Annotated in this window: 38 protein-coding genes, 1 pseudogene and 1 riboswitch; of the genes and pseudogenes, 11 read left to right on the plus strand and 28 right to left on the minus strand. The window is 68.9% G+C overall.

Annotated features, from left to right (window positions below; translation table 11 throughout):
* Positions 1 to 25: 25 nt before the first annotated feature.
* A complete protein-coding gene (locus C1A38_RS22360) occupies positions 26 to 331 on the minus strand; it encodes a hypothetical protein (protein ID WP_102659716.1) in 306 nt (101 codons plus the stop codon).
* 118 nt (positions 332 to 449) lie between these two features.
* Here C1A38_RS22360 and C1A38_RS22365 point away from each other — a divergent pair, with 118 nt between their 5' ends.
* On the plus strand, positions 450 to 1274 hold the full coding sequence (locus C1A38_RS22365; RefSeq protein ID WP_158244927.1) for a class I SAM-dependent methyltransferase: 825 nt from the start codon (positions 450 to 452) through the stop codon (positions 1272 to 1274).
* A gap of 59 nt (positions 1275 to 1333) precedes the next feature.
* Here the strand turns inward: C1A38_RS22365 and C1A38_RS22370 are convergent, their stop codons facing one another.
* The 4 genes from C1A38_RS22370 to C1A38_RS22385 all read right to left on the minus strand — a co-directional run bounded on the left by C1A38_RS22370 (position 1334) and on the right by C1A38_RS22385 (position 4589).
* Entirely contained in the window at positions 1334 to 2332 is a 999-nt protein-coding gene (locus tag C1A38_RS22370) for a hypothetical protein (RefSeq protein ID WP_102659718.1), read from the minus strand.
* Between the two features lie 176 nt (positions 2333 to 2508).
* Positions 2509 to 3222, minus strand: coding sequence for a class I SAM-dependent methyltransferase (locus C1A38_RS22375; protein WP_102659719.1), 714 nt, complete (start codon positions 3220 to 3222; stop codon positions 2509 to 2511).
* 93 nt (positions 3223 to 3315) lie between these two features.
* Positions 3316 to 4209, minus strand: coding sequence for a hypothetical protein (locus tag C1A38_RS22380; RefSeq protein ID WP_233196949.1), 894 nt, complete (start codon positions 4207 to 4209; stop codon positions 3316 to 3318).
* The gene (locus tag C1A38_RS22385) at positions 4206 to 4589 is read right to left on the minus strand and encodes a PadR family transcriptional regulator (RefSeq protein ID WP_102659720.1); all 384 of its coding nucleotides are present in this window, start codon (positions 4587 to 4589) and stop codon (positions 4206 to 4208) included. Before C1A38_RS22385 ends, C1A38_RS22380 begins: the two co-directional genes overlap by 4 nt.
* 255 nt (positions 4590 to 4844) lie before the next feature.
* Here C1A38_RS22385 and C1A38_RS31185 point away from each other — a divergent pair, with 255 nt between their 5' ends.
* Positions 4845 to 5570 carry a hypothetical protein gene (locus C1A38_RS31185; protein ID WP_158244928.1) on the plus strand — a complete coding sequence of 242 codons (726 nt, stop codon included), beginning with the start codon at positions 4845 to 4847 and terminating at the stop codon, positions 5568 to 5570.
* 47 nt (positions 5571 to 5617) lie between these two features.
* On the opposite strand, the gene C1A38_RS22395 is transcribed toward C1A38_RS31185, so the two are convergent.
* The gene (locus C1A38_RS22395) at positions 5618 to 6004 is read right to left on the minus strand and encodes a protein-tyrosine phosphatase family protein (protein ID WP_233196950.1); all 387 of its coding nucleotides are present in this window, start codon (positions 6002 to 6004) and stop codon (positions 5618 to 5620) included.
* 217 nt (positions 6005 to 6221) lie between these two features.
* Positions 6222 to 7400 carry a DUF4241 domain-containing protein gene (locus tag C1A38_RS22400; RefSeq protein WP_102659721.1) on the minus strand — a complete coding sequence of 393 codons (1179 nt, stop codon included), beginning with the start codon at positions 7398 to 7400 and terminating at the stop codon, positions 6222 to 6224.
* A 226-nt stretch (positions 7401 to 7626) separates the two neighbouring features.
* Here C1A38_RS22400 and C1A38_RS22405 point away from each other — a divergent pair, with 226 nt between their 5' ends.
* Complete coding sequence (locus C1A38_RS22405) at positions 7627 to 8136, plus strand: O-acetyl-ADP-ribose deacetylase (RefSeq protein WP_102659722.1); 510 nt, start codon at positions 7627 to 7629, stop codon at positions 8134 to 8136.
* A 99-nt stretch (positions 8137 to 8235) separates the two neighbouring features.
* Here the strand turns inward: C1A38_RS22405 and C1A38_RS22410 are convergent, their stop codons facing one another.
* Entirely contained in the window at positions 8236 to 8922 is a 687-nt protein-coding gene (locus C1A38_RS22410) for a hypothetical protein (protein WP_102659744.1), read from the minus strand.
* Positions 8923 to 9072: 150 nt separating this feature from the next.
* Between C1A38_RS22410 and C1A38_RS22415 the strand changes: the two genes are divergently transcribed.
* Entirely contained in the window at positions 9073 to 9621 is a 549-nt protein-coding gene (locus tag C1A38_RS22415) for a VanZ family protein (RefSeq protein ID WP_102659723.1), read from the plus strand.
* Between the two features lie 6 nt (positions 9622 to 9627).
* On the opposite strand, the gene C1A38_RS22420 is transcribed toward C1A38_RS22415, so the two are convergent.
* The 4 genes from C1A38_RS22420 to C1A38_RS22435 all read right to left on the minus strand — a co-directional run bounded on the left by C1A38_RS22420 (position 9628) and on the right by C1A38_RS22435 (position 13506).
* Positions 9628 to 10452, minus strand: a complete 825-nt coding sequence (locus tag C1A38_RS22420; protein WP_233196951.1) for an acyltransferase — start codon at positions 10450 to 10452, stop codon at positions 9628 to 9630.
* Between the two features lie 342 nt (positions 10453 to 10794).
* On the minus strand, positions 10795 to 11535 hold the full coding sequence (locus tag C1A38_RS22425) for an alpha/beta hydrolase (protein WP_102659724.1): 741 nt from the start codon (positions 11533 to 11535) through the stop codon (positions 10795 to 10797).
* A 73-nt stretch (positions 11536 to 11608) separates the two neighbouring features.
* Entirely contained in the window at positions 11609 to 12274 is a 666-nt protein-coding gene (locus C1A38_RS22430; RefSeq protein ID WP_102659725.1) for a response regulator, read from the minus strand.
* The gene (locus C1A38_RS22435; protein ID WP_102659726.1) at positions 12271 to 13506 is read right to left on the minus strand and encodes a sensor histidine kinase; all 1236 of its coding nucleotides are present in this window, start codon (positions 13504 to 13506) and stop codon (positions 12271 to 12273) included. The genes C1A38_RS22430 and C1A38_RS22435 overlap by 4 nt, the downstream gene beginning before the upstream one ends.
* A 204-nt stretch (positions 13507 to 13710) precedes the next feature.
* On the opposite strand from C1A38_RS22435, the gene C1A38_RS22440 reads away from it, so the two are divergent.
* Together C1A38_RS22440 and C1A38_RS22445 are read left to right on the plus strand one after the other, a co-directional pair.
* On the plus strand, positions 13711 to 15153 hold the full coding sequence (locus C1A38_RS22440; protein WP_438803782.1) for an SDR family NAD(P)-dependent oxidoreductase: 1443 nt from the start codon (positions 13711 to 13713) through the stop codon (positions 15151 to 15153).
* A gap of 42 nt (positions 15154 to 15195) precedes the next feature.
* On the plus strand, positions 15196 to 15474 hold the full coding sequence (locus C1A38_RS22445) for a hypothetical protein (protein ID WP_102659728.1): 279 nt from the start codon (positions 15196 to 15198) through the stop codon (positions 15472 to 15474).
* A 70-nt stretch (positions 15475 to 15544) separates the two neighbouring features.
* Here the strand turns inward: C1A38_RS22445 and C1A38_RS32495 are convergent, their stop codons facing one another.
* Positions 15545 to 15856 (minus strand): ankyrin repeat domain-containing protein, encoded by a 312-nt coding sequence (locus tag C1A38_RS32495; RefSeq protein ID WP_199180285.1) that lies wholly within the window; start codon positions 15854 to 15856, stop codon positions 15545 to 15547.
* 250 nt (positions 15857 to 16106) lie between these two features.
* On the opposite strand from C1A38_RS32495, the gene C1A38_RS22455 reads away from it, so the two are divergent.
* Positions 16107 to 16835 (plus strand): hypothetical protein, encoded by a 729-nt coding sequence (locus tag C1A38_RS22455; RefSeq protein WP_102659729.1) that lies wholly within the window; start codon positions 16107 to 16109, stop codon positions 16833 to 16835.
* Here C1A38_RS22455 and C1A38_RS22460 read toward each other — a convergent pair.
* The 5 genes from C1A38_RS22460 to C1A38_RS22480 form a co-directional block, all read right to left on the minus strand.
* Positions 16832 to 18262 carry a serine hydrolase domain-containing protein gene (locus tag C1A38_RS22460; protein ID WP_102659730.1) on the minus strand — a complete coding sequence of 477 codons (1431 nt, stop codon included), beginning with the start codon at positions 18260 to 18262 and terminating at the stop codon, positions 16832 to 16834. The two genes, C1A38_RS22455 and C1A38_RS22460, sit on opposite strands and share 4 nt — an antisense overlap.
* A 68-nt stretch (positions 18263 to 18330) precedes the next feature.
* A complete protein-coding gene (locus tag C1A38_RS22465; RefSeq protein WP_146017597.1) occupies positions 18331 to 19155 on the minus strand; it encodes a hypothetical protein in 825 nt (274 codons plus the stop codon).
* A 90-nt stretch (positions 19156 to 19245) separates the two neighbouring features.
* The gene (locus C1A38_RS22470; protein WP_102659732.1) at positions 19246 to 20187 is read right to left on the minus strand and encodes a DUF5996 family protein; all 942 of its coding nucleotides are present in this window, start codon (positions 20185 to 20187) and stop codon (positions 19246 to 19248) included.
* A gap of 144 nt (positions 20188 to 20331) precedes the next feature.
* Complete coding sequence (locus tag C1A38_RS22475; protein WP_102659733.1) at positions 20332 to 20694, minus strand: alpha/beta hydrolase; 363 nt, start codon at positions 20692 to 20694, stop codon at positions 20332 to 20334.
* Positions 20695 to 20749: 55 nt separating this feature from the next.
* On the minus strand, positions 20750 to 21736 hold the full coding sequence (locus C1A38_RS22480; RefSeq protein WP_102659734.1) for a serine hydrolase domain-containing protein: 987 nt from the start codon (positions 21734 to 21736) through the stop codon (positions 20750 to 20752).
* Between the two features lie 104 nt (positions 21737 to 21840).
* Between C1A38_RS22480 and C1A38_RS22485 the strand changes: the two genes are divergently transcribed.
* Together C1A38_RS22485 and C1A38_RS22490 are read left to right on the plus strand one after the other, a co-directional pair.
* Positions 21841 to 22617 carry a hypothetical protein gene (locus C1A38_RS22485; RefSeq protein ID WP_102659735.1) on the plus strand — a complete coding sequence of 259 codons (777 nt, stop codon included), beginning with the start codon at positions 21841 to 21843 and terminating at the stop codon, positions 22615 to 22617.
* On the plus strand, positions 22614 to 22976 hold the full coding sequence (locus tag C1A38_RS22490; protein ID WP_102659736.1) for a GntR family transcriptional regulator: 363 nt from the start codon (positions 22614 to 22616) through the stop codon (positions 22974 to 22976). The genes C1A38_RS22485 and C1A38_RS22490 overlap by 4 nt, the downstream gene beginning before the upstream one ends.
* 36 nt (positions 22977 to 23012) lie before the next feature.
* On the opposite strand, the gene C1A38_RS32500 is transcribed toward C1A38_RS22490, so the two are convergent.
* Both C1A38_RS32500 and C1A38_RS22500 read right to left on the minus strand, forming a co-directional pair.
* Complete coding sequence (locus C1A38_RS32500; RefSeq protein ID WP_353505533.1) at positions 23013 to 23381, minus strand: barstar family protein; 369 nt, start codon at positions 23379 to 23381, stop codon at positions 23013 to 23015.
* Positions 23344 to 23631 (minus strand): DUF6993 domain-containing protein, encoded by a 288-nt coding sequence (locus C1A38_RS22500; protein WP_199180286.1) that lies wholly within the window; start codon positions 23629 to 23631, stop codon positions 23344 to 23346. The genes C1A38_RS32500 and C1A38_RS22500 overlap by 38 nt, the downstream gene beginning before the upstream one ends.
* 348 nt (positions 23632 to 23979) lie before the next feature.
* Here C1A38_RS22500 and C1A38_RS22505 point away from each other — a divergent pair, with 348 nt between their 5' ends.
* The gene (locus C1A38_RS22505) at positions 23980 to 24735 is read left to right on the plus strand and encodes a DUF6928 family protein (RefSeq protein WP_233196954.1); all 756 of its coding nucleotides are present in this window, start codon (positions 23980 to 23982) and stop codon (positions 24733 to 24735) included.
* Positions 24736 to 24887: 152 nt separating this feature from the next.
* Here the strand turns inward: C1A38_RS22505 and C1A38_RS22510 are convergent, their stop codons facing one another.
* From C1A38_RS22510 to C1A38_RS22530, 5 genes are all read right to left on the minus strand, one after another.
* Positions 24888 to 25991 (minus strand): glycoside hydrolase family 53 protein, encoded by a 1104-nt coding sequence (locus tag C1A38_RS22510; RefSeq protein ID WP_102659737.1) that lies wholly within the window; start codon positions 25989 to 25991, stop codon positions 24888 to 24890.
* A gap of 133 nt (positions 25992 to 26124) precedes the next feature.
* Positions 26125 to 27438: a hemolysin family protein gene (locus C1A38_RS22515; protein ID WP_102659746.1), complete on the minus strand. Its 1314-nt coding sequence runs from the start codon at positions 27436 to 27438 to the stop codon at positions 26125 to 26127.
* A 229-nt stretch (positions 27439 to 27667) separates the two neighbouring features.
* Positions 27668 to 29905, minus strand: coding sequence for a 5-methyltetrahydropteroyltriglutamate--homocysteine S-methyltransferase (gene metE, locus C1A38_RS22520; protein ID WP_102659738.1), 2238 nt, complete (start codon positions 29903 to 29905; stop codon positions 27668 to 27670).
* 113 nt (positions 29906 to 30018) lie between these two features.
* Positions 30019 to 30230, minus strand: a riboswitch (cobalamin riboswitch).
* Positions 30231 to 30539: 309 nt separating this feature from the next.
* Positions 30540 to 31175, minus strand: coding sequence for a response regulator transcription factor (locus C1A38_RS22525; protein ID WP_102659739.1), 636 nt, complete (start codon positions 31173 to 31175; stop codon positions 30540 to 30542).
* On the minus strand, positions 31127 to 32434 hold the full coding sequence (locus C1A38_RS22530; RefSeq protein WP_233196955.1) for a sensor histidine kinase: 1308 nt from the start codon (positions 32432 to 32434) through the stop codon (positions 31127 to 31129). The genes C1A38_RS22525 and C1A38_RS22530 overlap by 49 nt, the downstream gene beginning before the upstream one ends.
* A gap of 109 nt (positions 32435 to 32543) precedes the next feature.
* Between C1A38_RS22530 and C1A38_RS22535 the strand changes: the two genes are divergently transcribed.
* A complete protein-coding gene (locus C1A38_RS22535) occupies positions 32544 to 33575 on the plus strand; it encodes a fatty acid desaturase family protein (RefSeq protein ID WP_102659741.1) in 1032 nt (343 codons plus the stop codon).
* 47 nt (positions 33576 to 33622) lie between these two features.
* On the opposite strand, the pseudogene C1A38_RS22540 reads toward C1A38_RS22535, so the two are convergent.
* The 3 genes and pseudogenes from C1A38_RS22540 to C1A38_RS22550 all read right to left on the minus strand — a co-directional run.
* Positions 33623 to 33769 (minus strand): annotated as a pseudogene (locus tag C1A38_RS22540) (hemolysin family protein); the annotation flags it as partial.
* Between the two features lie 234 nt (positions 33770 to 34003).
* Complete coding sequence (locus C1A38_RS22545) at positions 34004 to 34462, minus strand: barstar family protein (RefSeq protein WP_233196956.1); 459 nt, start codon at positions 34460 to 34462, stop codon at positions 34004 to 34006.
* A gap of 2 nt (positions 34463 to 34464) precedes the next feature.
* Positions 34465 to 40815 (minus strand): RHS repeat-associated core domain-containing protein, encoded by a 6351-nt coding sequence (locus C1A38_RS22550; RefSeq protein ID WP_233196957.1) that lies wholly within the window; start codon positions 40813 to 40815, stop codon positions 34465 to 34467.
* Positions 40816 to 40957 lie beyond the last annotated feature (142 nt).

A 40957-nucleotide genomic window follows, 5' to 3' on the forward strand; every position in this document is an offset into this window, starting at 1 on the left:
AGCCCTCATCTCCGGGCCGGATCGATCAGCGCACCCCGCTCAACTTCGAAGAGCCGTCATCGGTGACGATGGCGAACGCGCCCGCCGGCACGCCGTCGAGAGTTGCCACCCGTGATGCGGCGGTCAGCAGGCTGGCCTCGCTCGCTGCGGTGATGAAGAAGACGTACACGTCGCCGAGTTGCTCGCCGTCGTCGTACACCTCGATCGTGCCTTCGTCTTCCACGTCGACCAGGAAGTCCTCGACCTGGTCGATCCAGGGAAACGCGTAGGCGTCCGGGTCAAGACCCGGAGTTGGTACCAACGGGACGTGGATCTCGACGATGCCGACCATGCCGACATGATCTCTCACGCGGAGGTGGGCGGCTCGCGTGCGTAGTCTGCGGCAGCGCCGGTAGCCCTCATGTCGCGGCGCGCGTCCGGACGGTGTGATGGGCTGCGAGAGTGTTCGGGTGTACGACCCGACCCAGTTCAAGGGCACCGCGCGGTACTACCGGCAGGGGCGGCCGCCCTACTCCGCTCAGCTGGGCGAGGTGCTGGCAGGTGAGCTGGGGCTCGACGGTAGCGGCCAACTGCTGGATGTCGGGAGCGGCCCGGGCACGGTGGGGCTGCAACTCGCGTCGCTGTTCGCGCACGTGACGCTGCTGGAGCCGGACCTGGACATGCTCGCCGAGGCCCGCGCCTACGCTGCGGCAGAGAGGGTGGCAGGGGTCGACTTCGTCCGGGCCACCGCTGAGGACCTTCCCCACCTGGCGCTGCCGCCGATGCGGACGGTGACGTTCGGGCAGTCGTTTCATCGCACCGACCGCGTCCGTGTCGCCGAAGCCGTCTGGGAGGCGTTGGAACCGGGTGGGGCGATCGTGCTCATCGGTCACGACCCGACCCGGCCGGCCCCGCGGCAGCTGCCGGACACGCCACCCGTTCCGCATGACGACGTCGATCGGCTCATCAGCGCCTACCTCGGGCCGCAGCGACGCTCGGGTGCCCGACCAGCAACGTTCTACCAGGCGGAACGCTTCGAGCAGACGCTTGCCCGCACTCGCTTCGGCAGGCCGCGTGTCGTCTACGCACCGGGACGGCCCGACATCGTCCGTGATGTCGACGGCGTCATCGCCGGCTACCTGTCGATGTCCTTCGCTGCGCCTCACCTGTTCGGGTCCAGGCTGAACGCGTTCATCGCAGAGCTTCGGTTCCTGCTGGAGCAGGCATCGCCGGCGAGCGGTCTGTTCTGGGACTGGCCCGGTGACACAGAAATCCTGATCGCCGAACGACGGTGACGTCCTCCACTCACCGTTTCGACGGTCGTACCCGTGCTGACCCACCGTCACCGGCAGATCTATGTCGCGTACGGGTCCCAATCGGCCGCGTAGCGCAGCAGTGAGCGGGCCAGGTCGGGGTGTGCCGCCGCCCACCGGGTGTCGAAGACAAACCACTGGTCGAAGCCGAAGAAGTTGTCAATGTATCGGCCAACCTGCGCGATGTGCGGGTCGAGCCGGAGCAGCGCCTCGGCGGGCCGTTGCACGGACATCATCTCCCGCATCTCCCGGTGGACCGTGTCGTGCGTCGACGTGCGGTCGAGGATGGTGGGCGTCAGGGCGTACCCGGGTAGCCGGGCGTAGCGTTCCAGCGCCGGGCCGATGTCGGTTTCCCTGGGAGCGACAAGAGCCCGCAGCAGCCGGGCGTCATGCGGCCAGCGGCGGATGTCGGGGTCTTCGGCGCAGCGCAGTTGGGTGGCGAGGCCCGGCAGGTTCAGGCCGGGAAAGACGGTGGCACCGGCCAGATCCAGATTCCGATCGGTATCGGGCGACTCCCAGCACAGGCGGACCGAGAAGACCGACTCCGGCCCGGGCGGGACCAGCCGGACGGTGCGGACCGGAACACCATGGTCGAAAGTCCTGCCTTCCGTGGCCGCGCTGAAGGGCAGGGGCCAGGTGTCGTGCAGCAGGAACGCAAGCCGGTCGGGCGACGCGGTGGCGGCCACGTCGTCGACGAAGTAGTAGGCCAGATCCACCTCGTCGTCATCGGTACGCACTCTCAGAGCGTGCTCGCCGAGCCGAATGAAGGCACCGTCGTCGTCTCCCTCCACCCACAGGTGCTCGTTCAGCAGCTCGCGTAGTTCGTCGATCGTTTCCGGCTGGGGCAGGCCGTGCTTCCGAACCTCCTCGAAGATCGACCCCAAGCCGTAGACGTCGCCGCCCAACTCGCTGTCGATCCATGCGTCCGGGTCGTCGTGCTCCCAGCCGCGGCGAAACCAGTCGAGCACGGTCTCGTCAGGCACGGTAACCACCCGCTTGCTGAACGGGGAGTGCTCACGCCACCTGCACACGAAGTACATGCGGTTGACTCTAGGCAGGTGGTCCGACAGCCTGCGTGCCGCGGCGACGGTCGGTCGACGGCAACCCGACGCCCTGCCCATTGCGGCGGTTGAGCACAGCAACGCGGCACCAGTCTCCGTCCGCGCCAGGCCGGTGCCCATCACCACCGCTACGCGGAAGCCACGGACGCGTGTGTTCAGTGTGGTCGTTGGGCGAGGATGAGCCGGCAGCGCGGGTTGCCGTCGCGGCGCTGTCCCAGGGCGGTCAGCGCGACGGTGGTGACGGTGAAGCCGGCCGCTGTCAGGTCGTCGCGAACTGCGGGCAGCGGGTTGGTCCGGTAGTACATGACGAACGGGGGTCGCCACACGGTGTTGCGTACCCGCATGGCCAGGTCGAAGCCGAGCGCGGCCCAGTACGCGGTCGAGGTCAGCGGCGGCGGTGCACCGATCGGGAGGGCGAAGATCCCGCCGGGCCGCAGCGCGCGGTAGACGCCCGCGAAGAGGGCGGGTCGCTCGGTGGGCAGGAAGTGCCCGAGCGCTCCGAAGCTGACGGCCAGGTTGAAGCCTCCGGTGAACGGCAGGGCGCGGGCATCAGCCTGAACCCACGTGGCGTCCGGGTGGGTGCTGCGTGCCTGGGCGAGCATGCCGGCGCTGAAGTCCACGCCCGTGATGCCTGCGCGGCACACGGACCTGAGCACCGCCATGCCCGCTCCGGTGCCGCAGCACACGTCCAGGCCTTGGTCGAACGGCCCGAGTTCGGACAACGCGTCGGCGGTCGCGCGGAGATAGCTGTCCGGCGTACGAAAAGGTGTGTGGTCGAACTTCGGGGCCAGCAGGTCATAGCCGCGCTCGACCGAGGAGAACGCCTGGACGCAGAGTTCCCGCAGAGACGGACCCTGAGGCGAGAACACCGGCCAAGGGTACCTGCCGAAGCCTCCTGTGGGGCGTCCTCCCGGTGATCACCGAGTGCTGGCCTCCGCCGTGGTCGGACCGCCCGTGGCTGATCAGGCGCGGGTGCGCTGCCGCAGCCGAGTCGAGACGACCGCGACGGCCACCATGAGGACTGCGAGGACCAGGGACGGCAGGGCGTCAGGCCGGCGCAGCAGCTCCCCCGTTCCGGTGCTGCCCAGTTGATGCAGCGTGCCCAGCAAGAGGGTCGGGGCGACGGCGATAAGCAGTCGCTGGTCAGCCGTCGCCACCCACAGGAAGACGGCTACGCCGACGATCACCATGGCGATGGAGATGATCTGCGTACTCACAGGGGCGGGGCGGTAGCCTTCCACCGGGATCAGATGCAGCGCGACTATGCCGGCGGTGACCAGAATTGCGTTGCCCCGGGGCGCAGGCGGCACGTCGGCCGGTCGCCGCAGGCCTGCGATGATCAATGGCGCGGCGACGACCGGTGCCCACCACTGCGTTAGTCCGTTGAGGAACAGGTACGGAGAGATGACGGTCGGCACCACCGCTGCAGTCACCACCAGGACGGCAGCAGTGCGGTCGTGGCCCACGACGAGCGCCACCAGCGCTGCGCTCACCATGACCAGGTGGATGCCCTGATCCCGCAGGACGCCGAGGGGGTCGGAGAATCCGCCGAACTGGAACGTCCCGACGATGTCGTTCAGGCCGATGAGCACACCCAGTGCCAGCACCGCCATGGCGCCCAGGTGCAGCCCCTGCCAGAGCAGCACGGCGGTGGGCCGGGCCGCGGTGCTGCCGCCGTGCACCCGCAGGCCGCCCCGGATCAGTGAGGCCGCCTGCCGGATGCTGGGCCAGCGGCGGGTGGTCGGTTCGTCGCCGATCAACGTGTCGATCAGTTCGTCGGCACGCTCCCGGCGGTAGTCGGCCGGGTAGGCCCGCAGCAGCATGCGGTACCGCTTCTCCAGAACATCAGAACTCATGCTGGTCTGGTCCTCACGATAGAAGGTTGATCGGTGCTTCCCAGCGGGAAGCTCCGGTGCGGCAGACGATCCATGACCACCCGGGCGGCCCGGGCGAGCCGGTCGGCTTCCTCGGCGAGTACGCGGTAGCCCTCGTCGGTGAGCCGGTAGTAGCGACGGGCACGCCCGTTGACAATCTCCTCACCATCGGCGGTGATGAGTCCCTCGCCGAGCAGCCGGTCAATCACCGAGTACAGCGAACCGGCAGCGAGTGTCACCCGCTCGTCGGACAGCTCGGTCACCCGCTTGATCACGGCATAGCCGTGGAGCGGGCCGCCGATCAGAGCCGCAAGGACGAAGTACGACGGTTCCCGCAGCGCGGGACGCGAAGTCGATCGCATGACCTGAATATACAAGCAACATGAGTATCTTGCCAAGGTGACCGTCCAGCGTGGTTGCCTCACCTGATCGCCCCCACAAGACAGCGCATCGGACGGCCGAGCACACCCTCCCGGAGGCACCCCAACTCCGACCTGGGGCCTCACCTGCAAGGAGTCGCGTCATCAGGTCGCAGCGACCTGGAGCACGCGGCCAGCTGCGCCGGCTGGTGAGAATCGGGCCCGATCGCGGCATGGCCGCTGCCGGAGAATGAACGGATGGCGCACGTTCTCGAGGTAGCGGATTCGCTCAGTGGCCTGGCCCGGACCTTCCTTGCCGAGCATGCCCACGCCATGCAGGTCGACACTGGTCCGGACGACGACGAGTGCCGAGCGGTGATGAGCGCTGCGCTCGGGCACTGCGACGAACACGCGTTGACCACGCTGCGACACATCCAGCGTCGATACTCCGGGCTGACTTACCGCAGCGCGTTTCGCGCGAGCGAGATCGTCGTCGCGCCCGTATTCGACGTCGACCCCGACAAGAGGCAGATCCGGTTCGATTTCGCTGTTTCGGACACCGATCCGGACGGCTGCCGCTACAGCTTCCTGCAGCCCGACGGCACCGTGTGGTTCGGCTACCTGGACACCGAGGTTCCAGCGTTTCCATCGCTGGACCACTTCCTGGAGTGCGACGCCCTCCTGCACCACGCCGACCGCCAGAACCACCGGTCCACCGAAACGCCGACCGACGCCAACGCCTACCGGGAGAGGCTGCTTGCCCGCCATCCACACCTCCGCCGCCTCGACATGGCGAGCGGGTTCTGTGTCGAATGGTGGGCCGACGACAAACACCTCGTGTACTTCGACGGGTTGGACGCACGGATCGCGGCGAACGGACACGGCGCGAGCTGGATCCCGACCGTCGTGAAAACCTGGCTCCTCGACGAGCCCTGGGTGAGCGATGGCTCACCACAGTCGATGATGGATGGTACGTACTGTTAGGCGCGATCGGCGAGGCTTCCAGGTCAAAACCGACTCGTCGAGCAGAGTTACCGTTCGAGGAGACAGGCTGCGGCGATCAGTGATGACCTTCCGATGCCGGCGCGGCAGTGCACCGCGACGTGCCGTCCCCCGGTTAGCCGGTCATGCAGAAGGTCGAGGAATGGCCGTGCCAGTGCATGGTCGGGTATGCCGAGGTCGTCGATCGGGAAGGCGTGGAACTCCAGTCCGGCGTTGGTGGCGGCGGCGGCCTCCCCGGTGAGACCAAGTTCAGCGGCCTCGGTCGGGGTGAGCAGGCAGGCAAGGACATCCACGCCGATGTCACGCAGGGCGGTCATCTCGTCGTCGAGCCAGTCGTCGCCGCGCGGTCGCGGCATCGTGCTCAACTGGCCGGGTGGCGGCGTCGGAATGCGGTACAGGGTGGGAGTGAGTCGCATGTGGTGGCCTGACTGTGCTCGGAAGGGCGGGGTCGTTTGTCAGGGTCGGCCCACCGGCGTAGGACGAGGTTTCCGAGGGCGAACGTAAGGAACAAAGCCCCGAGGATGCCGAGCGGGGCCTGCGGTGATGCGTCTGTGGAGTTGCTCAGGCCGATGGAAAGCACAGACCGACGCTCGCACGGCTTCGGAGCCGTGTAAACGTTCAGGTGCTTGCAGGTCAGTCGTCGTCCTCGTCGTTGTCGGTGGGGAACAGCAGCATGTCGGCGACAAAGCAGGTCACGTGTCCGGCAGTGTCATAGCCGATCCAGGTCGGGTAGCTGCCGTCGCCCCAGCCGCTGGACCACGCGACCATCGCTCCGGAGTCGATCGTGCGGTGCCGGGGGTCGACCAGGCCGTCGAGGGTCAGCCAGACGTCCTGCATCCGTTCGTTGGCGTCCGCGTCGACGAAGCAGGCCATGCCGGCGTCCACGCCGAATCCGAAGTACTGCCGATGACCCAGATCGATCGGGTTCTGGCCATCGCGCAGGGCCAGTTCCCACCGCGCGGTGGGCCGGTCGCTGACGTCGAGGCGGGCAGCGCTGACTCGGCTGTGGCGCGGGTCGTCGAGGTAGGTGGCAAGGCTGATCGACACCGGGTACGCGCCCGGTGGCACGCTGATGGTGAACGGCTCGGCGTCAAATTCCAGCGACGACGGGTCGGCTGCCACCAGACGGCCGGAGGTGAGGCGAAGCTGCCCGGCCTCATGGACCGACAGTCGAAGCCGCTGATCATGGATGTCGACGATGGTGCCGGGGACGAACAGCTCCTCGATGCCCTGCGGCTTGAGGGGGCGCGACGCTCGCCACGGCGCACGGGCCTCCACGCGCACCGGCAACTCGTGCTGGACGGCGTCGACGATCTCGCGGGATGTCTCTCCGGCGAGGCGTAACAGCTCGTCCCATCGGCCGAACGGCGGGATGGGTAGCCGCGGTGCTCGCTGCTGCGAAGTTGAGTCCCGCCTGATGCCTCGGTCACCGTGCGGTTCCACGATGTCGGTACGCGTTCCGGAAACGGTGTACGTGGTGGTCGTCCTGGCCGCGACGTGCGGATATTCGTGCTTGCCTACGTCGGCTGGGCCATCCCAGGTGCGGACTTCGCGCAGGAACAGATCGCCCTCGCCGGTGCCGCGCAGCAGGTGCCGAGACAGGGTTCTCTCCGCAGCGCCGAATCGAGTTATCCCGCAGTACCCGTCGCTCCAGGACAGGTCCATCACCGCATGCAGCCGACCGTCGAGCAACAGCACGACGGTGTACGGCTCGGCCGCCGCGTCGCGTGCTTTCGCAGCGCTCGACGTCAACGGATTGACGACACCAGCGTCCCATCCGTCGCAGTAGACAGCCTCCAGCCTGGCTCGCACGGAGGTGACCCTACCTCCGCGTCTTCTCCTTCAAGACCGGGTGTGCACACCTGGCTTGGTTCGGCTGATCCGTACCTCACCGGGCTGAGGTCGGCAGGTTGCTCAGGGCACGGGGATGCATCCGCACCTGCCCGGTCGTGTGGCGGCACACGTCGCTGATGAGATGGCGCGGCCACCGGTTCGGCGACAGCGTGCCGGCACGCTGTCGGTGTGTCACGATGCTGCCGTGGTGAACATCGAGGTTGTGATGGGTGACATCACGCGGGAGGACGTGGACGCCATCGTCACGGCGGCCAACGAGTCGCTGCTCGGCGGTGGTGGTGTCGACGGCGCGATCCACCGGGCTGCCGGGCCTCGCCTGGCCCGGGCCGGGGGTGCGATCGGCCCCTGCGAGCCGGGCGACGCGATGGCTACCCCGGCCTTCGACCTCGACCCGCCGGTACGGCACATCATCCACGCGGTCGGGCCGATCTGGGAGGGCGGCGGCCACGGTGAGGCGGACGTCCTGGCCTCCTGCTACCGCAGGAGCCTGCAGGTCGCCGACGAACTCGGCGCCCGCAGCGTCGCCTTCCCGGCAATCGCCACCGGCGTGTACGGCTTCCCTGCCGACCAGGCAGCCCGCATCGCCGTAGCAACGATCAGGTCAACGGCGACAAACGTCCAACGGGTACGACTCGTCGCGTTCGACGAAGACGCCCGCGAGCATCTGCAAGCCGCGCTGACGGCCACGGGTTGATCCGTCCGGCACTGCGGCCGGCGGCGTGACAAGCGCGGTGCTGCGAAAGGCCCGCGTAGCCTGCGATCTGGTGCGGGGTTCATTCAGGTGCCGATCCTCTTACCGGTCGCCGCGTCCTGAGGCGATCGTGATCGCCTCGATCACCCGCCGGGCCGCCGCCGGATCATCGACGAAGCTGGCGGCGGCTTCGAGGTCGACCGGCGGCCCACCGGCAAGGCTCGCGGCCAACGCGATCATCTGCCGGTCGCGGTCCGGCACATCGGCAGTCGCGGCGAAGCGAACCACTGCCTCCCAATCGCGGACCTGCCCCATCTCCACGGTGCCATCCGCGCCCCACAGCAGACTGAGGCGCTCCACGAGGTCAGCGAAGCCGGGCTGATCCGGGACTGCGGTGAAGGTCAGCAGGTGCACGGCGGCCCGCCGACCGGGTGGGGCACCGGTGGCGATGTCGGTGTCCAGGAGACGCCGAATCACGTCACCGGTCAACTCGGAGGGGAGGTCCGGCCGGGGACTGCGATGCAGCGGCGGCGCGGTCTCGGGGTCGGCCAGCAACTCCGCCACCCTTAGGCACTCTCCACACGGCGGCAAGGCGGCGATGTCCACGTGCGTGTCAGTGCGATACGCGTCGTAAGGAACGTCGATCGCCGCCTGGTCATCGCCTCGGACCGGACGCTGCGGGGCCGAACACAGCGTGTAACCCGTCATGCCGTCGTCGCCGCCGCCCACCGGGTGGAGGTCCACGGACAGGTGCCGGAACGTGCCGTCCGTACACGGTTCAGGTGTCATCGGGTCCTCCTCGCCACCGGACACGACCCGGCAGCCCGTGACAGCGAAGTCTATCCATGTCCGGCAAGGAGGTTCCGCCCCACGGCATCCGACCCGCTGGCATCTCGTCAAGAGTCAGCCGGATCCCGGCCCGGACTACGATGCCCCACGATGATCCCAGGCGGGTACCTGCGTTGGCTTCCGGTCGTGGCGACTGCGGTGGCTCTCGTCATGGCCGGCCTGGTCGGTACGCGTCACCTCGTGGCCTGTTATCGCAAGCGCGGTGTCCCGGCAGGGCTGGCGGTCCGGCGGGCATGGGCCACGACGGTCATGTCGGTCTGGACGCTGCCGTGGCTGGTGGTGGTCCTCACCCCACTCGACGCACCCCGTGATGTTCGGTTGGTGCCGCTGCGTGACCTTGTGGAGATCCTCGCCGACCCTCCGCTGACCGCGTTCTTCCAGATCGTCGGCAATCTGCTGGTGTTCGCAGCGGTTGGGTTCGGTCTGGGCATGGGGTGGCAGGTCCGGCTCACCCATGTGGTCATCGTGGCTGCCGGCATGTCGACCGCGGTGGAAGTGTTGCAGTACGCCCTGGCACTCGGACGTGTCACGTCGATCGACGACGTGCTGTTGAACACGACGGGCGCGGGCCTGGCTGTCCTCGCGGCGCATCGGCTGCCGGTTCCCGCTCGCCTGTTGCCCGTACCGCCGCCGGAATGAGCCTGGTCACGGAGCCGGACACCCACCACGTTCGGGGCTTCTCCCCCGGTTCCTTTCCGGAACTCCGCGGGCTGCTGGTGTTCCCGATCCGGGACGGCGCGACGCTTCGATGCGGCCGCCCAGCATCAGCCCACCCAGCAGGACGAGTGCGAAGATCGGCAGCCAACCGAGGCGGGTGAGGATCCACCACGGTGTCTCGGGTGCGGTGTGCAGTCCGGGTAGTCGGGCGTGGCCCAGCGCGAACATTGTCACCGCGACCAGCGCGGTCTGGTGCCACAGGTAGATCCGTACGGCCCACAGGTTCGCCAGGGCCACGACTGCCCAGGCCAAGGGGCGGCGGACGAGCCGGGTCAGCGGGCCGCGCAGCAGAAGCGCGAGCCCCACCTGGGCCAGACCGAAGGTCACCGCGACGAGCGCGGGCGGGTTCAGGTTGGACCGGCTTTGACCTGGGACGCCGACGAGGCTGGCGGGATAGCCGAACCAGAGCATCAGCACGGCGGTGGCCGCGGTCCCGCCGACCAGTAGCCCGACCGCCGGCAGCTGGGCCCCTCGGGCGCAGGCCACCCCGAGACAGAAGGGCACGAGCCAGGCGGTGGGCACGTTCATTCCACCGAGCCAGGCCGGGCCGCCGAGGCCGAAGCGCGCCACGTCGACCGCGACGACCGCCGTCACGAGCGGCACGACGAGCCGACCGGGGCGGTTCAGCACGAGCGGGGTCACGGTGAGGAGCCCCGCGTACACCACGAGGAACCACAGCGGGCTCAGCACGATGGTCCAGACGGCTCGCGCCGATTCGCCGTCGATGGCCGGCATCCAGATCAGTGCCGCCACGGCCCAGAAGGCTACAAGTGCCAGCGCCGGACGCAAGAGCCTGTTCATCCGCGCCAGCAGCCATTCGCGGTAGCCGCCTGCCGTGGGCAGCCCGCGCTGCGGCGTACCCGCCGACGAAGAAGAAGACGGCGAGGGTCTGCAGTAGCCAGGACAACGGTGCGAGGGCGGGCAGGTACGACAGTGGGCTGGCCACCCGCAGTCCCGGCTCGGTGACCACGAACGCGGTGACCAGCCAGTGGCCGAGCACCACGCCGGCGATGGCCAGTGCACGAAGTGCGTCGATGGATCGGTCCCGACCGGTTGGCGTGACCGCTTCGACGCGCGCGGCGAGTGACCTGGCGGTCATGACTCCCCCAGTGCCACGGTGGCCAGACTCCGCAGCGACGTGGTTCCCGGCAGGAAGTACCCGTCGTGCCCTTCGGCACCCGAAACGTTCAGGTACCGGGCGCCGAACGACGGTCGGCTCGGGTTCGTTCCGTGTCCCAGGCCGAGGATCCGTACTTCGGGGATCCGGCGGGTCCAGTCACCTTCGGCGGTGCCGACCCACAGTCGCGCGCCGGTCCTCAGCTGATCGGCGTTACCGACGTCGAGGCCGGGGCTTCCGAGCACCACGATGTCGGTGACCTGAACGGGTAGCCGGGCGGCGGCGTACGCGAGGACGAGGGAGCCGTAGCTGTGCCCGATCACCGTGATCGTTGCGTGTGGCCGGGCCGTGGCGAGCTGCCTGACGTAGCCCGTCAGGGCAGTTGCCCCCGCCATCGCGCGTTCCGACCGGGCTGCGGCGAGGCCGATGCCGTCGGGCGGCAGATAGCCGAGCCAGGCCACCACCGCGACCCGCCCGCCGCACGCGGCGTGCAACTGCCGGGCCTGCCAGTGAGGCGAGCGGTGCGCGACGTCACCGTGTCCACGGTCGAAGTTCTCAGGGGTGGTGTCCACGCCCGGCACGAGTACGACGATCCGGTCCGCGGCCCGCAGATCCCCCACGGCCCGCACCACCGGCGGACCGGTCGGCACCGCAGTTGGGGGTGGGCACGCCGCGGTCAGCAGCGCCGCCGCGAGCAGCCGCAACAACCATCGCTTCATGGCAGTGACGCTAGGTACCGGCCCTCTGGTGCGGCGTCACTCTCGGGTGTCGATCCCGACCGGTACCGGGGTACTACCCGCCGGGGTTGATCAGGCCACTTTCGTACGCGTAGACCACCGCTTGCGCCCGGTCTCGCAGGTTCAGCTTCGTCAGCATCCGGCTGACGTGCGTCTTGACGGTCTGCTCGGCGAGCACCAGATCTGTCGCGATCTCCCGGTTGGACAGCCCGCGGGCGACCAGCCGCAGCACGTCCGTTTCCCGCTGGGTGAGCGTGTTGATCGGATCCGAGCGGGCGGGTCGCGGCCGGGCCCGGCTCGCATAGTCCTCGATGAGTCGCCGGGTCACCGAGGGGGCGAGCAGCGCGTCACCGGCGGCCACCACGCGTACCGCGTGAACGAGGTCGGCAGCCGGTGCGTCCTTGAGCAGGAACCCGCTCGCGCCAGCCCTCAGCGCCTCGAAAACGTAGTCGTCCAGGTCGAAGGTGGTCAGGATCAGCACTCGCGGCCGGTGCCGGCCGGGTGGCACCTCCAGGATCCGGCGCGTCGCGGTCAGACCGTCCATGGTCGGCATACGGATGTCCATCAGGACGACGTCAGGGTCGTAGCGGCGCGCGGCGGCGACCGCCTGCTCGCCGTCAGCGGCGTCCGCGAGGACCACCATGTCCTCCTGGGCGGAGAGCAGCGCCCCGAAACCCTCCCGGACCATTGCCTGGTCGTCGACGAGCAGAACCTTGATCACGTCTGGCCGTCCAGGGGCAGCGTCGCCTGCACCTCGAAACCGCCGTCCTCGGTCGGTTCAGCGTTCAGCCTGCCGTGGAGCATGGCCACGCGTTCGCGCATGCCGCGCAGGCCCTGCCCGCTGGAACCGGACGCTGCGGTATCCGCCGGGGCAGCCGGCCGATCACCGCCGTCAACCGTCGCCTCGTTGCGCACGCGGATGCTCACCTCGTTGCGGGTTCGGCGAAGCATGAGGTCGACCGGCGCGCCTGGAGCGTGCCGGGCCGCATTGGACAGCGCCTCCTGCACGATCCGGTAGGCGGACAGATCCACGGCGTCCGGCACGCCGGTCAGGTTCCCGTCCACCGCCAACGCGACCGGGGTTCCGGCCGCCCGCGTACCTGCCACGAGCGCGCCCAGGTCCGCGAGGCCGGGCTGAGGTGCTGTCGACGGCTGCTCGTCCGGGCTGCGCAGGACGCCCAACAGCCGCCGCATCTCGGTGAGCGCCTGCCGGGAGGACTGTGATATCTCACCGAACTCCGCACGCGCCGCCGGTGGCAGGCCTTCCAGCCGGTACGCCGCGGTCTCCGACCGTACGGCGATGAGGGACATGTGGTGTGCGACGACATCGTGCAGCTCACGTGCGATGCGTGCGCGCTCGGTCAGCATCGCGCCCCGCTCCTGCTCCGCGACCAGGCCGGCACGGGCCTGCCCCCATCGACTCAGCAGGTGCCCGACCAGCAGGACGACGGTGACCAGCAGCATGCCACCGTAGGCGGTGTTCGGCCCGAGAAACAGCAGCGGCATGGCGATGCTGAACGACCAGACCCAGAACAGCACCCCCGGCGGATGGCGGTAGCCGACCACGACCAGCACGACGAGGTAGACCAGAATCAGCACCGGATTGCCCGGCCAGGGAAAGCCCTCGTCGTACAGGTGGTTGGCGCCGCTGATCACGGTGGCTGCCACCGCCACCCGCCACGCCCACAGCGCGCGCCCGGGCAGCAGCGCCACCGGCAACCCGGTCAGCGCAGCCATGAGGATGGTCTCGAGACTGCCGACCTGGTACCGCGAAAGCACCGCCAGCGCGCAGAGCGACAGCAGGAACGCGGTCAGCGGCGCCCACACCTGAAGATACGGGCGCAGACCTGCCCATGGAGGCACTCGGCCGAACGGCGCGGGCATCCCCGGTCGCGCGTCGTGGCCGGTGGCGACCGCCCGCATCAGATCGCGCAGCGGTGCGGGCACGGGCATGGGGACAGGGTACCGTCGCCTGCCGTGCTGCCGGCGTTACCCGGTGCCGGCGGGATGCGCCGAAGACGGCCCCGGCGGCTCTGTGCTGATGAGCCGACGCGGCATGCGTCAAGGCCGCGTACAGTTCCTGGTCGGACTTGGGGTGGGCCGGGTGGTTCCGGCGCAGGAACGGGATGAGACAGCGGCAGCATGACGGCAGACAACATGACGGAAAACGGTCACCAGGGCATCGACCGTAGCCAGCTGGAGACCTGTCTCAGCGTCTTTGAGGCGTTGGAGGATCTGCCTCCCGATCATCCCGACGTGGTACGGGTGCAACGCGCCACCGCGAAGCTCTACAAGATGATCAAGCAACGGCGCCGTTCGGAACGGCGGGACGCCATCCTCGCGGCCGACCAGGCGGTGACAGCCGCCACTGCCACCGGCGCTCCCGGCCGGATCGACGACGAGACGCAGGGCATCCCGCTCGCCTCCCCCACCGACGGCACCACTGCCGGTGTGCTGCACAACCCTCGTGGCTGCTACATCTGCAAGCAGCGCTACCGCGAGGTGGACGCCTTCTATCACCAGCTCTGTCCGCCCTGCGCCGCGTTCAACCGGGAGCGCCGCGACGCGCGTACCGATCTGACCGGCCGGCGTGCGTTGCTGACCGGCGGCCGGGCAAAGATCGGCATGTACATCGCGTTGCGGCTGCTGCGCGACGGCGCGCACACCACGGTGACCACGCGGTTTCCGCACGACGCGGTCCGCCGATTCGCCGCGATGCCCGACAGCGCGGACTGGCTGCACCGCCTCCGGGTCGTCGGAATCGACCTGCGCGACCCGGCCCAGGTGATCGCCCTCGCCGACTCGGTCAGCGCCCAGGGGCCACTCGACATTCTGATCAACAATGCGGCGCAGACCGTCCGCCGCACTCCCGAGGCGTACGCACACCTCGTCGCCGCGGAGGCGGCCGCCCTACCGGACGGCCCGCTACCGGAGATGATCACGTTCGCCAAACCGGCCGAACCCGGCGGGCCGACCGGCGTTCTGACCGCCGGTCCGCAGACGGCGATCACCCCGCACGCGCTCACCGCGCTCGCGCTGACCAGCGGCTCCGCGTCACCGGAACGGATCGCCGCAGCCACCGCCATCGACGCCGGCGGTCTGGTGCCGGACCTCGGGGCGGTCAACAGTTGGGTGCAGCGGGTGCACGAGGTGGACCCGGTCGAACTGCTCGAAGTGCAGCTGTGCAACGTGACCGCGCCGTTCGTGCTGGTCAGCCGGCTGCGGCCGGCGATGGCCGCAGCGACCGCCCGTCGCAAGTACGTGGTGAACGTGTCAGCGATGGAGGGCCAGTTCGCCCGCGGCTACAAGGGGCCGGGACACCCGCACACCAACATGGCCAAGGCTGCGCTGAACATGCTGACCCGCACCAGCGCCCAGGAGATGCTGACCGACGGCATCCTCATGACCAGTGTCGATACCGGCTGGATCACCGACGAACGGCCCCACCCGACGAAGATGCGGCTCGCGGACGCCGGTTTCCACGCCCCGCTGGACCTGGTCGACGGCGCGGCCCGCGTCTACGACCCGATCGTCCGGGGCGAACAGGGCGAGGACCTGTACGGCTGCTTCCTCAAGGACTACGCACCCAGCCCCTGGTGAGCCGTGCGAGTCGGACACGCACCTCAGCCGAGCGGAGCGCAGATGATCACGGGGTACGACACGGTTCTGGTCACCAGCGCGCCGGTGGACGCCGGCATCCGGGGGATGCTGGACGATCTGCATGGCAGATGGCCGAACATGGTGGTCGCCCTGGGCGGGGAGCAGGTCGGGCCGTTTCTTCCATGGCGGAGCACACATACGCAGGTGCCGGCCGGCGCAGGTGAGGTGTACGTCGCGCGCGATACGCAGATGGAACGGCGCTGGGACGATGTCGGGTACTCGCTCATGGAGCAGGCCGAGGGACCGTTTGCGGTGCACTGATCAGTCAGGAACACCGCTGACCCTTGCGCTGCGACTCACGCGCAGCGTTTCTGCTGCTCACGTGGGGGTTCTATGGGGATGTCGCGCCTGCGGCTTCGAGTAGCGCTTGCGTCTCGGAGTTGCCGTTTCGGACGGCCCATTCGAGGGGCGACAGTCCGCTGCCGTGGTCTTCGCGGAGGTTCGGATCCGCGCCCTGCGCGAGGAGTTCGCGGACGACGTCGTCGTGCCCCCACGCTGCGGCTGCGGTCAAGGGTGTCCCCTCGTCGCCACGCCCGCTTTCGACATTCGGGTCCGCGCCGGCAGCCAGGAGAATCCGCACCGCCACGCTCGTTCTGCACGGCGGCCAGGTAGAGCGGCGTCGTGCCGTCACGATCTGCCGCATTCGGGTCTGCCTCCGCACGCAACAGCGCACGCACGGCCGGAAGATCGCCACGCAGCAGCGACGTCATCAGGCGGGCGGTGAGCTTCTTGCGCTCTCGGACGTTCACCAGCGTCAGAGTAGGTGGTTCGCCTCGTCAGGAGCATTCCCGCGCACGGCGCACGGGCACCGCTCGTGCCGCATGTCGGGCGCACGCCTTGTGCACCGCCGAACGGAGGAGGCGAGGCCATTGACCGTCGGTCAGACTCCATGCGTGACGGCTGCCAGCAGTCGCGACCGTGTCCTCGAAGCACTTCGGCTCAGTTCGAGGCCGCTGGACGATGACCAACTGTCACAGCGTACGGGTGTCCGGCCACGGCAGCAGGTCAACCAGATCTGCCGCGCGTTGCAACTGGCCGGAGCCGTCCGGCGGTGGGAAGGCCCCGACGGGAAGATCGTCAACGAACTCGTTGAGCGGACGGACGGGGTGCTGGCCGAGGCTCCGAGAACACCGCACAGCGGGCCGCTTGCACCTGCTGCCGTTGTTCGGACCCTCGACGATCACTTGCCTGCCGGGCACTCTGCGGAGCAGCGCCACGCGGAGCGAGTCATGCTTGATCTGCTCGGCCGCGACCTCGCCCTGACACTGGAACCGGCGAAAATCGCAGTGCCGTCGGGGGCTCGGGTCGAGATCGACGGCTGCGACAGCGGCCGGACTGTTCTCGTGGAGTGCTGGGCCCATCAGGGTCCGCCGAAGTCGGCGCAGCGTCACAAGGTACTGGCCGACGCGCTGAAGCTCACGTGGATCGCCAGCACGATGTACCCACGTCCCCGCCTCGTACTCTGCATGAGCGACCCGGCCGCAGCGAGGCCGTTCCAGCCAACGTCGCGTACCTGGGCCGCACAGGCGCTACTGGATCTCGCGATCACCGTTCATGTGGTCGAAATCCCTGACGACATACGTCAGAAGGTCCGCGCCGCCCAGGAGCGCCAATACCGTTAGCCGTCGACACCGGGCCGACCACCGTCATCACCGACGCCGCCCTGGTCGAGGGTCGAGTCGGCCTGCCAGCCGGCCGGGTCGACGCCGCCGGGTACCGGCGTCGCCGGGTCGTAGGGTTGTCGGGTGAAGACGAAGGTGCCGAGGTCGAGGTGGCTGACGGTGCCGTCCGCATCGCGGTGCACCCGCAGCCTTTCGCCGGCGAAGTAGCCGTTGAGCCCTTCCCAGTCGCCGTCGCCGGTGGGGCGTAGTCGGGTGCCGTTTCCGCCGGACATCGCGGCCAACTCCATGAAGCCGTCTGCTTGTGGGCGTAGCACGTACGGGGCTGGTCCCCGGTACCACGGGCCGGCGAGGTCCAGCAGCTGTGGATCGATCGAGGGCAGCGGCCGCCACGGGGCCGGGATTCGCGGCTCTCGTTCGGCGACGGTCTGCAGCAGGTCAGCGGCGAGAGTGCCGGCGGACAGGCCGGCGGTCACGTTTGCCATCACGACCGCGCCCAGGGCGTCATCGGGACTGACCCACACGGTCGCGACGAAGCCCGGCATCGAGCCGGTGTGCCCGGCCAGCAGGCGGCCGTCGCGGCGCAGCAACTGCATGCCGAGGCCGTAGCCGATGTGCCAGTCCGTCGCTTCGGGTGGGCTCGTCGGGTTGCGCATCTGCGCGACGGTGTCCGGATGCAGCACCCGGTCGTCGCCGTCGATGAGAAACGCGGCGAACCGGGCCAGGTCCGTCGTGGTCGACCACAACTGCCCGGCAGGAGCCATCAGACCGGTGTCCACGGCGGGCTCCGCCAGCAGCACATCGGCCCAGGGGTGCACCGCCCAGCCCGTCCCGTGCGGCGCGACCGGCAGCAGGGTGGTACGGGTCATCGCGAGCGGCTCCAGCACCTCGCGCCGCAGCACGTCGCCCCATGCCTGGCCACGAACCCGCTGCACCAGCGCGCCGAGCAGCGCGTAGCCGGGATTGGAGTAGTGATGGCGGTGTCCGGCCGGATGCAGCTGCGGATCGTTGCCCAGCACGTCGGCCAGGTCGGGACGCAGCGCACCCGGGGTGCGTTCCCACCACGGCCCGGGTGCCTCAGCGATCAGCCCGGCGGTGTGCGCCAGCAGGGCACCAATCGTGGCCTCGCCCGCGACCGTGCCGGGCAGATGCTCGCCCAGCGGGTCGGTGAGCGCGAGTCGCCCCTCGTCGCGCAGGCGAAGCACCAGCACCGCCAGGAACGTCTTGGTGATCGAGCCGATGCGGTACTGGATATCGCCGTCGGGCACCTGGCCGTCCACTGTGCCCCAGCCGCCCTGCCAGACAGGACGGCCGTCCCGCACCACGGCCGCGACCACCGACGGCGCCCGGCCCGCTACCTGACCGGTGGCCAACCGGTGGACCAGCGCGCGTCGAGTCTCAGGCAGCAACGGCGCCGGAGTCGATGACATGCCGGCAAACCTACCGGCTGGCGGAGTTGGGATGAGTTCGTCTCGCGCTTCCCTGCGGAAGTCGTGGCTCACCTGTTGCCGAATGCCTGCCATCCGGGCCACCGCCACCGGTCGACCCCAGGCCAGGTCGCCACGAGCCCGGCGGAGAGAACGCCGCCGAATGCCACCGTTCCCTCGTGGGACGCGTAGGCGATCCAATCGTGCTGCTCGTCGGTCCAGTAACCCTCCGGCCCCGTGTACCGCGGGGCGACGATCTCGACATCGAGCAGGTAGTCGGCCCCATACTCACGTAACTCGACCACCCGCGGCCGGCCCAACTCTCGCAGCACTCGGCGAACCTGATCCACGCCGTCGCCCTGCCACATCGACTCCTCCGTCAGCACCAGCACGTCGTGTGGAAACGCAGCACTGAGCATCGGGTGCCACCCGCCGCTCTGCACGCCCCATCGCCGCTGCAGCGACGTCCGCCAGGCCGATGACTCCTCGCGCGTGAGCACGCGCCGATACGGGACCGGGTCGGCGCGGACGTCGGCCTGCGCCGTCCAATGCTGCACCTTCGCGGCGAACAGCCGGCGCTCGTCGGCCGCGGCCTGTGCTTCGACCTCGTCGTACGGCGGCTCGGTGAGCGGGGAGTCCCCACCGTCGGCAGCCGCCAGCATCATGCTGACCAGTACGTCGACGGCGGGCAGCCGATCCGGATCGAGTCGCTCAACCTCCATCAGCATGGCTTCCACGACGTCGTAGCGGGGGAAGATCCGCTTCGCCTCGGTGGTGTAGTGGTACCCGTCGGCTCGGCAGCTACCGTCGGGCAGCCGGCCGTACTCGCTGTGAAGTTCCTCGTACCGCGTCATCAGATAGCGGCGTGACGCCCAGTGCAACGTCGTGGGATCCACCCGTGCATCCTCTCCGGTCAGTCCACGGCACCGAACCTGCCAGCTACCCGCTGCTTTCCGACAGCACCGCAACGGTGACCGCTGGCGCCTCTACCGCGCAGGGGTGCGGTGCCACCGCATCGGATCGTCCTCCAGGGCGGAGCGGTCCCAGTGCCCCTGGTCGGCTGCGGCTTTGTAGGTGCTGTGGAGGAACTCGGCGACGGCACGGTCGGGGTCCGGTGCGGCGCGGGCGACCTCGTACGGCAGCAGGAACTGCTTGAACTCGGTGCTGAAGTACGCGCCTTCGGGGCCGATCTGCTGCTCGGCGAACCCGTCGGGTTCGGGATAGGCGTAGGAGTAGAAGGCGCCTTCCTCGCCGCCGCCGGGCCAGAATCCGCAGCTGGACAGCTCGCGGGAGTAGCCCTCGGCCATGACCCAGTCCGCGCAGTTGGGCATGCCGCCGGGGTGCGGCGGGGCCGACCGGCCGGAGAAGCGGGTGCAGGCGAGGTCCATACCGCCCCAGAAGAAGTGCACCGGGCTGACCTTGCCCACGAAGTAGGACCGGAACTCGCCGAACACCCGGTCCGCCTGCACCACTTGTCGCCAGAACAGGGTGGCTGCCTCGCCGTCGTAGGAGGCGTGCTCGTAGTCCTCGGCGAAGGGGATCGCCGGGTCGACCTCGTTGGGGCGCGCCCGGATCGGCGCCTCGATCCCGAGCTGCTTGAGCATGTCCATGATCCGGGCGTAGAACTCGGCGACCGGCATCGGCGCAAGCGGGAGGCTCCGCGCGTCGCCGCTGCTGGTACGGACGTCGAGCTGGTGGCCGAGGAAATCGAACTCGATCTCGAAGGCACCCGTGCCGTACGGAATGGTCGACGTCGTCAATCCGCGCGGGCTGACGTACAGGGTGACCTGCCACCAGTGGTTGATCATCGGAGCGTGCGCCATGCGGATCTTGCCCACGATCTGAGTCCACATGTGCAGGGTCTCGCGGGTGGCGGTCCAGTCCGATACCCGCAGGCTCGGCCAGCTCGTCGTTGCCGGGCTTGTCATCGCTACTCACATCCTTGACGCGGTACATGCGAGGGTGGCGGTCGTCGTAATCGTGCCCTGCGGGCCGGCACCGGACAGAGCACCACGGTTCGATGATCGGCCGTGTTGCCCCTTCCGGGTGATCAGCGGTGCTCCGGGTTGACGCTACCGGGGCGTGCGTTGATTCCCGCAGGTCGGAATCCCACCGTACGGGTTCGTAGGCCTGCAGAACGTGTCCTTCGGCATCGTGCTGCCCACCAGGTAGATGGTGGTCACGTTCAGCACGGACGCGTTGTCGCCGTACACGTAGACGCCGTGGCCGCTGCCGTCGACGCTGACGCGCCGGGGGCGCTTGGCGAACTTCTCCCGGAGCAGCTCGCCACCTCGGTGCGGCGTGCCCGGGTCACGCAGGTTCTGCACGATGAGCACGTTGCGTGGCCCCTTGTCGTTGATCCGCACCGGCGGTTCGGACGGCTCGTGTGCCCAGTAGGCGCAGGGGGTGATGTTCGCGCTGGCCGCGCCGAACATCGGGTACCGCCTGCGGTCGGCGCTGCCGATGGGCTGACCGGCGGGCGGGGTGCCGTCAGGCCATCGCGGGAAGGATGACCCGTTCCAGCACCGTGAGCGGGGTCTGCCACTGGTCGGGGTCGTCGTAGTTGCCGGCGGTGATGGCTACGGTGAGGTCCAGGTCGGGCAGGACGAACAGGCGCTGGCCGCCGTTACCCATCCCTGCCAGCAGCCGATGGCCACCGATGGATTCGATGTACCACTGGTAGCCGTACTGTGCGCCCCAGGTGGTCTGCAGGCGCGGCTGAAGCATCGTGCGAATCCAGTCGGCGGGGACGACCCGCTGACCGTCCCAGGTTCCCTCGGCCAGCACCAGCTCACCGAGCCTGGCCAGGTCGCGGGGCGCGAGTCGCAGCCCGGACGCGGCGGACGCCACTGCGTCCGCGCCGGTCATCCACTCGAAGCTGCCGATGCCCAGCGGCGCGAACAGCACGGCCTGCGCGTACTGCGACAGCGACTGCCCGGTGCCGTCGGCGATCAGTCGGCCGAGCAGGGCGGTGGCACCGCCACAGTAGGTCCAACGGGTGCCAGGCGGTTCGAGGATCGGCCGCTGAAGGATGTACCGGTATCGGTCCGGAGCCAACTCCATCGCGATCTCGGCGTTGGCCGGGCTGTCGTACGGGAGATCTTCGCGCCACTCCACGCCCAACGACATCGTCAGCGCGTGCTCGACGGTGAGCCGGGCACGCCGGGGGTCGGCAGCCAGGTCGGGGTACTGGGGGAACCGTTGCAGGAGCGGCTCCGCCGGCGGCGGGACGAGTCCTTCGCCGAGCGCTATGCCGTACAACAGAACGGTCACACTCTTGGTGACCGACCGGATGTCGTGCAGCGTCTCGGGCCCGAACTCGACGACGCCCAGCGAGTCACCCCAGGCGAAATCCTCTCCGGCCCCGTAGTACTCCAGCACGGTGTGACCACCGCGAACCGCCGCGACGGCATGCAGACCATCAACGTGGCCGGCTCGACGTATGTGATCGAGACGGTTACGCATCTGCGTCGTCATGGGGCACTCCGGGGAGGCGATGTCGGCCATGGTTCGGGTTGACATTGTCGCATGCTATGACTCAACCTATTGATACAAGGGTTGAGACATTCGGGGGTGGTGGCATGCGACCGGCAGATCACACGGAGGTCAGGCAGTGGCTGGCCCGGCACGGCCTGGCCGACGTCGAGCCGACTCCGCTGCTCGCGGCACGGCTGGCGGTGCGCCGACGCGCCAGGCTCGCCGACAGTGCCCTGCTGGCCGGGTTCCTGATCGGCGCGGCACTCACGCACGCGTTGCGACTCACCTACGCCACGTCCTTCTGGCTGCCCCTGCTGGCGTTGACGGCGTTGGTGATCGGGGTGCTGGCGGCGCAGTGGCTGCTCGGCTGGTGGGTGCGGCGCGTCGATCAGCGGGCCGGTGGGCACCTGTCCCGGCGGGTCGCCCACCCGGTCCAACTCGGCTGGCCAGCGGTGCTCAGTCGGCCGTACGCCGTCTTCACCGTCGCCACCTTCACCAGCGCCGCGCTGCTCGCGGTGAGCGTGCTGCCGGTCTCGGACTCCAGCTTGCGGTACGGGGCGGCCGTCGTGCTGATCGGTCTCGCCGGCACCGGCGTCGGCACTGTCATGCAGCTGCGTCAGGTGCTGGCCAGCCCGGCCGTGGCGGAGGACGAGGCGTCGCTCACCGCCGATGTCATCATGCGGGTCGAGGACGCCCGAGCCCTCGTCACACCCAGTCTGACGTGGTCGCTGCCGGCCATCTTCCTGTACGGGGAATCCCTCGGCTGGTGGAACGCTGTCTCGTTGCTGCTCGTGGTGGCGGGCGTCATCGCGTTTTGCCTGATCCAGACCCGGAGCCCGGGCGCCGGGACGGCGGCGCGGCAAGCCATGGCCGTCCGATGATCGTCATCGACGCGGCCTCGCCGACACCGCCGTACGAGCAGTTGCGGGCGCAGCTCGCCCGACAGATCCAGGACCGCTCGCTGGCCGTCGGTACGAGACTGCCGACGATTCGTCGACTCGCGGCCGATCTCAGTTTGGCCGTGAACACCGTCGCTCGGGCGTACCGGGAGTTGGAGGAGGCCGGGTTGATCGAGACCCGCGGGCGGGCAGGCTCGTTCGTCTCGGCCGCCGGCGTGCAGGCTCTCGATCGGGCCCACAGCGCCGCCCGCGACTACGCGGCGGTCGTCACCAGTGTCGGCATCGATCCCGCTGAGGCCGTCCGGATCGTCGAGGCGGCTCTTGGCGTGCGGCAACGCTGATGAGTGAACCAGGACGCTCGCGAGCGGTGTGGGATCTCACCGGCCGTTGTGCAGTGCCCGGGCGATGTCCTGCCGCAGGCGTACCGTCTCTTCGTCGCGGTCACACAGCAGCAGGGTCGTGAACGGGACGGCCTTGCCCTCCGGCTGGCCGAGCGGACTGGCCCAGTGGTGTACTGCCCGGGCGAGGATACGAAAGAGTGTGTGCCGATCCTGGGTAGTGTCCGCCAACAGCCGGGGTGCGTTGTCGACGATCAGCAGGTAGCCGTCCGCGGGCAGCCAGTGCAGACAGTCATCCCGTCCCCCTCGATCGACATCCTCCCCCGCCGGCCACCTTGTCCGCCGGGCACTGGCCCGGGGCCGGGTGGCGTCAGTGCGAGAACGGCTCCAGGCAGCCGAACTCGGCAGCCGCGCCGGTGACCTCGACCATGACTCGGTCGGGTCGTACGTCGCCGATCACACAGCCCACGTTCCCGAACCGCACCGCGTACACCGCACCCGGTGGTGGGGTCTTCTGCCCGATCGGCGGTCGCATGGCGGTGACCGTGATCGCGTCTGCCTGAATGCCCAGATCGAGCAGCGCCCCCTGGGTGGACGCCGGCGACGACGTGTACGTGGGTGTCGCCTGCACGTCGCCGTCCCGGGTGCCGGGGCGCACAGCCGGACGCCAGCACGGCGAGCGCGCGAGGCCTGCGCCGGATCGCGGCCCTTGGACAGTAACGGGATCCCGACGCCCACAGAGCTGGGGCGGCCGATCGGCGCTGCCTGATGTTCAGTGGGCCGGTCCGGGCATTACCCACTCGTCGGAGGCATCGCGATGCTCCCGCCGTCGGCAGTCGATCAACGCGCCGCAGCCACTCAGCATCGGCGGGTCCGAGCGGGTCGGCATGCAGCAGGGCGAGCGGGAGCCATCGCTGCGGAGCCGCAAGCGATGAAGCGGCGAGGCGCCCCAGACATGATCATTGCCGGTAGGGTGCGTGCACCTTGCGGAAAACGGGGAGATGGCATGGGCGCGAAGACGGCGCTGTTGGCTTTCGCTGACAGTGATCTGCGACCGACGCTACTGGGTGCGACTCCGTCCGCCCCGGCAGAGGCTGAAGCCCTCGTGCGGAAGGTCTTTCCCGGGTATGACGTGACATTGGTTGGCGACAGCACTCTCGATACGACTTACCCGCCTGATGACATCACGTGTGCCACGGTGCTGCCGGGAGCCGAGATCCTGTGCGACCGCAGGCTGGTCCTGGACCGCCCTTCCGAACTGCCTGCGCATTTACTCCAGGCCGGTGCGGGCAGGCGGATCATCATGCACGGCATGCACTCGGTCGTCGACTGGTGCTGCTTCGCGGTGTGGGAGAACGGGAAGCTGGTCCGCTCCTTGAGCCTGTCACCGGATGGTGGCATCGAGGAGAACATCGGTGAGCCGTTCGACTTCGAGCGCCCGTACTGGGACGGCGGGCATCCGGTCGAACCGGTTCCGGGATGGTCCGAAGACCCGTACCCGCTGCCTTTCCATCCCTTGGATCTGGGCGAGGAGGCCCTGCGCGTCTTGTTCGGCTTCGTCCTTGAAGGGCGTCCTGAGCCGGACGACATTCTCGCGGAGACCGTTCACACACACGAGTTCCGCGTGGCTGATCCCTCGGGGGAGGAACAGGCAGCACGCGAGGCGGCCTACGAGCAGGTGAGGCGTGACATGGGGCCGCTGCGGATGTTCCGAATGGGCCCGGACGGGACGATGCAGGAGGTCGGCTGGGATGAGTGGTAGGGCCTACTGCCCTCCCGGCCGCCCGTCGGCGATTGACTCCCGCCGTGCGCGGCGACCAGCCGGACCGGCCGAGCACTCTCGGTTTCGATCATGGTCGACCGACTCCACAAGTGGCCTGGCGGGGTGAACCGCCAGGCCACGGGGGTGGCGGGTTACGGGGTCCAGACCACGTGCGGGTTCACGTGGCCGGTCCAGTTGAAGACGGCCATGTTGTCCCAGCCGTTGCCGGTGCCGTTGATGTCCGCCGGGTCCCAGCCGTTGCCTCGGATCGCGTACCAGGTCGGTTCCCAGTAGAAGACGCCGACGCCGCCGGCGTTGCGTACGGTGTTCTGCACCCAGCTGAACTGTTGTGCCTGCCCGGCCCAGGTGGCGGGGATGTTGTCGCACAGCACGGTGCCGGGGATCGCGTTGCCCTGGTGGTCGGCGTTGGCGGTGGTGAACTGGTATGCGGTCTCGGCGAGCACGACCGGTTTGCCGTAGTGGGACTTCACGTCGGCGATCACGTTGTACAGGTTCGCCAGCGAGCCGTGCCACATGCAGTAGTACGACAGCGCGGTGACGTCCCAGGTCACGCCCTGTGCTCTGATGCCGTCGTAGAACCAGCGGGCGTTGGCGTTGCTGTCCGCGTTCGCCGTGTGGATCCACACCTGGGTGCCGCTGTTGCAGGCTTTGGTGGCGCGGTAGCCCTGCTTGAGCAGGCTCGCCAGGGGCGCGAAGTTGTTGTTGACGACCTGCCCGGCCGGCCACAGCATGCCCACGTTGATCTCGTTGCCGATCTGCACCGCGTCCGGGGTGGTGCCCTGTGCTTTCAGGGCGGTGCACACGTCGTGGGTGTAGGTGTAGACGTCGTTCTGCAGCTGGCTCAGCGAGTGGTGGGCCCAGGCCGCGGGCGGATACTGCTTGCCCGGGTCGGCCCAGGTGTCCGAGTAGTGGAAGTCGATCAGGAGCTTGAAGCCCTTCGCTTTGATCGTCCTGGCCTGCTGGAGCACCTTGGCCTTGTTGTTGTAGCCGCTGATCGGGTTGTTCCAGATGCGCAGCCGCAGGTAGTTGACGCCCTTGGCGGCGAGGATGTCGTAGGGGTCGGCCTGCGCGCCGGAGGCGTTGTAGTAGCGGGCGCCGAGGTCCAGGCTGCGTTGCAGTGAGGAGACGTCGGCGCCGCGCATGGTGAGGGTGTTGGCGGCCTGCGCGGGGGCGGTCAGGGCCAGCGGGGCCGCGAGGACGACCACCGCCAGGAATGCCCGGAGGGACGGTTTCATGGCGCTCCTTCACGTGGAGGATGCGATGCCCAGAGATGGGTCCAGCGTGGCGACAAGCCCATTAGATCGAAGCCAATCAATCATACGCGTCGCGGTCGGCCGCGCGTAGGCGCTCGTCGGGGACCGGCCCCGGTCAGGATTCCACCTCGGGTTCGTCCGTGTCGGGGCCGCCGGGCCGCGGTGTGGCCCGCAGGCGTACGCGGGTGATGGCCCGGCCTGTCACCTCGGCCACCTCGGCGGTCAGACCCGGCAGCTCGACCACTTCGCCGGGCGTCTTGGGAATGTGACCGAGGTGTGCCAGGACAAGACCCGCCACCGTGGTGTAGTCGCCTGGCTCGAGCGTGTCCTCGTCCAGGTCGACGCCCACGTCCGGCAGATCGTGCAGCGGAAAGCCGCCCGACATCAGCAGTGACCCGTCCGCCTCCCGCACCGCCGCCTGCACGTCCCGGTCGGTTTCGTCGTAGATCTCCCCGACGATCTCCTCGACCAGGTCCTCCATCGTCACGATGCCGTCGATGGCGCCACGCTCGTTCACCACGAGGGCGAACTGCTGCCGCTGCGACCGCATCTCCCGAATCGCCTCGGTGACCTTCAACGTCTCCGGTAGATACAGCGGCGCGCTGACGTGTTCGGCGACCGTGCCCTCCCGGTCGAGCAGGTCACGCATGTGCACCACGCCGACGGTGTCGTCGAGGCCGGCGCGGCCCACGACCGGCGCGCGGGTCTGCCCCGATCGGCCCAGTTCGCGCAGCGCCTGCGGTGCGGTCAGCGATTCGGACAGGGTGACCACCTCGCGGCGCGGGACGAGGATCTCCCGCAGGTTCCGCTCGGCCACCTCGAACGCCCCAGAGATGATCATGCGGTGTTCGGGGCTGAGGTCACGCTGCGCGGCGACGATGTCCCGCAGTTCCTCGGTGGTGACCTCCTGACGGCGGGCCCGTGGGTCTCCGCCCGTCAGCCGGACCACCGCATCGCTGGCCTTGCCCAGCAGCCACACCACCGGACGGGAGAACGCCGACAACGCGTCCAGCGGGCGGGCGACCAGCAGCGCCCACCCCTCCGCCCGCTGCATCGCGATCCGCTTCGGCGCCAGCTCACCCAGCACCAGGGTGACGAAGGTCAGCACGATGGTGACCAGCACGATCGCGACCGGCTCCGCCGCCGACCCCAGGAACCCCAGCGGCCCCACCAGCGGCGCCGCCAGTGACACCGCGGCGGCCGCCGAGGCCAGGAACCCGGCCAGGGTGATGCCGATCTGAATGGTGGCGAGGAAACGGTTGGGATCGCGTGCCAGCCTCGCCAACACCCGTCCCGCCCGGGAGGTGCGCTCCAGGCGCTGCAGCTGACTCTCCCGCAGCGACACCAACGCCATCTCGCTGCCCGCGAACACCGCGTTCACCAGCACCAACACCAGCACCAACGTGACCTGCACGCCATAGCCGCCCACGGCCTGTTCGACGCCTCCTCGACCGGGCACCGCCCGCAGCCTCGACCGTAGGGGCAGGTCGATACACGGTGTCGACTCCCCTATGGTGAGGGTTGGGCGGGCAGTCTGTGCCCGCTTGTCCTCAGCTGCACCACGACTCCTCATCCTCGCTCCCGTGATGACGGGGGTTGGGAAGCTGGGCTGGGTAGACCGGGCGGACCTACCAGGAGGCCCGCCCGGGGTGGCGATCTCAGTGTCCGCGTACCTCGGCGGCAGCCGCGACCAGGTGCCGCAGCGACGCTTCGACCTCGGGATAGCTGCGGGTCTTCAGGCCGCAGTCCGGGTTGACCCACAACCGTCGGGCCGGCACGGCCGCGACCGCCCGGTGTAGCGCCTCGACCATCTCCTCACGCGGCGGCACCCGGGGTGAGTGGATGTCCCAGATCCCGGGGCCGACGCCCCGGCGGTAGCCGATCGCGGCGAGGTCGTCGAGGATCTCCATCTTCGACCGGGACGCCTCGATGCTGGTGACGTCGGCGTCGAGGGCGTCGATGGCGGTGATCACCTCACCGAACTCCGAGTAGCACAGGTGGGTGTGGATCTGGGTGTCGTCGGCGACGCCGCTGGTGGCCAGTCGGAACGCGCCGACGGCCCAGTCCAGGTATGCCTTCTGGTCAGCCTTGCGCAGCGGCAGCGTTTCGCGCAACGCCGGTTCGTCGACCTGGATGACCCGGATTCCTGCCGACTCCAGGTCGTGGCACTCGTCCCGCAGGGCGAGCGCGACCTGGTCGGCAGTGTCCGCGACAGGCTGGTCGGTACGGACGAAGGACCAGGCCAGGATGGTGACCGGGCCGGTGAGCATCCCCTTGACCGGCTTGCTGGTCAGCGACTGCGCGTAGGTGGACCACTCCACCGTCATCGGTGCCCTGCGCGCCACGTCGCCGTAGATGATCGGCGGCCGGACACAGCGGGAGCCATACGACTGCACCCAGCCGTGTTCGGTGGCGGCGAAACCGTCGAGCTGCTCGCCGAAGTACTGCACCATGTCGTTGCGTTCCGGTTCGCCGTGCACGAGCACATCCAGACCCAACTGCTCCTGCAGCCGGATGACATGCTCGACCTCGGCGCGCATCCGCGACGCGTAGCCGGCGTCGTCGAGGCTGCCGGCGCGGTGTGCGGCGCGGGCCTTGCGCAGCTCGGTGGTCTGCGGGAACGACCCGATCGTGGTGGTCGGCAGCTCCGGCAGCCCCAGCCGTTCCTGCTGGCGGGCCGCCCGGCTGGCGTAGTCGCCGCGCTGCCGGTCGGTGGGGCGCAGTGCGGCGAGGCGTCCGCGGACGTCGTCGTGGCGCCAGGCCGCCGGGATGGCCGGCAGCGGTGCGGGCAGCGCGGTGGTGCCGTCGCGCAACGCGCGGCCGAGCAGGACGACTTCGTCGACCTTCTGCCGGGCGAACGCGAGCCGCGCGGCCAACCGGGGGTCGAGGCGGGCTTCGGCGGTCAGGTCGACCGGGACGTGCAGCAGGGAGCAGGACGTGGACACGGCGACGTGGTCGGCCAGCCCGGCGACCGTCGCTCCGGCCGCGATCGCGGCGCGCAGGTCGGTACGCCAGATGTTTCGTCCGTCGACCAGGCCGGCGACGATGGTCCTGCCGGCCAGTGGGCCGGCGGCGGCGAGTCGGTCGAGGTTGCCCGGGCCGGCGACCAGGTCCAGGCCGATTGCTTCGACCGGGGTGTCCAGTAGCGCCGGCAGGGCGGCGCCGAGGTCACCGAAGTAGGTGGCGACGAAGATCTTCGGCCGGTGCGTGAGTTCACCGAGCCGGATGTAGGCGCGGCGTAGGGCGTCGATCTCGGCCGGGGTGCGGTCGGCGACGTAGGCGGGCTCGTCCAGCTGGATCCAGGCCACCCCCGCCTCGGCGAGTGCCGTGAGGATCGCGGCGTACGTGTCGACCAGGTCGTCGAGCCGGGCGAACGGATCGTCGCCCTTGGCCAGCAGCAGGAACGTGGCCGGCCCGATGAACACCGGTCGGGTGGTGATGCCCAGGTCGCGGGCCTCGGCGTGCTCACCCAGCGCCTTCGCCGGGTTCGCGGTGAAGACGGTGTCGGGGCCGATCTCCGGCACCAGGTAGTGGTAGTTGGTGTCGAACCACTTCGTCAGTTCCAGCGCCGGCTCGGCGTCGACGCCGCGGGCCATGGCGAAGTAGGTGTCCAGCGCGGGCAGGCCCAGCCGGGCGAAGCGGGTGGGGATCGCGCCGACGGCGACGGCCGTGTCGAGGACCTGGTCGTAGTAGGAGAACGTGTTCGACGGGATCGCGTCGAGGCGGGCGTCGTGCAGCGTCCGCCACACCTGCGCGCGCAGCCCGGCGGCGGTGCTTTCCAGAGCGTCGACGTCGATGGTGCCGGCCCAGTACGCCTCGACGGCCTTCTTCAGCTCACGATCGACGCCGATACGTGGGTAGCCGAGCACAGTGCTCTGGCCGAATGCGGTAGTCACCTGTGGGGTCCTTCCCTCGAAGTGCCCAGCGGACCCGGGAGGGAAGGCAGGCACATCTCACGGTGCCCGCTTCCGCCCTGGCCCTCCCGAGAGGCCGCCGGCGGCGCACACCGGTGGCGTGCGCAGCGCTGGCAGGTCTTCGGACTCGCGGGCATGACACGAGGTCACCTACTGGCCGTCGCTTCCCGGACCTGGCGGTCCAGTGCTTCGTTGACGGCGGTCGTTCCCACTCACCGCTGCGGGGCAGTCCCGGTCTCTCACCGGGTTCCCTCTTACGACACCCCACCCTGGCGGGATGGGGCGAACCAGCGCCGCTCGCCATCGTACGGGCCTGACGGTCGTCTCCGCGTCACGCTGTCCGACGTGCGGGATGGATGTCAGGTCGAGGACGCCGGGGTCGGTGGCGTGTCGGACGTGGTACGGGCCGGTGTGTCGAAGGTTCGAGGCGTTTGGTGTGTACGCGTTGGTCGTCTCGGCTGATCGACCAGCATGGCGTCTCTCCCTTGATCGGCCGGTCAGCCGCTACTCGTACAGTCCCGACGCAGGGCCGTTCGTTTGACAGCCCCACACGGACGTACCCAAGTGACCCAGGTCGGATGCGGCCGGCCGGCGCTGGCGTCCGCCTTCCACCCGCTCAGGCGTTGAGGTACGCCAGGACGGCGAGGACGCGCCGGTTGTCGTCATCGGAGGGCGGCATGTCGAGTTTGGTGAATATGTTGTTGATGTGTTTGCTCACGGCCTTCTCGGTGATGCGGAGCTTGGCTCCGATCGCCGCGTTGGAGCGACCTTCGGCCATTTCACCGAGGACGTCGCGTTCTCTGGGGGTGAGCACCGCCAGCGGCTCTCGGCGGGCGAGGAGTTGCGAGATGACTTCATGGTCCATGGCGGTACCGCCGGCGGCGACCCGGCGCACGGCGTCGACGAACTCGCCGACGTGGGACACGCGGTCCTTGAGCAGGTAGCCCACGCCGCCGTGTGGCGTGCTGAGCAGTTCGCGGGCGTACAAGGGCTCGACGTGCTGGGAGAGCACGAGGATGGGCAGGCCGGGAATCTGGGTACGAGCGGCGATCGCAGCCTGCAGACCTTCGTCGGTGAATGTCGGCGGGAGACGGACGTCGATGACCGCCACCTGGGGCCGGTGGGTGGTCAGGGCGGGCAGCAGGGCCGGGCCGTTGTCGACGGCGGCGACGACGTCGAAGTCGTAGGCCCGCAGGATTCGGGTCAGCCCGTCCCGGAGGAGCGCGTGGTCCTCGGCGATGACAACGCGCACGGCAACTCCATGGTGATGACGGTGGGCCCTCCGAGCGGACTCGACAGGGCCATCGTGCCATCGAAGGCGGCCAGGCGGCGTTCGATGCCCCGCAGACCGGTGCCGGCCGCGGGGTCGCCGCCGCCCACGCCGTCGTCGGAGACCACCATCGTCAGCGTTGCGTCCGTGTGCCGCAGGGACACCGATCCGGTGTGGGCACCGCTGTGGCGGACCATGTTGGTAAGCGTCTCCGCGACGGCGAAGTACGCGGCCGACTCGACCGGTGTGTCGAGGCGGCCGGGCAGGTCGACATCGACTGTGATCGGCACGGGCAGGCTGAGCGCCAACGCCCGCACCGCGCCGTCCAGCCCGCGTTCGGCCAACACGGGTGGGTGGATGCCCCGGACCAGGTGCCGCAGCTCGACAAGTGCGGCGCTGCTCGCTTCACGCGCTTCCGCGAGCATCTCGTGGGCTGCGGCCGGGTTCCGGTCGATCAGTTCGTCGGCGAGACCGATCGTCATGCCCAGCGAGACGAGCCGCGCCTGGATGCCGTCGTGCAGGTCGCGCTCGATGCGACGCAGCTCAGCTGCCTGGGCGTCCACCGTGTCGGCGCGCGTCGCGGTCAGCTGGGTGACCCGCAGGCGAAGTTCGGCGGCCTTGGTCGGTGCGAGCAGGAGTCGGGCGAAGTACGCGTCGGCGCGCCGTAGCCAGGGCGCCACCCACAGACCGCCGGCCAGGATGGCGGCGCCTTGCGGCAGGCAGATCAGCCCTTCACCGAATGTGTCGATGGACCAGACGGTGCCGTAGCCGTACCAGTCGGTGCCGAGCCAGATCCACAGCGGTGTCAGCGTCAGACCCATGATCCCGTACAGCGGCACGGCCAGTGAGATCGCGCCGAGGGTGGCCCCGACGATCCCGCCGGGCAGCAGCCAGGCGAGGTCGCGCCAGGTGGCCGGGTCCGTGACGATCCATCGGAAGCGCCGCCAGCCGCCGACGATGCCCCGCTGCGGGGGCGGCTGGTAGGGGCGTGGCACCGGGACCCCGGCCCAGGCGGCACGCCGGCGTTCGAGATCCGCTCGCTTACGGACCAGCGTCGTCGTCCAGGACACCAGCGCCATGCCGAGCAGCGGCACCGGGACCAGGACCAGCGCCAGCAGCGATACGACGAGCAGCGCGACGTTGGCCAGGGCCAGGCCGATCGCGGCCAGACCGGCGAGCACCGCGCGTACACCCCGACGCGCCCACTCGTACGTCCGCTCGTCAGGCCCGGCCACGTCCACGGGTGCCATTGTGCCCGCGCGACCGCCGTTTCTCGGGGGTGCTAGCACCCCCGATCGGCGGGGTGACAGCGTTCCTGACAGCGCCCGTCCGAGGCGGTCTGCTGGAATCATGACGACTACCACGAGACCGTCGCAGTCGACGACCGGCAGTGACTTCGCCGTCCTGTCCCGCCGGATCACCGACGCCGGGTTGATGCGCCGCCGGCCCGCCTACTACGTCGTCCGGCTGAGCATCGTCACGCTGATGTTCGTCGGCGGTTGGGCGGCCTTCTTCGCCCTCGGCTCCTCCTGGTGGCAGATGATCACCGCCGTGTTCCTCGCCGTCACGTTCGCCCAGGTCGCACTCGTGGCGCACGACCTGGCGCACCGCCAGGTGTTCCGCACCAGACGTCCGAGCGCGGTCGCCGGGATGCTGGCCGGCAATCTCGGCATCGCAATGAGCTACGGCTGGTGGATGGACAAGCACACCCGTCACCACAACAACCCCAACCACGACGACCTCGACCCGGACGTGGCTCCCGAGGTGCTGGTCTGGACCACCGACTCGGCGGTCGGCCGGCGCGGGTTGAAGGGCTTCATCACCCGGCACCAGGCCGCGCTGTTCTTCCCGCTGCTGACGCTGCTCGCCGTCAGCTTGAAGGTGTCGAGCGTCAAGGCGTTGCGCGACGGCACGGTGAAACAGCGGCGTGCGGAGAGCGCGCTGCTGATCCTGCACGCCGTCGGCTACCTCGGCGCGCTGGTGCTCGTTCTCTCGCCGTTGCAGGCCGTCGCCTTCCTGCTGCTGCACCAGGCGCTGTTCGGCGTCTACCTCGGCATGACCTTCGCTCCCAACCACAAGGGCATGCCGCACCCGACGGGCACCGAGGACTATCTCCGCAAGCAGGTGTTGACCTCCCGCAACGTTCGGGGGAACCGGCTGGTCGACGCGGCGCTCGGTGGCCTGAACTACCAGATCGAACATCACCTGTTCCCCGGCATGCCGACGCCCAACCTGCGCAAGGCACAACCGATCGTGCAGGCGTACTGCGCCGAGATCGGCGTCGCCTACGTACAGACCGGTCTCGTCACCTCCTACCGCCAGGCCCTGCGACACCTGCACGAGGTGGGCGCCCCCGCACGCGCCGAACACGCACGGCGCTGATCACGGGGAGACGTCGTTGACGAAGTCACTGAGCGCGCGGCGCCGCCAGACACCGTTGCGGCTGCCGAGGCCAGGAACCCGGCCAGGGTGATGCCGATCTGAATGGTGGCGAGGAAACGGTTGGGGTCGCGCGCCTGCCTCGCCAACACCCGTCCCGCCCGGGAGATGCGCTCCACGCGCTGCAACTGGCTCTCAGTCTCCCGTACTGACGGGTCGGGACGACCGCTGCGGCCAGGCTACAACCCAACGATCTGGACCCAGGCGGATTCGAACAACGAAGATGGCAGCGCAGGCACGGGACTCCATCGGCCACGAAGCGTAGAGAACTCCGATGACCGATGGACCCGTGCCTGCTTGCTACGTCTGGGCATCTCTGCCCAGACGCCCCACCTATTGCTGATCGCTCTTGGTACCGCTCCACCCCGCGCTCATTTCAGGAACTCCGCAATCTCCTTCTCAAAGGATTCAACGTCGCGATCAGCACACAAGAGGAAGGTGTGGAAGGAGGAAGGCTTACCTGAACTTTGAGAATTGTACGGACTTGCCCAGTGGCGACCCGCGCGAGCAAGTATACGAAAGAACTCCCTCCTGCCCTCGACGCTTTCTGGAAGGACACGAGGAGCGTCTTCGACAACAACCACATAGTGGTCAGCCGGAATCCATCGGAGGTCACGGACACATTCGGAGAGGGCTGGCCAATTCCATCCAAAATAGCTGGGAAAGTTGAATGCATCGGAGAAGCTCTCGAAAATGTCATCCGCACTTGCCATTTCCATCCCACGCAAGTTGGCCACCGCAACGAGACCAGATGGCGGAACAACATCACGTAAGGCGAGAACGGCGTCGCCGGAAAGAACCTGAATATAATTAGGAGAAGTTGTCCACATTTTTATGATCCCGGTACGGCCACAATGAACGTTTGATAATGGGTGGGAGAGTAGTATATAGACCCGTCCGATCCGGTAACAATCCTTTCGCCGCCCGGGTTTGGGTTACTTCGAGACTGAACCGCCCCCCACTCTCGGTAGTGGATTCTATTGCCCGAACTGTCAACGGCCGGAAGAATGTATCCGCCATTCTTTCCAGAGTTCTCGAATGCCTCCGGCACGGAAGGCCCTCTGAACTGACTGCCAGCACCCTGCGCCTCAACACCATACCGTTGTATATCACGAATAACAGCCTGAGACTCCGCAGGAATAGATTTTGGGACCCATCCACTCAGTCTGGCAGTGTTTCCCAGCGTGGCACCCGCCGGGAGCTTACCGCCCGCTGCACCGAGTACCGCAGCAAGGGCCACCGCTTGAGTGTCCTCGCAATTGTCCGTGCACTGACCTGCGATGCCGGCCAGCGCACCGACGGCGAGGAAGCAACCGGCGCCGGCCGTTCCCGCGCAGAGCACGGCGCCGACGGTCGCGACGACGGTGGAGACCACGACTCCGTCGAGGGCCTCCCAGTAGTCCTTCCACCCTGGTGAGCCATACATGGCATTGCGGAGGCGAACCATGATGGCGTTGTATGCGTGCGAGCCGGGAATGTTCCAGGTGTCGGGGTTCTGGTCGATGACCATCTTGATGTAGCTGTTGAGTTGCCGTGCCTTTTCCGCGGGAATGGTCGGCACGTTGGCCGTGGGGTTCTGCCCGCTTCCGTTGCCGCCGGTGGCCTGCCCAGGGCTGGTGTTCTGGCCGCCACCACCGCCATTCATCTCACAGCGGCGCTGTGCGGATCCGGTGTAGTTGTAGCACTCGTCGCGCGGCGGAGTCGCGCTTCCGCTGTCACCGCCGCATGTGTAGGCGCCCTCGCAGGGGATCAGCCCACTCGGGTCGCTCATCGTGACCGGGGTGCTGTTGCTGTAGGTGTACCCGTTCCAGGACTGCGGGTCTGCCTGGTTGAAGATCGGGTCGACGGAGACGAACCGGCCGGTGACGGGGTCGTACTCGCGGGCGCCGAGGTGGGTCAGCCCGGTGTTGTCGATGGTGCCGCCGACGAAGCCCTTGTCGTTGGCCCAGGTGGGGCTTGCGCCTCGGGAGTTGCCGTACGGGTTCTGCCGACGCACCGTGGCGGTCTGTGCGGCGGTGGCACTGATCGACACGTTCGCCGTGCCCTGGTGGTCGGAGGCCAACCACGTCAGGCCGGCGGCGGTGCGCGAGGCGACGAGGGATCCGCTGTACGTGTAGTAGCGGGTGCAGGTGGTCGCCCCCGTGGTGTTGCTGTAGCGCAGTTCCTGCCCGGGTAGGTACAGCGTCTTGCCGGTCGGATCGCGGCGGACCAACCGGTTGCCGTCCGCGTCGTAGATGTACGTGGTGGTGCCGGTCGAGTCGGTGCTGGTTTCCAGCTTTCCCTCGGGATCCCAGGTGAGCACCTGAGATCCGGTGCCGCTGGGGCAGGTGTTCGTGGTCGTCCCCGCCGGCCGGCAGATCGTGTTGCCGGATTCGTCGTACCGGTAGTTCTGGGTCAACGAACCGGTCGTGGTCTGCGAGAGTGTGTGTGGCTGCGCTGCCTGAGCGGCCGGATAGTCGTACGTCGTGGTGGTGTTGCCGACACTTGTGTGCACGACCTGGCTTGTGCGGTTGCCCGCCTTGTCGAACGACCAGGAGTGCCAGTACGGTGCCGGGCCGCCGAGAGCGGTGGCCGAGGGCGCGGCAGCGCAGTCGCCGCCGCTCGGGGTCCAGGCCTCGGTGAGCCTGCGCAGGTAGTCGTACGTGAAGCATTGGGTGTCGTCGACCGGGTCCGGCGCGGCGTCCACCGCCTTGGTGATGTTGCCGGCGTGGTCGTAGGTGTAGCGGACGTCGGACAAGGTGTGGGGGGCGACCGTGTCGCGGTCGACCCGGACGCCGGTGAGTCGGCCGGTCTCCAGTTCCCGGGTGAACCGCTGCCACACCCGACCACCCGCTGTGTCATCCGTGTCGAGGGTCAGTTGGTCGAGTTGACCGAGGGCGTTGTAGGTCGTGCCCACCACGTACGACATGTTCGTCGAGCCGTACAGCGAGCTCATCGTGAGCGCTTGCCCGAGCGCGTCGTAGGTGTAGGACAGCGTCTCGGCCGGCAGGTCACCGCCGGTGGACGGCAGCGAGGTCGTGGCCAGGCTGCCATCGACGTTGTACGTGTTGCTGTAGTTGTAGGTACCGGCCAGGTTGGTCTCCGCACCGGGAATGATCACCTGTGTCCCGGTCGGCTGGTACTGGTCCGTGTAGCCGGTGATTTTCGTCTGGTAGGATGCCCCGCCGACAAATCGGGTCGACTGCGACAGGCGGCCCTTCGCGATCGTGTCGTAGATCCATTGGGCGCGCATGGTGCCGCCCACAACGTTGTCGTACGTCCCCCGCTTGCGGCCCAGCGGGTCGTACAGGTATGCCAGCTTCTTACCCCGCGCGTCGGTGGACGTGGTGACTCGATCGCCGGCGTCGTAGGTGAGGGTGGTGACGCCGGTGTCCGGATCGGTGGTCTTGATCCGGCGCCCCTGCAGGTCGTACTCGTAGCGCCACTGGTTGCCCATGGCGTCGGTGACCCGGTCGAGTTGCGCCTTGCGGTTGTAGGCGTAGGAGGTGGTGTCCCAGGAGCCCGCCGTGCCCGGTGTCGGGGTGGTGCCGTGGTACTGGCGTACCGCGATGGTCCGGTCTCGGGCATCGGTGAGGGTGGAGGTCGCGGTGCCCCCGGCAGGTGGGGTCGTGTCGGTGCGGTCACCGGCGTAGTAGAAGGACGTCCGCCAGCGTTCCACGTCGTAGGGCTGGAAGATGGCGGCGGTCGGACGTCCGGCGCCGTCGAAGACGGTCCGGCTCTGGGTCGGTACGAGGGCCCGTTCGGTGGCGGTCACGAGTGTCGTGCCGGGCACCCCGGTCGCGTGGTAGCTGCCGAACACCGTGGCTTGGCGGCCGGCGGTGTCGTAGAAGGTGTCGGTGAGCAGGCGGCCGCCCGAGGGTGAGGGCGACTGGGTCTGCCGGACTCTGAGCAGCCCGTCGTAGAGGGCGTAGATGGTGTTGTACGCACCGGCGGCGTTCAGCCGAGACGAGGAGACCACAGTGGCGGCGTTGTTGCGGATCAGGTAGCTGAAGGTGGCGCTGGCCGACTGGGTCGCCTTGTCCCGGCCCGGCAGCCACACCGCGGTCAGCCGGCCGAGACCGTCGTAGCTGAGGTCGGTCCGCTTGTTGTTGGGGTCGACGATCGACGAGTTGCTGCCCCACGCCGGGTTCACCGTGGTCGTGGCGACATGCAGCAGCGGGTTGGTGACCGTGGTGGCGGTCACCGGTCCACCGGTCGCGGGGGTGTACGCGGTGGTGGTCTTGGCGCCCAGCGCATCCCACGACCCGGTGACCCGCCCGTTCGCGTCGTACTGACCCTGCGACACCGTGGCGAAGGTGGGCGTGCCCGCGCTCCAGGCCGTCATCTTCTCGGTCTTTGTCGCCAGCCCTCGGGTGGGCGCGGTCCCGAAGGCCTGGCCGTCGAAGCTGGTCCGCTCGTCCGACACCACGTCCGCCTCGGTCAAGGTGCCCGTCGTGGCGGAACACTGCACGGCGTACGTCTGGGTGCGGTGTGTCTTGTCCATCAGCCACAGCGTCGTGTTGCGCGGGGTGTAGGAAATCTTCTGGCACTGCTCGTCGCCGTTGACCCCGTCCTGACCGAAGTCGTCGATCTGGACGGGCATGCCGAGCGAGTCGTACGTGGTGGTGGTCCTGGTGACTCGCTCGCCGCGGCCCGCGTCCAGGGTGGTGTAGGCGCGTGTGGTGGCGACCCGGGCGAACCGGGCGGTCACGGTGTCACCGTTGATGGTGCGGGTCGCGGTCGCGGCGGAGCCCCATGGGTCACTGGTCTCGCGGCTCACCACCGCCCCGCCTGGCCCGTTGAAGGTCTTGACCTCGCGGGTCATGCCGGCGAACCAGTCCGCGTCGGTGATCCCGTCGACGGTGACCGACCTGGTGCCGCCCGACGGCGCGGCCCGGTCGCCGTGCATGCCCCGGAAGTAGCGGGTCTCGGTGTAGGTCCGCTCCCCCGCATCGCCCGTGGTCACGGCGACCCGGCCGTAGCCCCGGAAGCTCGACCAGGTCTTGTATTCCTTCTCGATCAGGCCGTCGTCGTCGCTGTAGTGCCAGGCCGCGCCGTCGAGGTAGCTGTAGTTGTGGACCACCCGGGGGCTGCCCTGTGGTGGGGCACCGCCGGTGTTGTCCTGCTCGTAGATGGTGGTGACCACGTACTTGTGAAACCAGTCGGTGACCGGACTGGAGTAGCCCTCCGGGGTCCACACCGACGGGTAGCAGCGTTTCGTGTTCGTGTGGGGCGTGGGTGTCTGGCCGGCGACACAATCCCGCTCGGAGTAGGTGATGTTGATGGTGCCGCCGGTCTCCGTCTGGATCCTGGCGATCCGCCACCAGTTCATCGCCGCCGCGAAGTCGATCGTGTCCACCCGGTTGGGCAGCTGAACCCCGGTGAACTCGATGTCCGGCACGGTCGTGGTGGTGCCGACCAGCCCGGCGTGCGAGATCTTCGACAGCCACAGGCCGGCCCGGGTGCCGTCACCCGGGTCAGGAAAGGTGTGGGTCAGGGTCCAGCGCTCGACATCGGAATAGGAGCTGCCGGAGCGGATCTGCGTGGTCACCGTCGCCAGTCGCTTGGTGGTCCAGAAGGTGGGCGCGAACACGGTGCCGCAGTTGGACCCGGTGCACTGCTGGTCCCACGGCGTGTCCGGCCAACGCACCGCGTTGTGCGTGGTGCAGTCGGACAGGCAGCGGTCCGCCACCCCGAAGACCACCTGGGATGGCGCCGGGGAGTTCAGCACCGACTCCACTCCGCCGTTGCGTCGTGTGCCGTATGCGATGCGGGTCAGATAGCCGGCCCGGTCGTACGACGTGGCGTCACTGGCAGTGAGGTTGCGGCCGTACTTGTTGGTTTCCTTCGCGTACCAGTAGGAGACCGAGTTGCCGTGCACATCCACCACGTAATCGAGGTTCCAGCGCCAGGCCTGGGCACAGTCGGAGTCGGTGAACGCGCTGGCATGGCAGGGCTCGCCCGGCTCGTTGCCGAACACCGGCGCGGTGAGCGTGGAGTTCGTGACCGGGTCGCCGGTGGCCCATCCGGGCAGCCGGTGGAGGCCGAACCAGTACTGGGTGCCGTCCGTGGTGGTCACCACCCAGTACTCGCCGTTGTTGTCACCGTTGCTGGCACCCGTCTTGCGTTCGATCCGGGAGCCGTCGTCCGAACGCAGGTGCCAGCGCCCCTCGGTGGCGTTGTACAGCAACTCGCCCGAGTGCCCGGCGAGGGAGAGCGTGGCGTTGTCGGTCTCCCAACACAGGTCGCTGGTCTTCTTGGTGTTGTTGGCCGAGCCGCCCATGTCCTGACCACAGCTGACGTACCGGCGCTCGATGAACCCGCCCGGGTTCGCCTCGAAGCCTTCACCCACCCACGACGGTTGGTTGTTGCTCGCTGCCTGCCGACCGTCGACCGACTGCGACGAGTACGACAGGGCCAGGCTCGGCGCGGGTCCGCCGAGCGACGGCGGCACCCGCATCGGGTACGACCAGTTGAACGAGCCGGAGTTTCCGCCGGCGGTCCAGGTCGACGAGGGCTGCAGCGAGGTGGCCTTGTAGTCGCCGGCCGCGCTGGAGTCACCTGCCGTCACCGCCACCAGGCTGTTGACCCCGGAGATCGGCACGTCGGCCGAGACGGTGCGCGTCTTGAGGTCATTTGTCGACCGCAGGGGCGTGCCGGCGCAGGCCGGGGCGTCGGGCTCGGTGAGCGCGCAGGTGGGCAGCGACACCAGGCGCAACCGACCGGCCCAGTCCGCGCCGTAGGCGGTGGCGAACTGCCCGTAGTCCACACTCAGCCGCGCGCTGCTCGCGCTCGCGGAACCGTCACTGCGGCCCACCCGGAGCAGGACACCGCGGATGCGGCCCCGTTCGGTCGCGGTTCGGTCCAGCACCTCCACCCGGACCCGGGCGGGGGCGGTGGCCGGGGCGAGCGTCCGCCCTGCCGAGGAGACAGCACCGGCGACCGGCGCGGCGACCCGGACCGGAAGCGCACCTGCCTTGGCCGGTCGCGAGGCCGCACCGGCGGCGATGTTCACCTCGACGGCGCCGGCCGTCGGCCAGGTCGGCGCGGGTTGGCGGGCCGCCTCGGGCATCACGGATGGCGCCTTTTCGGTGCCCGCAACCACGGGGGACACCGGCACCGTCGGGATCTTCTGCGCTGCCGGGGGCTGGTACGACGCCTTCCCCGAGGCGGGTGTCGGCACGCCCAGCAGGCCGGTGGCCATGACTACCGCGGTGACTGCGGCCACCCCTAGGCGAAATCGACTGCCACTCTTACGTGGCAGGTTGGGCGATCGGACTGCGTCCATACTGGCTCTTCGAAGTTAAGCGGGGTTGAGGTGTCCGCGGTGGCGTCGGGTGGTGGCG

Source organism: Verrucosispora sp. ts21, from assembly GCF_002879555.1.
GTDB lineage: Bacteria > Actinomycetota > Actinomycetes > Mycobacteriales > Micromonosporaceae > Micromonospora > Micromonospora gifhornensis.

What these genes read in the sequence shown, in the direction of transcription:
- C1A38_RS22395 (WP_233196950.1), bottom strand. Translation starts at nt 6,004, where the DNA reads ATGCGACTCACTCCCACCCTGTACCGCATTCCGACGCCGCCACCCGGC.
- C1A38_RS22445 (WP_102659728.1), top strand. Translation starts at nt 15,196, where the DNA reads ATGATCACGGGGTACGACACGGTTCTGGTCACCAGCGCGCCGGTGGAC.
- C1A38_RS22485 (WP_102659735.1), top strand. Translation starts at nt 21,841, where the DNA reads ATGCGACCGGCAGATCACACGGAGGTCAGGCAGTGGCTGGCCCGGCAC.
- C1A38_RS22415 (WP_102659723.1), top strand. Translation starts at nt 9,073, where the DNA reads ATGATCCCAGGCGGGTACCTGCGTTGGCTTCCGGTCGTGGCGACTGCG.
- C1A38_RS22410 (WP_102659744.1), bottom strand. Translation starts at nt 8,922, where the DNA reads ATGACACCTGAACCGTGTACGGACGGCACGTTCCGGCACCTGTCCGTG.
- C1A38_RS22505 (WP_233196954.1), top strand. Translation starts at nt 23,980, where the DNA reads ATGGGCGCGAAGACGGCGCTGTTGGCTTTCGCTGACAGTGATCTGCGA.
- C1A38_RS22385 (WP_102659720.1), bottom strand. Translation starts at nt 4,589, where the DNA reads ATGCGATCGACTTCGCGTCCCGCGCTGCGGGAACCGTCGTACTTCGTC.
- C1A38_RS22545 (WP_233196956.1), bottom strand. Translation starts at nt 34,462, where the DNA reads ATGTGGACAACTTCTCCTAATTATATTCAGGTTCTTTCCGGCGACGCC.
- C1A38_RS31185 (WP_158244928.1), top strand. Translation starts at nt 4,845, where the DNA reads ATGGCGCACGTTCTCGAGGTAGCGGATTCGCTCAGTGGCCTGGCCCGG.
- C1A38_RS22490 (WP_102659736.1), top strand. Translation starts at nt 22,614, where the DNA reads ATGATCGTCATCGACGCGGCCTCGCCGACACCGCCGTACGAGCAGTTG.
- C1A38_RS22360 (WP_102659716.1), bottom strand. Translation starts at nt 331, where the DNA reads ATGGTCGGCATCGTCGAGATCCACGTCCCGTTGGTACCAACTCCGGGT.
- C1A38_RS22510 (WP_102659737.1), bottom strand. Translation starts at nt 25,991, where the DNA reads ATGAAACCGTCCCTCCGGGCATTCCTGGCGGTGGTCGTCCTCGCGGCC.
- C1A38_RS22440 (WP_438803782.1), top strand. Translation starts at nt 13,711, where the DNA reads ATGACGGAAAACGGTCACCAGGGCATCGACCGTAGCCAGCTGGAGACC.
- C1A38_RS22470 (WP_102659732.1), bottom strand. Translation starts at nt 20,187, where the DNA reads ATGACAAGCCCGGCAACGACGAGCTGGCCGAGCCTGCGGGTATCGGAC.
- C1A38_RS22535 (WP_102659741.1), top strand. Translation starts at nt 32,544, where the DNA reads ATGACGACTACCACGAGACCGTCGCAGTCGACGACCGGCAGTGACTTC.
- C1A38_RS22480 (WP_102659734.1), bottom strand. Translation starts at nt 21,736, where the DNA reads ATGACGACGCAGATGCGTAACCGTCTCGATCACATACGTCGAGCCGGC.
- C1A38_RS22425 (WP_102659724.1), bottom strand. Translation starts at nt 11,535, where the DNA reads ATGAAGCGATGGTTGTTGCGGCTGCTCGCGGCGGCGCTGCTGACCGCG.
- C1A38_RS22380 (WP_233196949.1), bottom strand. Translation starts at nt 4,209, where the DNA reads ATGAGTTCTGATGTTCTGGAGAAGCGGTACCGCATGCTGCTGCGGGCC.
- C1A38_RS22370 (WP_102659718.1), bottom strand. Translation starts at nt 2,332, where the DNA reads ATGTACTTCGTGTGCAGGTGGCGTGAGCACTCCCCGTTCAGCAAGCGG.
- C1A38_RS22460 (WP_102659730.1), bottom strand. Translation starts at nt 18,262, where the DNA reads ATGTCATCGACTCCGGCGCCGTTGCTGCCTGAGACTCGACGCGCGCTG.
- C1A38_RS32495 (WP_199180285.1), bottom strand. Translation starts at nt 15,856, where the DNA reads ATGCGGCAGATCGTGACGGCACGACGCCGCTCTACCTGGCCGCCGTGC.
- C1A38_RS22475 (WP_102659733.1), bottom strand. Translation starts at nt 20,694, where the DNA reads ATGTTCGGCGCGGCCAGCGCGAACATCACCCCCTGCGCCTACTGGGCA.
- C1A38_RS22550 (WP_233196957.1), bottom strand. Translation starts at nt 40,815, where the DNA reads ATGGCCACCGGCCTGCTGGGCGTGCCGACACCCGCCTCGGGGAAGGCG.
- C1A38_RS22435 (WP_102659726.1), bottom strand. Translation starts at nt 13,506, where the DNA reads ATGCCCGTGCCCGCACCGCTGCGCGATCTGATGCGGGCGGTCGCCACC.